The organism is Sporosarcina sp. OR05 (assembly GCF_041414805.1).
GTDB classification, from domain to species: Bacteria; Bacillota; Bacilli; order Bacillales_A; family Planococcaceae; genus Sporosarcina; species Sporosarcina saromensis.
The window spans coordinates 461,372-519,042 of sequence record NZ_JANKJL010000001.1; the positions used below are offsets into that span (position 1 = coordinate 461,372).

Sequence of the window (57,671 nt, forward strand, 5' to 3'; positions counted from 1 at the left end):
GCTGAATTCAAACAACAACTAGCGGATAACATGTCGATTCCACAGCCTGTACTTGATCATTTCAAGACGTACCCAATCGACAAAGTGCATCCTATGGCTGCGGTAAGAACAGCTGTATCTCTTCTTGGATTATACGATGAGAATGCAGAAGATATGTCTGACGAGGCGAACTACGAGAAGGCGATTATGCTCCAAGCGAAAATCGCAACAATTGTTACTGCTTTTTCACGTATCCGTAAGGGACAAGAACCTGTTGCACCTAAGAAGGATCTCGGTTACGCAGCAAACTTCTTATACATGTTGACAGGAGAACAGCCGCAAGAGATTGCAATTGAAGCATTCAATAAGGCACTCGTACTGCATGCGGATCATGAGTTAAATGCATCCACATTCACTGCACGTGTTTGTGTAGCTACTTTATCTGATATGTATTCAGGTGTTACCGCAGCGATCGGCGCTCTTAAAGGTCCACTTCATGGTGGAGCGAATGAGCAAGTGATGAAGATGTTAATGGAAATCGGTTCTGAAGACAAAGTTGAATCTTTCATCAGAGAAAAACTTGATAACAAAGAAAAAATTATGGGCTTCGGTCACCGCGTCTATCGTAAAGGTGATCCACGCGCGAAACATCTACGTGAAATGTCTAAAAAGCTAACAACTCTTCGCGGAGAAGAGAAATGGTACAACATGTCACAAAAGATTGAGTCAATTGTTACAGGTGAAAAGAATTTACCGCCAAATGTTGATTTCTATTCAGCTTCGGTTTATCATTCACTTGGTATCGATCATGACTTGTTCACGCCTATTTTTGCAGTTTCACGTTTCTCTGGATGGACGGCACACATTTTAGAGCAGTATTCGAACAACAGATTGATCCGTCCACGTGCAGAGTATATCGGTCCGGATATGCAAAAATATGTACCAATCAATGAGCGATAACAGTTGTTTAACTGAATAGACAAGCTTTTTGGGGCAGTATCCGGTATACTTGCCCTCTCATCATGAATTGGAGGAATTATCAATGGCGAAAATTACAGTAACTAACGGTGTTTTAAATGTTCCAGATGAAGCAACAATTCCATTCATTATCGGTGACGGTACTGGTCCTGATATTTGGCATGCAGCTTCCCGCGTAATTGAAGCGGCTGTAGAAAAAGCTTATGAGGGAAAAAAGAAAATTGAGTGGAAAGAAGTTCTTGCAGGTGAAAAGGCATTCAACGAAACAGGTGAATGGTTGCCACAAGAAACGCTTGATACAATCGAGGAATATTTGATTGCAATTAAAGGTCCTTTAACAACTCCAATCGGTGGAGGTTTCCGTTCATTGAACGTAGCACTTCGTCAAGAGTTGGATCTCTACACTTGCCTACGTCCGGTACGTTATTTTGAAGGTGTTCCTTCTCCAGTGAAACGTCCTGAAGATTGTGATATGGTTATTTTCCGTGAAAATACGGAAGATATTTATGCGGGTATTGAATACAAAGAAGGTTCAGAAGAAGTAAACAAGCTGATTTCATTCCTTCAAACAGAAATGGGTGTCAATAAAATCCGTTTCCCTGAAACTTCTGGTATTGGTATTAAACCAATTTCTAAAGAAGGAACAAAACGTCTTGTTCGTGGCGCATTGAACTATGCAATTAACGAAGGTCGTAAATCATTGACACTTGTTCACAAAGGGAACATTATGAAGTTCACTGAAGGAGCTTTCAAAAACTGGGGCTACGAAGTGGCTGAAGAAGAATTCGGTGACAAAGTATTCACTTGGAACCAATACGATAAAATCAAAGAAGCAGAAGGTACGGAAGCTGCAAACAAGGCACAAGCAGATGCTGAAGCGGCTGGTAAAATCATCGTAAAAGATTCAATCGCTGACATCTTCTTACAACAAATTCTTACACGTCCAAAAGAGTTTGATGTTGTTGCAACAATGAACTTGAATGGTGACTATATTTCTGACGCACTTGCTGCACAAGTTGGTGGAATCGGTATTGCTCCAGGAGCGAACATCAACTACGTAACAGGACATGCGATCTTTGAAGCAACTCACGGAACTGCACCTAAATATGCAGGTCTTGACAAAGTAAACCCTTCATCTGTATTGCTTTCTGGTGTTATGATGCTCGAGCATATGGGTTGGAACGAAGCGGCTAAAATGATCATGGCTTCCATCGAGAAAACAATTGCTTCTAAAGTAGTAACATATGACTTCGCGCGTCTAATGGACGGTGCGACTGAAGTGAAGACTTCTGAGTTTGCTGATGAATTGATCAAAAACTTATAATTCATGAATCCATCCTCCTTTATTGTCTTTGGACAATGAAGGGGGATTTTTCTATGCTTCATAGGACTTTCCAATGGGACGTTGCCTAAAGCCGTTAGGAGTTTACGGTTTTGTGGTAGACTATGGTAGAGGGCATACCCTTCGAATACTTGCAACAGAAAAAGGAGAGTTTTCTAATGACATTGAAACGGAAGAAAGTCTCAGTTATCGGTTCAGGTTTCACAGGTGCAACAACAGCATTTCTGCTTGCGCAAAAAGAATTATGCGATGTAGTACTTGTCGATATTCCACACATGGAAAATCCGACAAAAGGAAAAGCACTCGATATGCTCGAAGCAGGACCTGTACTAGGTTTTGATGCGCAAATTACTGGTACAGCATCATACGCTGATACAAAGGAATCCGATATTGTCATCATAACAGCCGGTATTGCACGAAAGCCAGGTATGAGCAGAGATGACCTCGTGCAAACAAATCAACAAATCATGAAAGATGTAACAACTGAAATTGTGAACTATTCTCCGAATGCAATCATACTTGTTTTGACAAATCCTGTAGATGCTATGACGTATACCGTCTTCCGTACATCAGGATTCCCTAAAGAACGGGTCATCGGGCAGTCAGGCGTTTTGGATACCGCTCGCTTCCGTACGTTTGTTGCACAGGAATTGAATGTGTCCGTGAAAGATGTCACCGGATTTGTACTCGGAGGACATGGGGATGATATGGTGCCACTCATCCGCTATTCAGCAGCAGGAGGGGTTCCCATCAAATCATTGTTAACGCCCGAACAAATAGAGGGAATTGTGGAACGGACTCGAAAAGGAGGAGCTGAAATTGTCAATCTCCTTGGCAATGGCTCTGCATATTACGCGCCAGCAGCATCACTTGTTGAAATGGCTGAAGCGATACTGAAAGACCAAAAACGAATTCTCCCGTCCATCGCCTATTTGGAAGGTGAATATGGAATGGAAGGTATTTATTTAGGGGTGCCAACGATTCTTGGAGCAAATGGGATTGAACAGATTATTGAGTTAGAACTGTCAGATGATGAAAACAAAGCCCTCTTGAAATCCGCATCTGCTGTCAAAGCGGTCATGGAAGTATTGGCATGATAGAAATAACTAATCCGAGTGGCATTGTGCAACTCGGATTTTTACAATTGTAAACACAATGTTAAATTTACTTAAATATGAACGAAACCTTGTATTTAGCACGGAAGAAGCTTGCTCTTTCTGATGAAATATTGATACAATTTTTATGACGGAATGATGAGGGGGAAAACAATGATACTGGGCAAGAAAAGACGTTTAGGTCGTAGTATTGATAAAATCGATACAGGGGAAAAGTTGAAATTGACAGAGAAGATAGAGGATAAAGATCTACTCGTTTATCTTGGGTTAACAAACGATGCGAATCCACTCTATATTCAGCATGATTATGCTTCTCAAACTGCGTATGAACGACCAATTGTGCCAACAATCATGTTAACCGGAATTATTACTGCTGCAATCTCCAAATACATGCCTGGTCCGGGGTCACATGTCACAGAACAACATTTGCAATTTCCAGAACACGTTTACCATTACGAAACAATCGATATTCAATTGGAAGTTAAGCAGGTTGATAAAGAAAATAACTACATTGTCATTCAAGTAGAAGCGACAAAAGAGGATGGATGTGTAGTCATAACTGGCTCGATGACCGTCATTCCACCTGTCATGAAGGACCACTTGACAACACAAGCAATGGAGAATTTTTAAGATTTGAATATGAGGTAAAACAATATAAAACGAATGTAGAGTAGACAGCTAAGGGGGATGAAGAACATCGTTAGCAAAATATTAATCGTCGATGACGAACAACCGATTCGCACATTGCTCGACTATAACTTAAAACAATCCAATTTTGAAACGGTAATGGCGGCCGATGGAGAAGAAGCTGTTCGTAAAGTGGAGACTGAAAAACCGGACTTAATACTCCTTGATTTGATGTTACCGAAAATGGATGGAATAGAAGTATGCAAAGTGTTGAGGCAAAGGAAAAGTAATATTCCAATTATCATGCTGACTGCAAAAGGCGAAGAGCCAGATAAAGTGCTTGGATTGGAAATCGGTGCGGACGATTATATGACAAAGCCCTTTAGTCCCCGTGAAGTGATTGCGCGTGTAAAAGCTGTATTGCGTAGAAGTGGGGATCGTTCTGACATCGAAACAGATGGTGATGAAATCCTGGCATCCGGTTCACTGACAGTACATCCTGAGCAGTACGAAGCTTATTTAGATGGGAAAGCATTAGAATTCACACCAAAAGAATTTGAGTTGCTGGTCTATTTCATTCAACATAAAAATCGTGTGTTAACGCGTGACCAATTGCTAAGTGCTGTGTGGAATTACGACTTTGCGGGAGACACAAGAATTGTTGATGTTCATGTGAGTCATTTGCGTGAAAAGATTGAGGAAAACACAAGAAAACCGTTATTCATAAAAACGGTAAGAGGCATCGGTTATAAATTTGAGGAGCAAAAGACGCAATGAGCAGCCTCCATTCACGACTATCAGTTGCATTTGCAGTGATGCTTTTTATTTTATTGGCTGGTCTAGGCATCGTCCTCGGCCAGTTTTTTCAACTGATTGACCATGAAATAACAAAAGAAATAGAGATTAAGTATTGGTACTTTCTATTGTTTTTTCTTTTGATTGCTTACTTGATTACGTTGTTTATTGGTATACGTGTCATTCGACAATATACTAAACCGATTGATCATGTAAAAAGGACAGCGCAACTCATTGCCAAAGGAGACTATTTGGCAAGAGCGCCGATCGATAAGAATGGTGGTCAAGACGAACTTGCACTCGCTGTGAATCAAATCGCAAGAAATTTACAAGAAACGTCCATTTTACGAGCGATGGAGAAAGAACGCTTAAAAACATTAGTTGAAAGCATGGGGAGCGGTCTGTTAATGTTCGGGCGAGAGGGCTCCGTCAATTTGCTAAACGGTGCCTTTGAAGAAACATTTGGTGTCACGCGTGAGCAACTGATTGGCAAAACGTATATGGAAATTGGTTTGCCAACAGATTTTGAGCGAATCATAGAAGATGTCTTTTTGACCGAACAAGTACAAGAGCGTCAAATCCGTCATCGCCAATCCTTTTTGAGTGTTTATGGTGCGCCTGTCATTGGCCGTCATGGGAACTGGCTGGGTATCATCGTCGTCTTACACGACATTACGGAAATCATCCGATTGGAGGAAATACGGAAAGATTTTGTGGCAAACGTTTCCCATGAATTAAGAACACCCATCACTTCCATAAAAGGTTTTATTGAAACGCTGTTGGATGGTGCGATGAAGGAACCGGTACTATTAAAGGACTTTTTGGAAATTATCCAGAAGGAAAGTGAACGCCTTCATGTGCTCGTAAATGATCTCCTCGAATTGTCAGGCATTGAGCGTGAAGGTTTCCAGTTGAACAAGCGACAAGTAAGTTTGCAGGAGATTGTAAAGGACGCTAAAAAAATCACATCGGGTTTGGCAGAGCGCAAAAACATGCGTATTATCGATGAGACAGCTGCAATTACAGTAATGGCAGATGCTGACCGATTAATTCAGGTGATGGTCAATTTGCTGACGAACGCCATTAATTATTCAAAAGAAGGTACAACGATTACAATTGCAGCTATAGAGAATGCGCATGAGGTAATTCTCTCTGTAACGGACGAAGGGATGGGTATTGAAGCTAAAGAGCTACCACGCCTTTTTGAAAGATTTTACCGCGTAGACCGTGCACGAAGCAGGGAGTCAGGTGGTACCGGGTTAGGTTTAGCTATTGTGAAACATTTGATCGAAGCGCATGGTGGGAAAGTTGCTGTAGAGAGTGAAATAGGGAAAGGCACAACATTTACAATTTATATACCTAAACGTACGAAAGAACTTTGAGTGTGTCATAATTTTAGAATATAAGGAAAAAAGACGAACGGTTTGTGCCGTTCGTCTTTTTGCCTATGTTTGTAAAGAGGAGACCTCGATCAATCTATTTCTACCCTGCAATACATCGAGCGTCTAAGATACAACAGTATTTGTCAAGGTAGTTGGTAGGGGTACAGAATATCTAGATAAAATTTTTATAAGTCGATTCTGAAACTTATTTGTGATAAATCCGTACATGTAGTAGATACATAGAAAAAGGGGGAACTTCAACAATGAGTACACGCCGTGCATCGATAGCAGCCGGACTGGTAATTGCGGGAGTCATACTACTCGTAGTTGCATTTACGACTTGGTACACAATTGATGAATCAGAACAGGCTGTTGTCATTACATTTGGAAAAGCCGATACTCCGGTCACTGAATCGGGTTTGCATTTTAAACTGCCTTGGCCGATTCAACAGATTGAAAAGTTATCGAAAGAGACGTATAGTCTGCAGTTTGGTTACAAGCAAGACGCTAGTGGAGAATTAGTGTCGTATGACAAGGAAACAAAAATGATTACAGGTGACGAATATATTGTCCTTGCAGATTTGATTGTGCAATGGAAAATTACGGATCCAGAAAAGTATTTGTTCAATGCGCAAGATCCACAGGAAATCTTGCATGATTCAACATCAGCATCTATTCGATCTATCATTGGCAGTTCAACAATCGATGCTTCTTTGACGGATGGAAAAGCCGAAATTGAAGCGAAAACGCGCGAACTATTAACTTCACTTGTAAATACGTATGACATTGGTATTTCTATACAAGGCGTTAAGTTGCAAGACGTAGAACTACCGAATGCAGAGGTGCGAGCTGCCTTTACAGCTGTTACAGATGCAAGAGAAACGAAAAACACTAAAATAAATGAAGCAAACAAGTACCGAAACCAACGGACAAGTGAAGCGGTTGGAGAAAGAGACGCTATTAAATCAAGGGCAATTGGACAGAAAACGGCACGTATTGAACAAGCACTGGGAGATGTAGCGTTATTTAACGATTTGCATGCCGAGTATAAGAAGAATACGGCAATCACACGTCAACGTTTAATCATTGAAACGCTCGAGCAAGTGTTACCTAAAGCGAAAATCTATATTATGAACGATGACGGAGAGACGTTGAAATATTTACCTTTACAACAAATGGAGAATCAGACTCCACCACCTGCTGAAACAAAAACAGAAGGGGGGAATAATTAATGACCAACGATAATAACCCATTCAAAAGCATAGAAGAGAAATTCATGGAAAAACAACGTGCAAAACAAAAAGGTACATCGGATCCAAATAAAGTCATTACACCAAAGCGTCCTGTAAATGTGAAGAAATATGTTAGAACCGCAGTTTTGTTAACAGTATTCTTTACCGTCGCGGTAATTCTGCTAGCAAATGTCTTTGTTGTAAAGGAAGATGAGTACAGAGTGATTAGCCAGTTTGGAGAAATTAAAAGGACAATTCAAGAACCTGGCCTAAATATGAAAGTACCTTTCATTCAAACAGTGACCGTGTTACCTAAAAATCAAATGACGTATAATGTTTCAGAAGCAGAAATCAATACAAGAGACAAAAAACGAATCATTATTGACAACTATGCAGTATGGAAAATTAATAATCCAAGAGAAATGATAACGAATGCTAGAAATATTATTAATGCTGAGTCAAGAATGGAGGAATTCATTTATTCGGTTATACGGAATGAGATGGGTCAGCTGGACTACGTGGATGTCATTAACGATGAAAACCCATCACGAGGAAGTTTGAATGATCGTGTGACTGAGCAAGTGAACACGTTTTTAAAAGAAGGGAACTTTGGTATTGAAGTAATAGATGTACGTATGAAGCGAATTGATTTGCCAGAGGAAAACGAACATTCGATCTACACCAGAATGATTTCTGAACGTGATTCAACTGCTCAAACATATTTGTCCCAAGGGGATGCAGAAAAGAAGAAGATTGAAGCGGAAACGGATCGTGAAGTTCAAGAGATGCTGGCGACAGCAAAGAAAGACGCAGCGATCATCCATGCTGAAGGAGAAGCAGAAGCAGCGAAAATTTATAATAATGCTTTCTCAAAAGACCCTGAGTTTTACAATCTTTATCGAACGTTGCAATCATACTCAAGAACGATTGGTGATGATACAATGATCATTATGCCTGCAGATTCACCATATGCAAAATTACTAACTGGATACTTAGAGTAATCAGTAGCGTCATTTTCAATTATTCTGCCCCTCGTGGTAAGATAAATGAAGATGACGTTTTTAATTAAGGAGTGAATCGGATTTGTCAAAAGAGAAAGTGGTCCTTTTAGATGGAAATAGTTTAGCGTATCGCGCATTTTTTGCATTGCCGCTTTTAACGAATGATAGTGGAATTCATACGAACGCCGTATATGGATTTACAATGATGCTACAAAACATTTTATCCGAGGAAAAGCCGACACATATACTTGTTGCGTGGGATGCGGGAAAAACAACATTTAGACATGCGACGTTCGGTGAATATAAAGGTGGTAGACAGAAGACGCCACCTGAGCTTTCGGAGCAATTCCCTTATTTACGAAAATTACTAGACGCTTATGAGATACCGCAATATGAACTTGACCAGTATGAAGCGGATGACATTATTGGAACGCTGAGTAAAGTAGGCGCAGAAAAAGGTGCTGAAGTCGTAATTATCTCGGGTGATAAGGATTTGACGCAACTTGCGAGTGATCGTACAACTGTATGTATTACACGTAAAGGCATAACGGATCTGGAAAAATATACACCTGCACATATTGAGGAGAAATATGGTTTGACACCTGAGCAAATCATCGATATGAAAGGACTCATGGGAGATGCGTCCGACAATATACCTGGTGTGCCAGGTGTCGGAGAGAAAACAGCCATAAAATTATTAAAACAGTTCGGGACTGTAGAGAGCGTTTATGAGTCACTGGATGCAGTCACCGGTAAAAAGTTAAAAGAAAATTTGACAGCGAATGAAGAGCAGGCAATTATGAGTAAAAAGCTCGCGACGATTGAAGTCCAAGCACCTATTACAATCTCAATAGATGATTTGTCATATAAAGGGCCACGAGATGAGAAGGTAAAAGCGATTTACGAAGAACTTAAATTTAAGACGCTTCTTGAAAAAATGGCACCACAGGCGGAAAGTGCTGAAATGCAAGAAGCGATTGAGGTTGCAATCATTTCGGATGGAAATGCAGTTGAATTATCCGACGAAATGGCTATTCACGTTGAAATGATGGACGAGAATTATTTGTCGACGGATGTGTTAGGTGTCAGTATGACGGATGGACAAACAATTTCTTACATCCCGATAGAAGTTCTGCAAGCATCTTCAAAGTTAACAGCGTGGTTTCAAGATGAGTCAAAGAAAAAGTATGCGACGGATACGAAAGCGACCTATGCATCTTTATTGCGTTATGGGATTGAAACGAACGGATTTGATTTTGATTTGCTTTTAGCGACGTATATCGCAAACCCTTCATCGTCTTATACGGATGTTGCATCCGTTGCGAAAGAATTTAACTACAGTGAAGTTGAAATGGATGAAACGATTTACGGAAAAGGCGCAAAGAGAGCAGTGCCTGATGATCGTGTTGTTGCGGATCATGCAGGTAGGAAGGTGAAGGCGGTTTGGCTGTTGAAACCGAGGTTGGAAGAAAAATTGCGCGACAATGAGCAATTTGATTTGTACCATGAACTTGAAATGCCATTGGCGAAAATACTTGGCAAGATGGAATCCACCGGGGTAAAGACTGATCTCAGTATTCTCCAACAAATAGGTGTTGAATTATCAACACGGTTGTCAGAGTTGGAGTCCATTATTTACGAAATGGCTGGACAACCATTCAACATTAATTCACCTAAACAGCTAGGTGAAATCCTTTTTGAAAAGATAGGTTTGACACCAATTAAAAAGACAAAGACTGGCTATTCGACAGCTGCAGATGTGTTAGAAAAGCTTGAAAGTGAACATGAAATTATCGGGTTCATCTTAACGTATAGACAACTCGGTAAATTGAATTCGACTTATATTGAAGGATTATCCAAAGAAATCCATGAAGATGGGAAAATTCATACGCGCTTCCAACAAGCGTTGACACAGACTGGTCGGTTAAGTTCAATCAATCCGAATTTGCAAAATATACCCGTTCGTTTAGAGGAAGGGCGAAAAATTAGAGCTGCTTTCGTGCCTTCTGAACCGGGATGGATGATGTTTGCTGCCGATTATTCTCAAATTGAACTGCGTGTACTCGCGCATATTTCAAAAGATGAGAAAATGATTTCCGCTTTCCGTGAAGGAGAAGATATCCATACAAAAACAGCAATGGATGTTTTCGGAGTGGATCAAGACGGTGTCTCTTCTGATATGCGACGGACTGCTAAAGCCGTAAACTTTGGTATTGTCTATGGGATTAGTGATTATGGCCTGTCACAAAGTTTGAACATTACGCGCAAAGAAGCTGGGAAATTCATCGACACGTATTTGAAGACTTTCCCTGGTGTCAAACAATATATGGATGACATCGTATCAGATGCAAAGTTGAAAGGGTATGTCGTAACGATGATGAATCGCAGAAGGTATTTGCCGGATATTACGAGCTCCAATTTTAATTTGCGTAGCTTCGCAGAACGGACAGCTATGAATACACCGATTCAAGGAACTGCTGCAGATATTATAAAAAAAGCGATGATTGACATGGATGCACGATTGGAAGCTGAGAAAATGGAAGCGCGCATGCTGCTCCAAGTGCATGATGAGTTGATTTTTGAGGCTCCTGAACACGAAATAGAGAAATTGAAAGAAATCGTACCTGAAGTAATGGAATCTGCACTGCAACTGGATGTACCGTTACTAGTGGAATCTGCATTCGGCTTGTCTTGGTACGATACGAAATGAGGAATTGCTATGCCAGAACTACCGGAAGTGGAAGGGGTCGTACGTGAATTGGCCCCCGCTTCTTCAGGTCGGACGATTGTTGAAGTGGAAGTTTCTTCAGTTATCAAACAATCAAAAGAGCTAGGAAAAGAAGCGATCGTAAAAGGAAAAACGTTAGACGACTTTATAACAGAATTACCAGCAATGACAATTAAGAATGTTACACGTCGAAGCAAATATATTTACTTTCATCTAGAGAAAGAAGGACAATCCCATTTACTCGTCAGTCACTTAGGGATGACCGGCGCTTGGTTCGTCGTGGATAGCCCAGATGAAGTGAAAGAGAAAAGGTTCCGAGACCATATACATGTCGTGATGAAAATGCAAGATGGCGGTTTCTTAATTTACTCGGATATTCGCAGATTTGGTGAATTGCGCTTATTAAATAAGGAAGATGACTATACGCCGTTATTGAAGATGGCTCCAGAGCCATTCGAACAGGCTGCCATCGAACACTTTATTGAAATGGCTAAATTGCCTAAGTATGCACGGAAACCGATCAAAGAAGTGATCATGGATGGACAAATCATATCAGGATGTGGAAACATCTACGCAACAGAAGCACTGTTTCGGATGAATATCCATCCTGCCAGAGCGGCTGAACGTATAAGTGAAGAAAGAAAGCGTGCATTGTTTCAGGAAATCGTAATGGTGCTACAAGAAAGTATTGATGCAGGTGGGAGTTCAATCTCTGATTATCGTAACATTAATGGTGAAGCAGGCACGATGCAGACACGTCTACAAATGTACGGAAAAAAACATTGTAAAACGTGTGGACGTGATACGAAGAGCATGAAGATTGCGGGAAGAACTTCTGTCTACTGCCCCAAATGCCAGAGATGAAGGAGGTAGGTGCATGATTATTGGATTGACTGGTAGTATTGCAACCGGGAAAAGTACAGTAGCAAATATGCTGAAGAACAAAGGCTATGCAATTGTCGATGCGGATGAGATTGCAAGGAAAGTTGTTGAGCCCGGAAGTCCGGTACTTTCCCAGATTGTAGATGTATTTGGTCAAGATCTATTAACGGAAGTCGGGACATTGAACAGGGAACGCCTAGGGCATCGAATATTCAATAATGAAGAAGAACGGCAGAGGTTGAATGCGATTATGCATCCCGCTGTACGGAAAGAGATGCTTCGTCAAAAAGATGAATGGTTGCACAAAGGTGCACAGACAGTCATTATGGATATCCCTCTCTTGTTTGAAAGTAAGTTGCAATCTTTCGTTGAAAAGATTATTGTCGTTTCGGTCACGCCTTCTATCCAGCGTGAGAGATTAATGGAACGTAACAACTTAACCGAAGAAGAGGCAGATGCCAGGATACGTTCCCAAATTCCGGTTATTGAAAAAGAAGACCTTGCTGATGCTGTAATTTCTAACGATGGCACGAGAGAAGAGACTGAGAGACAGTTGGAACACATATTGCAACAATGGGGTGCTCGAGCATGAAAGTATTCTCTGAAAAGTGGAACATTGTAATTTTGTTCACAAACTCTTTGTTCCTACATAAATTATGCTATACTAATTAACGGATAAACGATATAAAGTATAACATTATGCAGGAGGATTTATTTCATGACTACTTCTATAGCGATTAATGGGTTTGGGCGCATCGGACGCATGGTTTTCCGCCAAATTATTATGGAGGACGATGTGAAAGTAGTAGCAGTGAACGCATCGTATCCGGCTGAAACGTTAGCACATTTGATTAAGTATGACACAAATCATGGAGTGTTTGATGGTGAGGTCGTTGTAGAGGAAAATGCTCTTGTAGTAAATGGAAAGCGTGTAGAATTAATAGCTGAGCGTGATCCATTGAAATTACCATGGAAACAACTTGGTGTGGACATTGTAATAGAAGCGACAGGCGTATTCAATGCCCGTGAAAAAGCCGCTCTTCATCTTGAAGCGGGGGCACAAAAAGTGATTTTGACTGCACCTGGTAAAAACGAAGACGTAACGATTGTCTTAGGTGTAAACGATGAAAAATTAGACATTGAAAAGCATGATGTCATTTCAAATGCTAGCTGTACAACAAACTGTCTTGCTCCTGTTGCAAAAGTGTTGAACGATACTTTTGGAATTGAGAACGGCTTGATGACGACTGTTCATTCGTATACGAATGATCAAAAGAACTTGGATAATCCACATAAGGATCTTCGTCGTGCTCGTGCTTGTGCACAATCAATCATACCGACTTCGACTGGAGCGGCTAAGGCATTGTCACTTGTATTACCAGAGCTTGAAGGGAAAATTCATGGTATGGCTTTACGTGTACCAACGCCGAATGTCTCTCTCGTCGACCTCGTAGTGGATGTGAAAAAGGATGTTACAGTCGAAGAAGTAAATGAAGCATTTATCAAAGCTGCAAATGGTGCGTTGGCAGGCATTCTTCGTTTCACAACTGAGCCACTTGTTTCGATCGACTTTAATACAACGAAAGAATCTGCAACAATTGATGGTCTTTCGACAATTGTCATGGGTGATCGCAAAGTAAAAGTGCTTGCTTGGTACGATAACGAGTGGGGTTATTCTGCACGTGTTGTAGAATTGACGAAGAAAGTTGCAAATGCATTGAATAACAAATTGAAAGCGTAAGGTCAATAATTCATAGAGGTTGTCGCTTCGTTAAGAATGGGAATCAGGCGTTGAACAATGCCTGGTGGCTGTTCTTGACAGTAAGCAGACAACCTCTTTTTCGTCGTGATTCCCTAAATCTTTCTTACATCCTTTTCGATTTTTCCCTTGAACATCTGTTATAATCAAAGGACTATACGGAAATACGGAGGAAGCTAAAATGATATGTCCAGCTTGTCATTACAATGGCACCCGAGTCATCGATTCCAGACCAGCTGAAGAGAATCGATCTATTCGGCGACGAAGAGAATGTGAGAAATGCGCATTTCGTTTTACGACTTTTGAAAAGGTCGAAGAAATGCCGCTCATTGTCGTCAAAAAAGACGGTACACGGGAAGAATTCAGCAACGAGAAATTATTACGAGGATTGATAAGGGCTTGTGAAAAGAGACCGGTTGATCTGGAAGCTCTTAAAAACATTGTTTATCATATTGAAAAAGAGTTAAGAAGTTCAGGGACAGTGGAGATTCGCTCAGAAAACGTAGGGGAAATGGTGATGGAAAAATTGGCGGATGTCGATGAAGTTGCCTATGTCCGTTTTGCATCTGTCTATCGTCAATACAAAGACATTACGGTTTTCATTGAAGAACTCCAAAATTTACAAACGAAAAAAGAGAGAAATTAAGCTTTGAAGCCTGAAAGAGAGGAGCTCCGACAATATGCTATATCAAGAATTACAACCGATTGACACTTATAAAATCATGATGTCGCATCCATTTTCGGATTATGATCGACAACTCCTCACTTTGTTTTACCAACCACTTATCGGACCGCAATCGATGAGTCTGTTTTTGTCGTTATGGGCGGATGCAGAGCGGAATCTTGATAGTGAATACAATCACTACCACCTCATGAACTTACTGACTATGCCACTTGGTCAAGTTTTTGAAGCTAGAATCTCTCTTGAAGCGATTGGCCTATTGCGGACATTTTGTAAGGAAGAGAGTGAAGACCGCTCGTTCATCTATGAACTTTTGCCGCCGATGGATGCGAAATCTTTCTTTGAAGATCCCTTATTGTCCACATTTTTATTCAGTAAGATTGGTGAAAATGCGTACCGTGGATTAAAAGCCCGGTTTACCCTCTCTGATCAAAAAATGGATGGCTATAATGAAGTTTCCCGTACATTTCTCGACGTCTACAAGCCGATCCGTTCAAGTGGATCGGAAATTGAACAGGAACCAACGAAACTATCAGGGAAATCGGTGTCAGAAGGCTTGCCATTTGCCAACTTTGATTTTGATTTCCAACTTCTTCGGGCAGGGTTATCAGAACAAATGGTACCTCAATCTGCACTTGCTTCCGTCTCAAAAGAGTTTATTGGGAAACTGGCATTTCTTTATTCACTAACGCCAATGGATATGCAAAAAGTAATTATGATGGCGTTGGATGAAGATTTGAATCTACCAGAAGAACGCTTACGAAAAGCTGCTACAGATTTCTACAAGCTGAATATTTCTCGTAATGCCCCTAAACTTGAAAAAGTTTTTCATAAGGAAGCACCTCCTCTTAAAAAAGAACCTGTCACTCGTGAAGATGAACTTTTACAGTACATGGAAACGGTCTCGCCGCGAGAAATGTTAAGGGATTATACAGGGAAAGAACCACTTCCTGTCGATGTGCAGCTTGCTGAACGTTTAGTAACGGTACACGGTTTTACAGTTGGCGTTGTCAATGTCCTGTTACATTATGTCATTATCCGAAATGACGGGAAAATAACGAAAAACTATGCAGAACGGATTGCGTCTCACTGGGCTAATAAAAAAATTACAACTGCAAAGCAAGCAATGGACATGTCTAGAAAAGAGCACGACCAATATATGCAATGGCAAAAAGAAGGAAGTAATCAGACAAACTCTCGAAAACAAAGGCAAGGAAGAGAAGAGAAGCTGCCGGAGTGGTTCCGTAAAAACGATGAAACAGATGATCGTAAACAAGCTAACAAAAAGGATGTTGACCCATCCATGGATGAAAAACGTCGTCAACTAATCGCCAAGTTAGATGCGATGAGAACGGAGGGGAAATAATAGGTGGAGCGAATCGGAAGTACATTAAGAAGGGTTGTCAATCCGTCAGAGTTGGCGGCTAGATATGAAGCGGTGCGAAATGAAGTGATGGAATCTCCCGCTGTTCAACAGTTTATTGAAGAGCATGCGGCTTCCATTGACAAAGCAGTTGTTGAGAAGAGTTTAATGAAGTTATATGAGTTTGTGTCTGCTTCACATCAATGTGAAAAGTGTCCACATCTGGATGGGTGCATAAACGTAATGAAAGGCTTTGAACCAAAACTTGTTTTGTCGCAAGGGTTCATTGACATTGATTATGTTAAATGTCCGAATAAATTGGTTGACGATGAAAGACGAAACATTACGAATATGATTGATAGTATGCACATGCCAAAAGATGTGATGGAAGCGCGTCTTCACCATGTCAATTTAGAGCATGATGACAGTCGCATTATTGCAATTGAAGCAGCCGCACAATTTCTTAGTGAATACAGTGAGACAGGAAAACTGCCGGAGCGCGGATTCTACATTTACGGGCCATTTGGAACGGGCAAATCTTATATTCTTGGAGCACTTGCGAATGAACTTGCTAATCGTCGAGTGAGGACAGTCATTGTTTATATTCCCGAGTTTCTGCGGGAAATTAAACAATCGATTCAAGACCAAACGTTCAATGACAAGATTGACTTTGTGAAGAAAGCGGAAGTCCTTATGTTAGATGATTTTGGTGCTGAATCCATCTCTGCCTGGGCGCGAGATGAAGTGCTAGGTACGATTTTACAATACCGAATGGCAGAGAAATTGCCTACTTTCTTTACCTCGAACTATAATTTTAAAGAGTTGGAGCATCACTTAGCGTATACGCAACGAGGTGAAAAGGAAGAGGTTAAAGCAGCGAGAATTATGGAACGCATTAAAACGGTAAGTAAACCGATTGAATTGAAAGGTTCCAACCTTAGAAATCGGAATTGACATGAAGGACAAATCGTCACTTGCAATTTTCTGAGACATTCCTTATACTAATGAGTATTATATTCGAAATGTATTGAAGAGGACATGAATCGATAGCTCCACTTACAGAGAACAGGGTCTTTAGGCTGCAAGCCCTGTAGTTGCGAACATCGATTTACCACCTCCGAACAGCATCAGTGAACTTCTTTAGTAGCTGATGACGGCCCCGGCCCGTTAGCCGTTTCAGAGCTCCATGTCCGCGAGTACGTATCGAGGATGTAGAAGGAAGAAGGGTGGAACCGCGAGCAATAGCTTCGTCCCTTTATTGGGATGGGGCTTTTTTTGTTCAAAAAAATCGAGTGAGGAGTGTTTACAATGGCAGAACAGATTCAATTAAAATTTCCAGATGGTGCGATAAAGGAATTTCCCGCCGGCACAACAACAGAAGAGGTTGCTGGATCCATCAGCCCTGGTCTAAGAAAAAGTGCGTTGGCAGGTAAGGTTGGAGAGAAACTTGTGGATTTGAAAACACCGATCCATGAAGATGGTGACATTGCCATCATTACTCCCCAATCAGATGAGGCGCTTGAAATCTTACGCCACAGTACTGCGCATTTACTTGCACAAGCGGTAAAACGCAAGTTTCCAGATGCAAAATTAGGGATTGGACCAGTCATTGACAATGGCTTCTATTATGACATCGATTCACCTACACCGATTACAGCGGAAGATTTGCCTGAACTTGAGAAGGAAATGAAACGCATTATCGGTGAAAATTTACCGATTATCCGCCATGATGTTTCGCGTGATGAAGCAGAAAAACGTTTCAAAGAAATTGACGATCCTTATAAGATTGAATTGCTTGAAGCGATTCCAGCCGGCGAGCAAGTGTCCATTTACGAGCAAGGAGAATTTTTCGACCTTTGTCGCGGAGTACACGTTCCATCCACAGGCAAGCTGAAGGAATTCAAGCTGTTAAGTATTGCGGGTGCATACTGGCGAGGCGATTCCAAGAACAAGATGCTGCAACGTATTTATGGAACAGCATTCTTCAAAAAAGAAGATTTACAAGAACATTTACGCTTGTTGGAAGAGGCGAAGGAACGGGATCACCGTAAAATCGGAAAAGAGTTGAATTTATTTACAAACTCCCAAAAAGTCGGTCAAGGCCTTCCTTTATGGCTACCTAAAGGTGCAACAATCCGTCGAATCATTGAAAGATATATTGTCGATAAAGAAGTGAAGCTTGGTTACGATCACGTTTATACACCAGTGCTCGGAAGTAAAGCGTTGTACGAAACATCAGGTCACTGGGGGCATTACCAGGACGGCATGTTCCCGGTCATGAGTATGGACAATGAAGACCTAGTGCTCCGTCCGATGAACTGCCCACACCATATGATGATTTATAAAAATGGCATTCATTCTTATCGGAACTTGCCTGTCCGTATTGCAGAACTCGGCACAATGCATCGTTATGAAATGTCAGGCGCATTGTCAGGGTTACAACGTGTCCGTGGGATGACTTTAAATGATGCACACATCTTTGTTCGTCCGGATCAAATCAAAGACGAATTCCGTCGAGTTGTTCAATTAATTATTGATGTGTATAAAGATTTCAATATTGAAGATTACTCATTCCGTTTATCGTACCGTGATCCTGCAGATACTGAAAAATATTATGATGATGATCAAATGTGGGAACATGCACAGCGTCTATTGAAAGAAACAATGGATGAAATGGGCTTGGACTATGTAGAAGCAATTGGAGAAGCAGCATTCTATGGTCCTAAGCTGGACGTTCAAGTTAAAACAGCGATTGGCATGGAAGAAACACTTTCAACTGCACAGCTTGATTTCTTACAGCCGGAGCGCTTTGAATTGACATATATCGGGGAAGACGGAAAGCAACACCGTCCTGTTGTGATCCATCGTGGTGTCGTTTCAACAATGGAACGTTTTGTGGCTTTCTTAATCGAAGAGTACAAAGGCGCGTTCCCGACATGGCTAGCACCTGTCCAAGTCGAAGTGATTCCAGTTTCACCTGATGCACATTTTGAGTATGCCAATAAAGTGAAAGAACAGTTGGTTGCTGCAGGCTACCGCGTAGATCTCGATAGCCGTGATGAGAAAATTGGTTATAAGATTCGTGAAGCGCAAGTACAAAAAATTCCTTATATGCTAGTACTAGGCGATAAAGAAGTCGAGTCTGGAGAAGTGAATGTACGTAAATATGGTGAGCAAAAATCAGAAAGCATGCCGTTTGAGGACTTCCTGAATATGATTAAAGCGGATGTTTCACACGAAGAATAAATTCTTGAAGTGTTGAGCTGTTTATGTTTAGCCGGGTAATCGAGTTTACCTGGCTGAACTTTTTAACAGCATTGCGGCAAGTGAAAGTAGCCATTTAAATTTAATAGTTGACATTCCTTTTATTGAATGGTAGACTTATTAAGGTTAATGAATACAGTTTGTGGTATAAGAAGGAGCTGCCCGCTTCTCACCTGATCGACGCTTTACGTTGTTGACAGGTCAGCACATCAGTGAACGTGCCGTACACGTAGGTGTACGTACACATAAGCGGGTAGACAAATGTACTGTTTGTCTACCTTTTTTATTGTCCGGATTACGGGCACCAGTCCCTCGGAATTGCTACGTTCCTAAAGGAAATTGCATGATAGCTGTTTTTTTACGGGTTATTTAGCTTTTTTTCTGAACGTTCCGGTGCCCTGTGCTCTTCTTAATCGAATGGACTATGGGGCCCCTGCCGGAATGGTGGGCGGTATACCCAAACCGTGTATTCGCGAGACAACATTCGGAGGTGGATTACTATTAGCAAAGACATGTACGTAAACGAGGGCATCCGTGCCCGCGAGCTGCGCCTAATTGACCACAATGGCGACCAGCTTGGAATCAAATCACGCAATGAGGCACTTGATATTGCAGCCCGCGCGAATTTGGATCTTGTCCTTGTCGCTCCAACAGCAAAACCCCCTGTAGCCCGCGTTATGGACTACGGAAAATTCAAGTTCGAACAACAAAAGAAAGAACGCGAAGTGAGAAAGAACCAAAAAATCATTAACGTCAAAGAAGTGCGCTTAAGCCCAACAATTGACGAACATGATTTCCAAACAAAGCTTCGTAACGGTATCAAATTCTTGCAAGCAGGGGACAAAGTAAAAGCGTCTATCCGTTTCCGTGGTCGTGCAATTACGCACAAGGAAATTGGTCAACGTGTATTGGACCGCTTTGCAGAAGAATGCAAGGAATTCTCAACGGTTGAAGTGAAACCGAAAATGGAAGGCCGGAGCATGTTCCTAATACTTGCACCGACTGCCGAAAAAAAGTAACACGAACGATTTAGGAGGAACAGATCATGCCAAAAATGAAAACTCACCGCGGATCCGCAAAACGTTTCAAAAAAACAGCAACTGGTAAAGTGAAACGCGGCCGTGCTTACACAAGTCACCTTTTTGCTAACAAGTCTACGAAAGCTAAACGCCACTTGCGCAAAGCTTCACTTGTTTCTTCTGGCGACTACAAACGTATCCGTGAAATGATCACATACATGAAGTAAGACTTTCAAACCCGTTCATAAGGGAAGACATCGAGGTATGTCAAACGACGCCAGCCTAACTTCTCATTGAACAACTATTACAACATTCTTTAGGAATAGCAGGAGGTAATGAACTATGCCACGCGTAAAAGGTGGAACAGTGACGCGCAAGCGCCGTAATCGAGTATTGAAATTAGCCAAAGGTTACTTTGGTTCAAAACATAGACTTTACAAAGTAGCAAACCAACAGGTCATGAAATCATTCAACTATGCATACCGTGACCGCCGTCAAAAGAAACGTGATTTCCGTAAACTATGGATTACACGTATCAACGCAGCTGCACGCATGAACGGTCTTTCTTACAGCACACTTATGCACGGTTTAAAAGTTGCTGGTATCGAAGTAAACCGCAAAATGCTAGCTGACCTTGCAGTAACAGATGCACAAGCATTTGCACAACTTGCAGAAACAGCAAAAAAATCAGTCGCAAAATAATTGATTGACGATAAAAAAGCCCTTTAACCGATTTAATTGGTTGAAGGGCTTTTTGTATGTGTTTTTGAGGAGAGGGGAGTATTGTGATGCGAGGGAAGAGTGTTGTGATACGACGGGATTATGTTGCGATGCGAAGCGTTTACGTTGTGATACGCCACGAGTGTTGTGATGCGAGGGAAGAGTGTTGTGATACGGCGGGTTTATGTTGTGATGCGAAGGGTTTACGTTGTGATACGCCACGAGTATTGCGATGCGAGGGAAGAGTGTTGTGATACGCCGGGTTTACGTTGCGATGCGAAGCGTTTACGTTGTGATACGCCTCGAGTATTGTGATGCGAGGGAAGAGTGTTGTGATACGACGGGTTTATGTTGTGATGCGAAGGGTTTACGTTGTGATACGCCTCGAGTATTGCAATTGTCTACCGCCAATGCCGTCAAAACCATGCCAGGAACGACTGTAGTGGTTTTATACATATGAAAGCAATTCATTATCCTTCCAATTGCAACTCGCTACCGTGTAAAATAATAGGGGGAGTTGAATCATATGAATGAAATTTTCATTAGTTGGATACTGTTTGTATCAATATGGGCTTTTGCAGCGATGGGCTACGATAAAAGACAGGCAAAACGCAAAGCGAGACGGGTGCCGGAGAAGAATCTTTGGTTTCTTGCATTTGTGGGTGGTGCAATTGGCTCTTATGCAGGAATGTTGATCTTTAATCATAAAACACGGCGAACAACATTTAGGGTTGGCTTTCTACTATTAGCGGTTGTGTACATACTGCTCATCCTTTATTTACTGGGAATCGATATATTGAAAATTACTTCTAGATAAGAGAGTCGTATGGAATAAACATACCGCATGGAATTAAGTATCTTGTAACTTAATCGCATGCGGTATCTAGCATTATTCTTACTCGCTCGTTTTCTTCATCAACTGCTCAATTCGATTCTTCCAACTAACTTCAGCTTGAGGATAGTTCGATTGAATTTCCGAAGAGAGGAAATGAAAATCATCTTTCGTAAATCCTTGAAGTTTTGTTTCGTCCTTTACCCAAACGAAAATAGAGACTACTTCGAACGCGTTATCTGTCGTACCTAAATACTTCTCTCCTTCGAACAGCGCCCCTTTATACGTAATAAAGAAGTTTTTCCGTACATTTTTTACATCATCATAAAAGTAATACTGTTCTCGTTCATACGCATCATCCAATTTCCGCATAGGATCGATTACATAACGTATACCTCGATAAAATAAGTAGATGATGAAAGCGATAATGAAAATACGGATTACGAAGATCATACTTGCCATCCCCTTAAAGAAAAATAAATTTAGTCATCTACGTATACGGATGACAAACAGTTTGGTTTCAAGATATTCAAAAAAAAATCAATTATCTCTCCGAAATTACTTGCTGTCAAAATATTCTCTAATTAACAAAAAGAATTGCGGAAATAATAGGTGTTTATTACTATACTTTGCGCATTTTTAATTTATACATATAGTAGTTCTTATTATCTAATTTTAACCCTTTTTTTCGAAATAACAACTCGAACTTACATAAAAGTAAATAGTGTAAATGAATTAATGAAATAAAATAAGTTTATCAAGAAATAAAACGTTCGCTTTCATATACCTATGCGTTATAATTAACATAGCTAGTTTGGTTTCAAGATATTTTTATTTCGGAGGGATTGTTTAATGAATTTAACAACACTATTTGATATGCAGAAGGAATTGGATGCATATATACAAACGAATCAGGAAGTACGTCGAGATGTATTTCAAGAAAAAGGACTAGCGCTTATTATTGAACTTGCTGAATTAGCAAATGAAACTAGATGTTTTAAATTTTGGAGTACAAAAGGTCCTTCAGAAAAAGAAATCATACTGGAAGAGTATGTGGACTCCATACATTTTCTACTTTCACTAGGTATTGAAAAAAACTTGGATACGCTTGATTATTGGCCGGACGGTGAAGTTTCTGGAGACTTAACCTCAATATTTCTTCAAACAATTTCTGCCATTCAACAATTCATCTTACATAGCTCAATGGAACATTACATAAACGTATGGGTTCACTATGATGCGATTGCAAAAGCATTGGATTTTAGAACAAAAGATATTATACATGCATATATCCATAAAAATGAAGAAAATTATAAGCGACAACAAACCGGGTATTAATCCTTTATATAAAAATAATTAGGATTGACATATTGAACTAGGAAAAATATGATAGAGATAAGTATATTGGAGGGGGCATAACGGTGAACGATTGGAGTAAAGAAGACTTTGGGATAAGACTAAAGACCTTGAGAGAGCAGAGAGGCTTATCAATGATGGCTTTTGGCGCCGCGATAGGAACGTCAGCAAGTAGAATAAAAGATTGGGAAAAAGGTAAGAATGCCCCTTCGGCAGCATGGATTGCAAAAATTTCTGAGCGATTTAATGTATCCACGGATGAATTAATTTTAGGTGATCCAAAAACATCTCGAGCTTTTACACCGAGTGGTTCCTCAAATGTAGATATGTTGTATGAACGTTTACGCGAGAACTTAATCATCGGAAAAGAAAATGATGAGCAAGGCGAAAAAATCACAGACTTATATATTTCGATTGATGCTGAAAATAAAGAACGTTATCGAAGTGGTCGTGGACGAAGACTTGCTGAACGTGAGTTACTGTCCATCTTGACGGAGTTGCCGAAAAAAGATGTGTTGGAATTGCTTGAACTTGCGAAAGTGAAGAAACGCTGGTTATAAATGATACATTGCAGAGCCTTTTTACGAAATGTGATATATTGAAAATTGGCTTCTTATACAAATAGGAAAAGGCGCAAAGGATTAATCTTTGCGTTTTTTATTTGCAAAATTATCAATGTGAAAATATTCCGTATGTGTTGTATGATAGAAAGTGGAGAAGAATTAGTATAATTATTATTAACTGGGGGGCGCTTATGAAGGCAATTTTTCATGAAAAAGGAGAATTGAAAGTTGGTAGAGTGGAAGAGCCGAAAGCTAAAAAGTGCGAGGTTGTTGTCTCCATTCATGCTGCTGGATTAAACCGAAGGGATTTGATGATTCCTCGTCGCAGAGGTGATGCAGCGGAGCCGCTTGTACTAGGGTCCGACGGTGCTGGTGTCATCGAGTCGCTTGGTGAAGGGGTTATGGATTGGGCTGTTGGAGATGAAGTAATCATTAATCCCTCGTTACGGTGGTATGAGAATCACACATGTCCACCAGAAGAGTTTGAGATTTTAGGCATGCCGGATAACGGTACATTCGCTGAAAAGATTGTTATATCTGCTGAACAAATTGAAAGAAAACCTACTCATTTGTCGATGGAAGAAGCTGCTGTAGTCTCGTTATCAGCGTTAACGGGTTATCGAGCGTTATTCACTCAAGCTGACGTGAAAAAAGGCGACACGGTTTTTATACCAGGTGCGGGAAGTGGTGTGGCAACTTTCCTTATCCAGTTTGCTAAAGATGTCGGTGCACGTGTTATCGTAACTTCCCGTTCGGAAGAAAAGAGACAGAAAGCAATTGAACTTGGAGCTGATGTAGCCATTGACACTTCTAGCAACTGGGTTGAAGCATTAGCAAACGAAACGATCGATATTGTCATCGATAGTGTAGGGAAGGCAACTTTCAACCGGTCTTTGGAAGTGTTAAAACGTGGTGGACGAATCGTCGTATTTGGCGCAACAACAGAAGATCTTGTGGAATTGGATTTACGAAAGTTTTTCTACGGGCAATATCAGTTGTTCGGCTCAACAATGGGCAGTCGAGAAGAGCTACGAGCAATGCTTAAGCATATGGAGAAGTTTAAGACAAAACCGGTTATTGACCGTGTGTATAATTTAGATGATGGAATGGATGCGTTTCGAGCTTTAACGAATAGTGAACAGTTCGGAAAACTTGTACTTAAGATTAAGTAAAAAATGACGAGCACGAGGTACGTCTTTTAGGAGAAGGGTGGCGGCTAGATTGACAAAAGAAGCAAAACCATTAACAGACTTAGCAATCGCTAATGCAGCGGTGATGAAGCCAATTGGCGTTATTGCACAACAAGCGGGTATACCAGAGGAAGCAGTTGAGCCCTATGGCCGATACAAAGCTAAAATTGATGTAGCAAAATTACCGGTTGCTAAATCAAACGGTAAAGTTGTATTAGTGACTGCCACGAGTCCAACACCGGCAGGAGAAGGAAAATCCACCGTCACAGTTGGTTTGGCAGATGCATTAGCAAAATTAGGGAAGAAATCTATGATTGCTTTGCGTGAACCTTCTTTAGGACCTGTGATGGGAGTAAAAGGTGGAGCAGCAGGTGGTGGATATGCACAAGTGCTGCCGATGGAAGAGATTAATCTGCATTTTAATGGTGATATCCATGCAATTACGACAGCTAATAATGCGTTAAGTGCCATGATAGATAATCACTTACATCAAGGGAATGCGCTTCAAATTGACCCAAGACGGATTACATGGAAGCGTGTACTGGACATGAATGATCGGGCACTACGTCATGTGACGATTGGACTTGGCGGACCAGGTCAGGGAGTTCCAAGAGAAGATGGGTTTGACATCACGGTCGCTTCGGAAATTATGGCAGTTTTCTGTTTAGCAACAAGCTTGGATGATTTAAAAGAGCGTTTGTCCCAAATGGTCATCGGCTATACGTATGACAAAGAAGCGGTGACCGTAAGAGACCTAGGTGTCGAAGGTGCTTTAACGTTATTGTTAAAAGAAGCGTTTAAGCCTAATCTTGTGCAAACAATTGAAGGGACGCCAGCACTTATTCATGGAGGGCCTTTTGCCAATATTGCGCATGGTTGCAATTCATTAATGGCGACAAATACAGCTAGGCAACTTGCAGATATTGTTGTCACAGAAGCGGGTTTCGGATCTGATTTAGGTGCTGAGAAATTCATGGATATAAAAGCACGAAAAGGTGGTTTTTCACCGGATGCTGTTGTTATAGTTACGACAATACGCGCTTTAAAAATGCATGGTGGTGTGGCGAAAGCTGAGTTGAGAACTGAAAATGTTCAAGCGGTTGCGGCTGGCATCGTGAATCTTGAAAAGCATGTGGAAACGGTGCGGGCGTTCGGAGTTCAGCCCGTAATTGCATTGAATCAGTTTGTAGCAGACACAAAAGCGGAACTCGATTATGTGTTAACTTGGTGTGAGAAGAACAATGTAAGAGCTGCGTTAACAGATGTTTGGGGGAATGGTGGTGAAGGCGGTAGAGCATTAGCTGAACAAGTGCTTGAACTGCTGGACGAACCGAATCATTTTGCACCCCTTTATGATGTGGAACAATCCGTTATTGATAAAATCACAACAATCGTACAGACGGTCTATGGCGGAAATGGTATCGTGCTTACAGATAAAGCTAAAAAAGATCTGCTACAAATCGAGCAAAACGGATGGGACATTTTACCGATTTGCATGGCAAAAACACAATATTCATTCTCGGATGATCCGAAAAAACTAGGGAGACCAAAGGATTTTACGATTACAATCCGCGAAATTTTGCCGAAGCTTGGGGCTGGATTCCTCGTCTGTCTCACGGGCGACATTATGACAATGCCTGGTTTGCCTAAACAACCTGCAGCACTTCAAATGGATGTCGATGAAAAAGGCAATGCTGTCGGCTTAATGTAAAGGATTAGACGGTGAATAAAAGCAGAAATAAAAAATGCATGAGGGAATGAGCCTTCATGCATTTTTTTAGTTATGTTGAAATTATAACGCTTTATCGTCTACTTGGTTCAACCAATTTTCTATTGAACCAATAACCGATTCCACAGAACCATCTTCGAATGGCGATAGTAAATTTGCTTCTTTAACAAGTTCAGTAAAAGGCTTCGAGCCACCTAATTTACAAAGGTGTAAATAATCGTTCCAAGCCTCCTCACGATTTTCAAAAGATCGTTTCCAAAATTGGAACGCACAAATTTGAGCTAGCGTATAATCAATATAATAAAATGGAGATTGATAAATGTGAGATTGACGTTGCCAAATGCCTCCGGCTTCTAAGAAAGGAATGCCGTCATAATCCCTCATTGGCAAATAGGTTTTTTCGATTTTTCTCCAAGCTTCTTTTCGTTCTGCCGGTGACATTTCTGGATTTTCGTAAATAACGTGTTGGAATTCATCGACTGCAACACCGTATGGTAAAAATAGTAGGCCGCTGCTTAAATGTGCAAACTTGTACTTTTCCGTTTCTTCTTGAAAGAAAAGTTCCATCCAAGGCCATGTGAAAAATTCCATACTCATCGAATGGATTTCCGCACCTTCGTATGTTGGCCAAACGTATTCAGGGATGCCAATGTTCCTGCTGGAATACACTTGGAAAGCATGCCCGGCTTCATGTGTCAAAACGTCGATATCTCCGGAAGTACCATTAAAGTTGGAGAAGATGAAAGGAGAATCATAGTCGTCAATAAATGTGCAATAGCCACCTGATTCTTTTCCTTTTTTTGCAACAAGGTCAAGTAAATTCTTTTCAGTCATATAACGGAAAAATGTGTCCGTTTCAGGAGACAGTTCTGCATACATTTTCTTTCCATTCTCAATAATCCACTCGGGTGATCCTTTTGGCGTGGCATTCCCACTTAAGAAATTGAGCGTTTGATCGTAATACTTCATCGATTCGATTCCGATGCGTTCTGCTTGTCGTTTATAAAGCTTGTTTGCAATTGGAACGATGAAGTCACGGACTTGGTCACGGAAATTTTTCACCATTGCTGCGTCATAGCCAATTCGATTCATTCGGACATAACCTAATTCTACAAAATTGTTAAATCCTAATGTTGTCGCGATTTCATGCCTAACTTTCACGAGTTCATCGTATATTCTGTCGAACGAGTCACCATTTGCTTCGTAAAATGAAAATGACGCTTCCATTGCAGCTTTGCGAACGGATCTGTCCGTAGATTCTGCGTATGGACCTAGTTGGGCAAGTGTTAACGTTTTACCGTCAAATTCAATTTGTGCAGATGCGACAAGCTTTGAGTATTCGGATACGAGTTTATTTTCTTTTTGCAATAACGGTAAGATTTCTGGTGAAAATGATTTAATCGCATTATCTGCTAATGCGAACAGTTGTGGTCCCCATTTTTCTTCAAGTTGTTTGCGAAACGGTGTTGCAACAAGTTCTTTGTAAAAAGCCGTTCCGAGTTCTTGGAATTCAGGATCGATTTCATCAAAATATTCACGTTCCTGTTGATAAAACTCATCATTCGTGTCGATTGATGAACGGATAAGCATAATATTGGATTGTGTAGAGTAATTAGAGTTGATGCGATTAATGCTTTCAATAATTTCATTTTGAGATTCAAAAGAGGTTGCACCTTTAAATTGCTCGAGTAAATCAAGAAAGTGCTCCTTAATACGTGGCAAATCAGGTCTCTTATATTCATAGTCTTCGAATTTCAACATTCCCATTCCTCCATTTGTATACTGTGAATTGTATTCACTATCTTCATTGTTCATGAATTGTTGGGAAAATGCAAAAGAAATTTACTAGTAGGAGAAAGTATTTTTAAATTTGCAACTGGTTCGGAAAAGCAGGCTGCGATTTGGAAAAGGATGGAGGTGTTTTCGGAAGATTGCGCTGTTGGTGAGTAGTATGCGGCGATTTTCGGAAGTGTGCTTTGTTTACGAGAAATATGCTTGCGATTTTCGGAAGAATGCACTGTTCACGAAGAAATATGCTGCGATTAGGGAAGGATGCTGTAGCGATTGAATGACCGTTGCGATTTCTTCGATAAGCAGCTATGGCAAATAATGCTGAGAGGATACATTTTCCATTAAATATGTTTTGCGTTGTATGCTTCATGAATAGAATCGCATTGTATCGGTAAGAATCAAATCTTTGGAACAGAAATCGATTAGAAGTGGACAAATGTTGAACGCTTTAGCTAAAAGTGTTGTAAAATGAAAGAAAGTAACTACCGATAGGGTGATGATGATGGAAATTATGGAATATAGCATGATCGAAATGGTGGATCCGACTGGTATTTTATCTGGTCAGCGATATGAGTTTCGCATTTATGTGAAATTTGAAGAAGAGGATGAACTTTATACAGAGCAGGGGACTGGAGTCCGTGTACTTTATGTTGTAGATGAAGAAACCGAGAAGGTGGCATCTTATCATCTTTTTGATCGTGCGACGGATGAAGTGTTGGATTTTGAATTAGATGAAGAGGAACAACTGGCTATTGCTGAATTTTGCAAAGAGCATCTAGGCGACTGAACAGATGCTGTTTCTGTAGCAAAACTTAAAAAGGCGGCGCACCAATTTTGAGTGCGCTGCCTTTTTGCGTTGTTCATTACAAGGAAAACCTGTTGACTTCCTTTTGAAGATTTTCTGCTAACCGTGCCAACGATTGTGAACTCGAGGAAATCTCTTCGTTCACAGCAAGTTGTTCTTCAGTTGCAGCGCTCGTTTCCTGTGCTGTGAATGCAGTTGACTCTGCTAGTTTTCTTACTTGAACAGATGAATGTGAAATCGCTTCTGTCATTGAGCGGATTTGTTCAATAGCTTCCGCTACAGTGACAACATTGTCGTTAACGTCATTGATAGAGTGTTCAATTGTATTGAACGTTTCTTGGGATTGATGTGTAGCGTCTAGACCGTCCTTCACACTGTCTCTACCTGTATGGATAGCTGAAACTGCTTGACTCGTAGCCTGTTGGATGGAAGTAATCATCTGTCCAATTTCTGTTGCCGATGTTTTAGATTGTTCAGCTAAATGACGGACTTCCTCCGCGACTACTGCAAAGCCTTTTCCGTGTTCTCCAGCTCGTGCTGCTTCAATTGCTGCATTTAACGCTAACAGATTTGTTTGTTCGGATATAGCAGTAATGAGAGACGTGACTTTTTGAATTTCCGCAGATTGTTTTGCCATTGCTTGAATAATGGTTGCAGCTTCTTGAATAACGGAATCCGCCTCGTTCATTTGTCCAGATAGTCGTTTGACAGTCGATGAGCCATCTGTAACGTGGGAAATCACTGCACGCATTGCATCGAGCATTTGTGCATTGCTTGCAGCAATCATGTTGACGTCAGCTGTCAGTTTGGAAACGGATGTGACAGTATCACCTACTAATTCAGCTTGTTCTTCACTATTTTTCATATTTTTCTCTGAAGCTGTTGCAACGAGTTCGGATGATGCTAGACTCTCTTCAGAACTTGCAGAAAGCTGTTCAGCCTGTGCAGCTAATTGATGGGAAGAATGCCGGATTTGTTCCAATAAACCTTTCAGATCAGTTGCCATTTTATTGAACGCTGTAGCCATGACGCCAATTTCATCTTTATTTTGAATGTGTAATGATTCAATGGTCAGATCACCAGACGCAACGCGTTCAATAGCAGCCGTCATTTTTCTAACAGGATTGCCAATGCTCCGACTAATGAAGGTAGCGATAATGAGTGAAAGTATAATGGCAATACCAATGAATACAAACGTTATCATATGTACAGTCTTCGTTAAACTTGCCAATTCTTGTCTTGATTGTTGCATTGCTTGTTGTTGATGTTCTTTTAAAGCAGTTGCTCTCTCCATAATTTGTTCGTTCAATGTGTTTGCATCACGTAGTAATGTTCGATTTTGCGTCTCGGAAGCTCTCATTAAGCTATAACTGAGTTCATCTACAAGTTCCCCAAATTGTAATTGCAGTGTAGTAAGCTCTCCGACAAGTTCAGCGTCTGAGGAATTTCTAAACGACTCGTTTAGTTCAACCATTAACTTTTCTGCATGGGCAGTTGACTCATCTCTTTGGTCGACAAATTCTTTCGTTTTAAATAATACATAACTACTAATGGCGATATACCGTTCTTTTTGTGCACTAATCAATTCATCTGCAAGGTTCACTTTATGCGCACGATCTTCAATGAACAAATCGAACTCCTCGTTCATCTTATACGTTGCAAAAAACGAGGAACCCCCCATTATAAGCATGATGACAAGAAGAATTGAAAACCCCATCCAAATCTTTTTTGATACTGATAATTTCACACTACATTCCCCCTGAATTTCACTCTAGTAGTACAGTCCATATACCTATTATACTTGTTTGATAATATAATACTATATAAAAATTATAAAATTTAAGCGCTTTTAATTTTTGTGCGGAAAAGTACGTAGAATTCTTTAAAAAATTTCGCACTGATCCGTTCGTTTTTTGTGATTTTTATTGAAAAATAGTAGATAATGTGTAGAGTAGAAAGTAGGAAATACTGATGAGGGTGTTTTTTTATTCATCGAAAATTCTAAGAAAACTGGAGTGTTTATAGATGAACAATGAAATCGTCGACATTACAATTATCGGTGGGGGGCCAACAGGTTTGTTTGCTTCCTTTTATGCAGGAATGCGCGAGATGTCTGTCAAGATTATTGACAGCCTTCCACAACTAGGAGGTCAGTTAGTCGAGCTCTATCCTGACAAATATATTTACGATGTAGGTGGATTTCCTAAAATCCTTGCAAAAGACCTTGTAGCAAATCTTGTAACCCAAGCTCATTACGCAAAACCGGAAATCTTGCTTGGAGAGACTGCACTCTCTTACACAAAAGAAGATGATCACTTTGTGCTTACGACTGACAAAGGGACGCATTTGACACGTACAATCCTTTTGACAGCAGGAATTGGTGCTTTCCAACCACGTAAGATTGGTTTGACAGAGGAAACTGATTTTGAAGGAAAAACCTTGCATTATGGAATAAAAGATCTTTCACTCTTCAAAGATCAAGAAGTACTTGTTTGTGGTGGTGGAGATTCAGCAGTGGACTGGGCATTAATGCTCGAGGATATTGCTTCATCCGTTACACTTGTTCATAGAAGAGAACGCTTTACCGCTCATGAAACGAGTGTCAATCAATTGATGGCATCTAAAGTGAATGTGTTAACATCTCGTAATGTCAAGTCCATTATAGGTGAAGAAGGTACTGTGAAAGATGTGGTTGTTGTCCAAAAAGACGGTGCAGAAGAAACGTTGGCGATCGACCATGTAATCGTCAACTACGGTAATATCTCTTCACTCGGTGCGATTAAAGAATGGGGACTTGAAATGGATCGCAATTCCATTTTGGTCAACTCTCGCATGGAAACGAATATTGAAGGAATCTATGCAGCTGGTGACGTAACAAATTACGATGGAAAAGTGAAGCTTATTGCTGTCGGCCTTGGAGAAGCTCCAATTGCTGTCAACCATGCAAAAGCACATATTGATCCGAAAGCAAGGTTGCAACCTTTACACAGTACGAGTGTGTTTAATTAATTTTCAACAATAAAGTGACGAATTGTGCATCGAAAAACCGCGCGGAACCTAAGTGTTAAAACTTAGGATCTACGCGGTTTTTTATTGTTCGATGTTCAAAGGAAAAATGCAATAGCGAGTATGACCGCAATTGGACCGAATAAAATGAAATAGCCAATCGGATTGCCGAAATTAATGGTCCATCCTACTCCGAACCGTTTCTCAACGAATATGGAAGGATCGTTTTTGTTGACATAGAATACGCCAGCTTTCCAGTACCGGTCTTCATCTACATCCGTAATGCCTTGAGGGGTTTGTTCTTCTAAGTCAATTTTTTGGATACGTGCCCCACCTTGCCCTATCTTGTAGGCGTAAATAGCAGTTCCGACTAAACTGATAACAAGAAAACCTAATGGTGCGGTAATAAGTAGCAATGTACCGCCTATTTCTTCGTGAATAATTGTTAGTTGGAAAAAAGCAAGTAGTAAGGTTGTCAATAACGTTGTTAGAAATAGAAACCAACTTGTGTATTTCCTGAATGCTAGTTGTTGTATTTTTGATTTGTTTTTATTCGTAGCGTTCAGTTTAATGCCTGACTTCTTTGTAAAATAATTTATAGCACTCATCATGCCTTGCATCACAAGAAGAATGAGGAGAAGGGCAACTGCGGTAAAGGGATTCTTTTCACTGAATGCATCAGGTGCGCCAGTCGGACCCCAGTGTGTAGGGATCAAATGAGGCAAGTGCTCATAATTAATTGTTGTATAAATGATCAGTCCAATTGTAATCGTCATTGGAAGTGTAAAATAAATTGTCGGCAACATTTCGTCAGCGGAGCGGCTCGATAAATCTACAACGCGAATTTGTTTTAAAGTCGCTCCCCATTCATTGTCCTGTTTTCGTTTTGCTGTTTTACTATGAAAGACAACATATAGAATCATGCTTACCAAAAGGGTGATAAATTGTAGCGCCAAACCACTTCCGACAATTGTCGCTTCTGTAGAATCATTTAGACTTAGTACAATGAAAGTGATTGCACTTATAAATCCTGTAAGGAGTGTCCCGGTCATATAATATTTTTTGTACTGTGCCAATTTGCTATCTTCGGTATGTCCTTCTGGAATTGTAACGCCAAAGACAACGGTCCTTTTGACGAAATAAGGTGTACCTGCTTGCATGCCTGTCAAAAATAAAATGATAACTGTCATGATGATGACGGTCATTTCCTTAGCCCTCCTTATAATCTGACATAATTGTTAAAGCAATCGATAGTACTTCATCTTTGTTCATTCCGTAAACTGTTGATTCAGCAAGTACAGTTTTTAAAGCATGTGTTATTGTAGCGAGTTGTTCGTCAGTTGGTGTTGTTATCTCGCTTACCACTGCTCCCGATTTAGGAATGATTCGTATGATATTTTTTCGTTCCAGCTCGTGGTATGCTTTATTCACGGTATGCATATTGACACCGAGATCAGCGGCCAATGAACGAACGGAAGGTAACGTATCGTTAGGTTGGAGCTCTCCTTTGGCAATCAATTCAATGAGCTGATTGACCAATTGCGTATATATGGGGATTTCTGAAGACGGTTCAATTTCGATGAACATATTAACCCTCCAATCTGTTCTAATTGAATTATAACAGAAATGTACCTAGAATCAATGCTGTGAATAAACAAAAACCGCGTGACGCCATCTCTGAAAAATGATGGTGACGCGCGGTTTTAGTTTACCTTAGTCGGTTGTTTGATTTAATTCGGCAACTGTAACAAATTCAAATCCTTCTGTTTCCAAATACGAAAGAACAGCATCGAGCCCGTCTGCTGTGGCTTGGTGGATGTCGTGCATTAAAATGATACTGCCATCTTTGGTCTGTTCTTTTATGAGTTGGAGAAGTGTGTCAGGATTACGGTGTTTCCAATCTAATGAATCCACGTCCCACAAAACAACAGGGAGTTCAGTTTGAAAACGTACCATTTTGTTAACCGCTCCATAAGGTGGCCTGAAAGCTTCGGGTTTATGGCCAGATATTTTTTCAATCATCTCACTCGTAGATTCAATTTCTTTTTGAACTCGATCAGCTGAGAGTTTTGTAAGATCTGCATGGTTCCATGTATGGTTACCAATTTCGTGACCAGCTTCTATTACTTCATTTACAACATCAGGGTAATATTCGACGCGGCTTCCTAGCATGAAAAATGTTGCTCTTGCTTCATACTTTTTAAGTGTGTCAAGAATTTGCCGCGTTATTTTTGGGTCTGGTCCGTCGTCAAAAGTAAGAGCGACTAATTTTTTTGATGGTTCTACTTTATGTTCATTATCCGTGTGAGTTGTTGACTGGTCATGTGTAGAGTCATCATCCTCCTTAGTAGGTGTTTCTGTTGAAGGGTAGTCTTCATTCGGATCCGTTGGTTTTGCAGGTTGAAACACATCGATTAAAAAAGGCGCAACAATATCGATTGGAAGCGTAACGATTGGAGGGCCAACTGTTTGGTCTGCAATTGTCTGCTCGTCAAAATAGAACAGAAGCGATTCATCAGAAATCGCGTAGTTGCGATAGTTGTTCCAAAATGGTTGTGTATGCATTTCCATACTTTTTTCTTGTACATGACCTACTAACGATGGATCCTCGTGTATTGCTGCTCGCACGAATGAAGCAATCTTTTCGAGTTTAGTAGGGTCATTGTGCAACAGATCTTCTATTGAATAATGATTCCCGTTTTCTGGATTCAAGTGGAACGAGCGAATTTCCAATGTACCGGCTTCTACATCACTAAAGTTCGTATTTGTTACAAGGACAAAAGAATAGTTTCCGGAATGATGGGTAATTGTTTCAAAAGAGATGTTCAGTTCACCTGAAGTTTTAGTGTTCTTTTGCCTTTTTGATTTCAACTTTTGTATGTAATGGTTTTGTGCTTCAGTAATATATGTAAGTATTTGGTCGTTAAAGGAAGTGTAGTTTGTTTGTGGATATTGAATCGCAAATGGTGAATAGGGATCATTTGATGTTTTCGTAACAATTTTAACGCCTGGATAGCTCGACTCGATTTCTTCCATCTGTATTGGAGAGGTTGCGTTTGTAGAAGGACTTTCTTTTTTAGATAGAAGACCTTTCGTCGGAAAAACCAATAAAAAGGCGGAAATTGTCAAAAGAATGATTGCGACTGAAAAAATGATATCAATCCAAGTGGAACGGTATTTATGGTGCAGCTTTTTCATGTTGCTAAACTCCCTTATTTTGTATTCATTGGTTCTCGAGCTTTTGAAGCCCGTGTAAGGTGCATGTTGCTGTTTTTTGGTGCTTAGTCAAAAACTTGGAGAAGCGGATTAGTAGTCTTGTTAGCTGATTAATGACGCGAAAGCTTTGGAATATAAGCGTATCGTGTCAATAAAGTCTGTTTAATGACGCGAGCGTTCCGTTTTACAAGTGTATCGTGTCAATAAAGACCGTTTAATGACGCGAGCGTCCCGTTTTACAAGTCTATCGTGTCAATAAAGTCCGTTTAATGACGCGAGTGAACCGTTTTACAAGCTTATCGTGTCAATAAAGTCTGTTTAATGACGCGAGCGTCCCGTTTTACAAGTCTATCGCGTCAATAAAGTCCGTTTAATGACGCGAGCGACACGTTTTACAAGTCTATCGCGTCAATAAAGTCTGTTTAATGACGCGAGCGTCCCGTTTTACAAGTCTATCGCGTCAAAAAATCTGTTTAATGACGCGCATACCTCGTTTTACAAGTCTATCGTGTCAATAAAGTCTGTTTAATGACGCGAGCGTCCCGTTTTACAAGCATATCGTGTCAATAAAGTCCATTTAATGGCGCGAGCGTCCCGTTTTACAAGTGTATCGCGTCAATAAAGTCTGTTTAATGACGCGAGCGTTTCGTTTTACAAGTAAATCGTGTCAATAAAGTCCGTTTAATGACGCGAGCGAACCGTTTTACAAGCTTATCGTGTCAATAAGTCCGTTTAATGACGCGAGCGTCCCGTTTTACAAGTGTATCGTGTCAATAAAGTCCGTTTAAAGCCGCGAGCGCTCCACTTTACAAAGTCTTTCGTGCTATAAAAGTCCATTTGAATTCAAATCATCTCCTTTTTCCATCTTCGTGTCTTACTAACACGATTTATGTCGCGTCAACTAACAAAAATGCATATTGTCTTCTTAGTATGTTAGACGGATAGACTTCTGAAATAGTTTCTGTGAAAGTAAAAAAATGTCGAATGTTTACTAGTTGAAAGTATACAACAATACCTAGTAGTTTGAGTGCTGGAAATGTATGTGAAATGCACGCAGTGACACGCGCATTAATTGGATAAAAACAGTGCAATGGGGTTTTTCAAAAGGTGCATTTATGATATACTGTCAAATGCCCGCATCTTGCAAATTCGGGTGAGCTTTTATGTGTTTACAATCGAATATTGTTAAACCGATCAAGCTGTTATTTCTATTGCAAAGAAAACAAACAGAAGGTGGTCGAAGAAATGGAAAAAGGAGCATACCGGGTATTGTTGTACTATAAATACGTACACATTGAAGACCCAGAAACATTTGCTGCCGAACATTTGGCATTTTGTAAGGAACTTGGACTGAAAGGTCGTATTCTTGTAGGTACAGAAGGAATCAACGGAACTTGTTCAGGTACGATTGAGCAAACAGATGCCTACATGGAAAAAATGCATAGCGATGAGCGCTTTAAAGATCTTTGGTTTAAGATCGATGAAGCGGATGGACACGCATTTAAAAAAATGCATGTGCGTCATCGCGAGGAAATTGTTAACTTAAGTCTTGAAGAGGACATCAATCCATTGGAATTGACAGGAGAGTACTTAAAGCCTGAAGAATTCTTCAAGCAAATGCAAGATGAAAATACAGTTGTTTTTGACACAAGAAACGACTATGAATATGATCTAGGTCATTTCAGAGGAGCCATTCGTCCGGATATCGAAAACTTCCGTGATCTACCTGAATGGGTCCGTGAAAATAGAGAGCTGTTTGAAGGCAAAAAAGTCCTTGCGTATTGCACAGGCGGCATTCGATGTGAAAAATTCACTGGGTGGATGAAACGCGAAGGATTCGATAACGTTGCTCACCTTGAAGGTGGAATTGTCACATACGGAAAAGACCCTGTCGCAAAAGGACAATTATGGGACGGACAATGTTACGTATTTGACGAAAGAATTGCTGTTCCGATTAACCAAGTTGAACACGTAGTTGTCGGTCGTGACCATTTTGACGGAACGCCTTGCGAACGTTATGTGAATTGTGCAAACCCAGAATGTAACGATAAAATCTTATGCTCAGAAGAAAATGAGCATTTCTATATGCGAAGCTGTTCGGATGAATGCCGTACACATCCACGAAACCGTTATTTCACAGAACAAAACATGACGGTAGATGAATTTAATGAAAGACTCGCGGCGATTGAGGCAAAACGTAACGAAGTAGCTACTGCGAACTGAATAGATGAAAGACGTTAATGAAAAAGGCACATGGAACGAAGTTTGATTACTTTGTATCTATGTGTTTTTTTGTTATGTGTCACCGAGTAAGTAAGGGAAGTAAATCAATTGAATAGTTCTTTCGAATATGGAAATTGTATGTAATTTTCATTTTATAGTTCATTCGGATTGTAATGTGTAGAAATTGGAACTTAGCGAGTTGTATACCGTATAAACGGTAAAGTCAGAAAGGTGGTAGCGATTATGAAAAACTATTTATTAGTAGCTCTATTAATTGTTTGTACCTTCCTCGCAGGCTGTTCTAAAGGAAAAGAGAATGTGGACTCCGAGTTGCCAGTAGAACAGTCCCCTGAAAATGAAGTGAAACAAGATGAGGAAGAACAAAATAATCAAATGCAAGAGTCGTTAGATAAATCACTTCTCCAAAACATCTCTTCAGTAGAGAACGTTCAATCTGTAGAAGATTTAGCAGAATTGTCACCGGGCTCGTTGACAAGTGAGTTCACTGTGGAAGAAGAGACGTCAATGTGGGCAAAAACCGAAGTTCCTAGTGAGCTGCGTCCTGCGTTTTTATCTGAAATGAAAGAGGTTGTTAAGGACACAGAGGACCCTGCAATGATTGTAAAAGCTCTAAACTATTACCTTGGTGGTGCTCAATACAAAGAATTGGTGGACCCGCTTATAACCTATCACCCTTCATTTACTGAACCTTTGATGCCTGAACCTTATGAGATGAATGAAGAAGGCGAGCGAACGAAACACCCTGCAAAAGCGCTTATTCTCCTCGATGCCAGTTCCAGTATGTTGCTCTATGCGGATGGACGCTTGAAAATGGATACAGCGAAAAGTGCAGTAAAGAGCTTTGCGACGGCAATTGGACAAAAGAGTGAAGTATCCTTATATGCATATGGACATAAAGGGACGCAAAGTGCATCTGATAAAACACTTTCTTGTGGGACGATTGAAGAAGTGTATCCTTTAGGAGAATTCAAAGAAAAAGAATTTAATAGCGTATTGGATAATGTAAAGGCGAGCGGTTGGACGCCGTTAGCAGAAGCGATTAAACAGGCCGGTATCGATCACAAAGACACGACAGAAGACCTAACAGTGTACATTGTTAGTGATGGAGCAGAAACTTGTGGGGGAGATCCGATTGCAGAGGCGAAGGCATTTACACAAGGAAAGGCCGGTCGACATGTCAATGTAATTGGTTTTCAAGTCGATAAAGATGCAGAAAGTCAGTTGAAAGCAGTAGCAGAAGCTGGGAATGGAACGTACATGGCTGCAAATTCCCTTGAAGAAATGACAGCAGGTATTTCGAAAATTTGGTTACCATCTGATTTGGATCTTGTCGGTCTCGTCTATGCAAAGCCGATTGGTTGGCCAAAAACAACCGCTCTCACAACGGTGTCGGACTATTCTAATAAAGCGAAGAAGGCGATTAAAGTAGAAAACAATCGATTGATTGGGGCCGCAAAACTACTTAAAGATGAAGCGTTAGTAAGTGATAGCCAGGAAGAAGAATTTATCACTTTCATTAACGACCAAAAAGATGCTTACCAAAAACTAATTGACGATTTGGAAGTAGAGAAACGTAAGCTAGTTGAAGATGAAGTCGACAGGATTGTTAAAAAAATTGATGACTATCAAGCGAGAATGAAAGAATTGAAAAAACAAAATGCAAAGTAAGCTATTACGAAATTGGATAAAAATCAAAATTTACCATACTAAGTTACGCAGTTTGCCCACGTTTTGAAGAAGTCTATTCGAAAAAGCGGTTGATGAAAATATCTGGTGAAGTTGCAACTAAATTTTTATCTATAGCGCCGTATTCCTGATAAGCCATTGTAAGTTAACGATTATTTGCAATGGCTTATTTTTATGATTGCGTAGATGGTTTTGACTAATTAACGTAAGTAGATAACTAATTGCTTCACGCTGTGCGCATACCCTCCGTATGTCCTCTTTTGTTGCGTATTGTATAGAGAGTGGGAAGTAAGGTTGCTTCTCTCTTTCAACTACTGTGCAGGGAGGAGGAGTGGACATGTTATTTTTTGAAGATGAAATTAAGAAAGTGAGTAAAAAAGTCGGTCCTTCTGGATGGAGTACGATGAGATTGCAAGATCCTCGTATTAACGGTCAGTTAAGGAAGGATCAAATCGCAAGAGAAACTGAAGCAAAAAATGTAGCGATGCGACGAAGTCGTTTGTTAAACGGGTATGACTGGTAAAACATAAGGCTGCACTGACCGACTGTTTAAATAGTAAAGGGGCATTCGCTTAAGATGTAGCGAAATGTCCCTTTTCAGTTTGTGGCGAAGATCGTACATGGAATTTCACCTAATCAACTATTTTGAAAGTAACATTTCCTACGCCCATATCAATGGACAAGTCGATTGTATGCTTAGCGGTTCCGTATGCTTCGTTTACGTATACACCTTTCCCTTGTGGAATGAAATCATTCACGTTGAACCGACCGACCCCTTTTGAGACGACAAGTTTTATGCCTGTATCTTTCGGTAGATAAATCGTTGTGTCTCCAACACCCAATCGTAAGTCAACAGGAAAACTGTGATCCCAGTTTCCACTTAAGTCGATTGTCGATTCTCCAACCCCGCTATCGATTGCAAGACTGCTCAGTTGGATGCCTTTTAAGTCCAAATTTGCTGTAGAAACACCTAAGCTGACAGCTAATTTTACTGGAATCTCATTTGTGAGCTGCAGCGACCAATCGTTCTGGAACTTTTTATTGGAAAAACCAATATTCATTGAAGATTTTTGTTTTAGGTGTGCAGAACCGATTTTGTTTTTGTTTTTATACGTTAGCGATGGTTTCCACTTCTTATCGGTATAGTCGAAAGTCCCGTTTACCCAGTCTGAAGCGCCGCCGACCATTTTTAATGTACCGACGCCAAAGTGAATTGTCATATCCAATGATTTTGCATCGTCTCTTTGTATGATAGCTTCCTCGTTCACTGGAATGTTTAGCATTTTTTCGTATAAAAAAATACCGATGACGACTAAAAATCCCCCTATTAATCCAGCCCACAACACTTTTTTCATGCCCATTCTCCTTTGCTTTTCGGATGAACGCTAACCCTTTAACACTATCATAGCGTATAGAGGTGATATAGCCACTAGACGGACGTATGATTTGTTCTCGGTCGTAAGACGTAGTTGTCAGAAGAATGATACGTAAAGAGGGAAAACATTTACCGCTTCTTAACAACAGATAACGGTTCAAAGAAGATTTCATACGCTTTGTATTGAACCGAAACACCGAATCGAGCATGATAATGTTGAATGGATTCTAGTAAATAGTCTTCTGTTACTTCCAAATGACTACACACTTCTTCGATTGAAAGATAATTTAACTCATAGCAATCAATCAGTTTGTCGAGCGAGACAATTTTTTCGTACCCCCACCTTCTTGCAATCAGTTCAAGTTTCCAATTGGTGAGAGAAGATGCATCCGTAATGTCCCCATAAGTCGTTTCATAATGGCCAATCTCTTCCGCAAGAATACAATGTTTTTCATAGGATGAACGATGTTGGTCGATGAGAATCATATTATCCATATAAACTCCACCTAATCCTACCGGTAATGTTTTGACTTCTTTAATTGCTAAATGTGAATATTGGGCGAGAAGCAATTCATACATCATCGTACCGCCTCACTTTCGCTGCGATTTGAGAAATTGGATATACTTTTGAATCTCTTTCACTTCTTCTTCTGTAAGGTCTTCATCCATATGCATAGCTATAGTTTCAACTTTGTTAGTTTTCTCTTGTGTCAATCCAAGAATGCCATCAACAGAAACATTAAATGTTTCTGCAATTGCTTTCACCATACGGGTTTTTGGTTCAATAGATCCTGACTCCCATTTTGAGACCATCCCTTTCGTAATGGCAAGATGATGTTGACGATTGATACGTTCCGCAAATTCTTCTTGTGACAACTTATTTTCAAGACGGACTTTCTTAATTTCAGAACCTAAAGTTTCCATGCATTAACCTCCCTGATCTGTATGAATAAGTATACTGTATAGTTTCTTTTGTGACAACATTTTGTGTATTTGTTGTTGAAAGTGAAACCGAACATATGTTATCTTTATTTAAAAGTTTCATATGTGAAACTATGGTTTTCATTGTTTCAAATGTGACTCAATTGAGGAGGCGTGGACATGAGGGCAGAAGAAATGGAGCAATTAGTGAGAGATTATCACTGGATGGTAAATAGTGTGGCGGTGATTAGAGAGTCGATGGAACATGTCGGTGGATTGACTGCTAAGTATGGAAATGACGCAGCAATGCCGAAAAAAAGCGGTGTCCAAAATGATCCTGTTTTCAGAGAGGTGACAAGGAGGGAACGCAGAATGAATAAGATCATTGAATATGAGAAAAAAATAATGATTGTGCAACGAAGACTCACCGCGATAACGGATGATCGAGAGGCTGAAATCCTTCATTGGTTATTGGAGGGGAAAAGTTTGCGTTGGATTGGTCGGCATATGAAAATTTCTGATCGGCATATTGGAAGATTAAAAGATTTAATCATTAGAAAAATGTGTGATGAAGAATAGAGAAAGACATGTATCGAGTCAAATCGCGCCATCATCATGTTTTGATTAGAAATTGATGTCGCAAATGTCGCGTAGGTCGAATAAATGACTTGAACATATTGGGTGCGTTACACTATGTTTAAGCAAAAAAGAACATGTGTTCTATATAAGGAATGGTTCGAGATACTTTACGAATGATGTGATGAGAAGAATGTCTAGATCTTGAATTGTTCGGTGTACAAGCAACATGAATAGAGCGGTTGTCTGCGTTTTGGACATCGCTCTTTTTGAATTAAAAAATTTTATAGAAGGGACATTTGAAAATTCCATTCGGAAGTGATGAAGAGGTACAAGCATGAATGAAAATAAAGGAATACATTAAAAAGAAGAACGTGAAAAAAGGTGAGAGGAGCAAGAGAAAAGGATTGGATTTTATAGTGAAAAGAGTATGTGGTGAGGATGCACATGTCCAAAATTGGTGGCAATCAAGAAGGGAGAGAGAGAATGGATGCAAGAGAAGTCCTCGGTTACTTTTTGACACAAGGGCCATTTGCTGTACTGTTTGTTTGGTTATTCATGTACCAAGTAAAGAGCAGTGAAGCAAGGGAACAACGGTATCAGCAGTTATTGACGACGATGGCGGATAAATATGACGACATTATAAAAGAAATTCAAGAAGTGAAGGAGCGATTGCCGCCTAGGTAGATATCGCTCTTTTTATTATCCGAAAGGAGGTGATGCCTGAAGAATTAAGTACAGAAAGGAGGTGAAAAACTACTACTGAAAGAATACTTGATGTAAAGAAAGTCAAAACAAAAAACTAAAAAAACTAATAGGGAGGAAATGAAAATGGTTAAAATTTATATCGATCCGGGACACGGCGGAACGGATCCTGGAGCAATTGGGAATGGATTAAAGGAGAAAGATGTAACGCTTGCTATTGCGACGAGGGTTAGAAATATACTTGTCAACGAGTATTCTAATGCTACGGTGCGCATGAGTCGGACAGGGGATCAGACGGTAAGTCTATCCCAACGTACGAATGATGCAAATGCTTGGGGAGCAGCATTCTATTTGAGCATTCATATTAATGCGGGTGGAGGAAATGGGTACGAAGATTATATTCATAGTAACCTTTCCGATAGCTCAACGACAGCACAACTAAGAAATACAATTCATTCAGAAATCGTGAAATTGATTGATATGCCGAACCGTGGGAAAAAGAAAGCGGATTTCCATGTGCTACGAGAAACGCGTATGCATGCAATGCTAACGGAAAATGGATTTATTGACTATGCATCGAACGCTTCGTTAATGAAAACGTCTGCATGGTTGGATAAAGCTGCTAGAGGACATGTCAACGGATTAGAAAAAGCGCTTGGTTTACAAAAAACGAGTTCTCCACCACCTTCCGGATCCACTTTATACCGTGTCGTTGCCGGTTCATTCACATCACGAGCCAATGCAGATCATCGTGTAGCAGAATTACAAGCAAAAGGCTTTGATAGTTTCATTGACATTTATACGCAAGGGGGCGTCACTTACTATCGCGTTATTGCAGGTTCATTTGCGGATAAGTCAAATGCGGACAAGCAAGTAGCAGATTTGAAAGCTGCTGGATTTGACGCCTTCATCATTACTGTATCTTCATAATGATGATTTAGTTAGTATGTACGAAGGTTTTCTAAACGTAATGAGAGGTCGCATGAAAATGCGGCTTCTCGAATTTTTTTGAACCTATGATATTGTTACCATATTATTTTTTTCCATCTACAACTATCAATAGACTACATTTATCTTTAGAGAAAGGAAATCAACATACATAGGAGATTTCACGGTAACAGTCTATGAACCTAAATTGAAGAAAGGACGTCTTATAGTAAGAAGATGAAGTGTGTTTTCATTAATTGAAAAGTGATAATAGTGGAAGTGTACTTTATATGGCTTATGGTAATTGTGAAATGGTATACTACTATCATTGAATGATATTGGAGGAACAGATTTATGGAATGGAAAAATATTTATCGAGGGTTCTTAATGGGAATCAGCGACTTAATTCCAGGAGTGAGTGGCGGTACAATAGCATTCATCCTCGGTATATATGATCGATTACTTATTGCAATTAGCGGCTTTTTTAGTCGAGAGTGGAAAAAGCATATCGGTTTTCTACTTCCGCTTGGAATTGGAGTTGGGTTAACGTTAGTCCTTTTTAGCAAACTGATAAACTTCTTGTTGGAGAATTATGAACAACCGACACAATTTTTCTTTTTAGGACTGATTATTGGTGTGGTTCCATTTATCTCCAAACAAGCTGGTGTGAAAAAGAACTTTACAATTGGTCATTATGTGTTGTTAATCGTCGTGGGTGTAGCATTGGCTAGTACGGTATTCATTAAACCGGCTGATGCAGTAATTATTACATCCCTAACGATGCAAAATGCATTAGGTCTATTTTTTGCTGGATGGGCAGGTAGTATGGCGATGTTATTACCAGGTGTGAGTGGCTCATTCATCTTATTGTTGCTTGGTGTATATGCTACTGCCATTAATGCTCTCTCTACATTAAACCTTCCAATTATTGTAGTTATTGGAGCAGGGGTCATTGTCGGTTTTATTGCCAGCAGTAAAATTATCCATTACTTATTGAATACGTACACATATGCAATGTTTGCCATCATTATCGGTTTAATCTTAGGATCTGTATTCGTTATCTATCCAGGTATTCCTGATAGCGGTACACCATTTGTGATGAGTGTTGTTGCCCTGATTACAGGGTTAATAGTAGCAAATATGTTTAATGCAGCTGACCCGAGTGAAAAGTAAGCATTTATAAGTAGAACAAGCCCTCTTTGGTTTACTGTAACCGAAGAGGGCTTGTTGCATTTTTCAGCGATGTTTGGATGAACGACATTTATAAAAAAGCCATCACAATAATTATCCAGTAAATGTGCATGCTAACAATAACGACATAGATGATCAGTGCGAATAAAACGGTGTATTTTAAAATTGTTGATGTTTTTGCAAATTGAATTAACGTTAGAAGGATTGCCGGTAAAAGGATTTTCATTCCATAAAACAGTAGTATACTTTTGTCGTGCACAAAGCGCATAAGCGGGTTCAACTCTTCTATATGGCCTTGGCGTATCCCGATATCGGTAAAAACCGCATCGATGATACAAAGACAAGCAAGTAGAAAACTTGTATGTACAATTCTATTTTTAGAAGAATGAATCATATCGACAGTTTCCATTCAATTTCACTCCAGACATAGTAGGGCTTATGTCAAATAGGATATGGAGTTTATATGTGTTTTATTCAATTTAGATATGTAAGGTCACAAAAAAGCCAATGGTCCCAAGCAAGGAGACCATTGGCTTTCATATTTGTTTCGTTGTTTACTTCGCTGTTTCAAGAACGTCGCTCAATGGAATGGCGAGTGCGTTCGCTACACCTTCCCCATATGCAGGGTCTGCTTTGTAGCAGTGAAGGATATGTCTGTACTTAATTTCGTTTGGTGCATCTCCTAAATTACGAGCTGTATTACCGAACAAGACGGCTTGTTGCTCAGGTGACATCAGTCTAAATAGTTTTCCAGGTTGTGTGAAGTAATCATCATCATCTTCTCTAAAATCCCAATGTGCAGCATCACCGTAAACTTTTAAAGGTGGTTCTTTGAAATCAGGTTGGTGGTTCCACTGTCCGAAGCTGTTTGGTTCATAAGAAGTTCGGCTTCCGTGATTTCCATCTACGCGCATTGCGCCGTCACGATGGAAGCTGTGGAATGGGCATTTAGGAGCGTTAACAGGAATTTGGTGATGGTTCACGCCTAAGCGGTAGCGTTGTGCATCGCCATATGAAAATAATCGTGCTTGTAACATTTTGTCAGGTGAAAAACCGATACCTGGGACAATTGCTGCAGGTGTAAATGCAGCTTGTTCTACTTCTGCAAAATAATTGTCGGGATTTCGATTCAACTCGAATTCACCTACTTCAATGAGTGGGAATTCATCTTTGTACCATACTTTTGTCAAATCGAATGGGTTGTAAGGCATGTTTAGGGCTTGTTCTTCCGTCATCACTTGAATATACATTTTCCATTTCGGGAAGTTGCCATTATCGATGCTGTCCAATAAATCTCTTTGATGCGATTCTCGATCTGTACCAACTAATTCTGTCGCTTGTTCATCTGTCAAATTCTCAATGCCTTGCTCGGAACGGAAGTGGAATTTCACCCAAACGCGTTCATTATTTGCATTAATCATACTGTATGTGTGACTTCCGAAACCGTGCATATGTCGATATGTTTTTGGAATCCCGCGATCACTCATGACAATCGTAATTTGATGTAAGGCTTCAGGGAGGGAAGTCCAAAAATCCCAGTTGTTTGTTGCGCTTCTCATGTTTGTACGAGGATCACGTTTCACTGCGTGATTTAAATCAGGGAAGTGAAGCGGATCTCTAAAGAAGAAAACAGGTGTATTATTTCCAACAAGGTCCCAGTTTCCTTCTTCCGTATAAAATTTTAGTGCGAAACCACGAATATCACGTTCAGCATCGGCAGCCCCTCGTTCACCAGCTACAGTCGAAAACCGAGCAAACATCGGAGTCTGTTTCCCTACTTCAGAAAATAGTTTAGCCCTCGTGTACTGTGTAATATCATTCGTCACAGTAAAAGTCCCATAAGCTGCTGAACCTTTTGCATGCATTCGTCTTTCAGGAATAACTTCGCGATCGAAATGAGCGAGTTTTTCAATTAGCCAAACGTCTTGTAAAAGAATCGGTCCTCTTGGTCCAGCCGTCATGGAGTTATGGTTATCACCAACAGGTGCACCCGCAGCAGTTGTTAATTTTGTTTGAGAATGATTATCATTGATAGTCATTGATAATTCCTCCTTGGAATAGTAGTGTGCTAACTTCAATTATCAATATACCATAGGCGTTCATGTAAAACCAGTGTTATTTATAATAATTATTGTTAAGAAATTAGTATCGATTAATAGCGATTATTAAAGAATCTTGTTGTGACCAAATGCAGGAACAATTATAGTGAACTCAAAGAGTTGATGATGAAAGAGGCTGCTGATCTTAGTATTAGTTAGCGTATAATTTTTTTCTAAGCAGTTGGAAGGACGGATAAAGTCCTTCCAACTGCTTTTTTTTATCGTATTTAAACAATACAAATCAGTGATCCCAATTAACTATGTATCTTGATGGAGTTGCTCGTAACAACGATTGTTATGACAGTATTCAACCGAGTGATTTCCGAAGATCGACAGACTGCAACTTTTCAGATTTGGAGAGACAACAACGTACTAGAATGGAAAGTGTACGAAGTATCCAATTGTTAAAAAAGTGATAGAGGATATAAAAGTTCCGATACTAGCGAAAACAAGGTATCTTCGAATGTCTACACCTGAACTTCCTGACATGTAACAAATAATATGTCGCATACCTGGCACAAAATAGCCGATTGTAATTGCCCATGAACCATACTTATTAAACCAACTGTCCACTTTTTGTATCCGTTTCGGTGAAAGGCTGATCCATTTTCCATATTTCATGAGTAACGGTTTTCCGACTTTGCGACCAATTGTGTAAGTGAATAGGGTTCCTGTCAACACACCAAGAATTGTAATGACGAACGCGCTGAAATAATTCAGCGTACCGACTGCTGATAAATGTCCGATGAAAGCAACGACCAATTCATCGGGTAACGGTAGCCCAAAAATTCCGAGCGCAAAAAATAGATATACGGCAAAATAACCGTAATGCATGACAAAGTCTTCAAACTGTAACATTCCTTATCCCTCATTTAGTTAAATTTCGTAGTTCTGTGATGTTTGAGGTTCTTTCCATTCGCCAATAGGCTGCCCTACTTTTACTTCAGTCCCTGATGAAAGTAATGACTTAAAGTGCGCATCGTGTTCAATGAAGAGAATGACTGTGGAACCGAAAGAAAAGTAGCCGAAATCATCGCCTTTTGTACAGTTTTTTGACGTGCTTGTCAGGTGGATGCTGTTGACATTCAGTGCACCAACTTTGATAATTGCAAGTTTGCTATGGGAAGTTTCCATTTCGGAAATCAACCGATAGTTCGTTGCAAAAGGTTGATTGCCAAGTCGTAATCCTAAATCGTTGACAGGAAAAGATGTTGTTCCTAATGCATATCGATTAACCAATTGTCCATTAAATGGGTAGTGAAAATGATGATAATGACTGGGTGATAAGTAAAAAATATAGAAAAAACCATCTTTGTACGTATTTGCGCTCTTTTCATCTCCCAAAATTTGTTTTATACTATATAGATGATCTTTAATGTAAAAAGACTGTTGTTCATTGATTTTGCCGGATGCTGTCAAATAGCCATCTACCGGTGAAGTCATCACATTTGCTCTTTGATCGATCGGGCGTACGCCGTGCTTTAAATTTCTCGTGAAAAAATCTTGAAGACTTTTATAATGCTCTAGCGGATATTCCGCTTCCTCTTCATTGATACGGTATGCGGAAGCAAAAGGCTTTAGTAGTCTCTTACTCATTGAAGAGCGGGTAAATGTTTTTAAAATCGATGAGGACACTGGGTGTCCTGTCAATTCGACGAATTGTTTAAAGAGTGTTTTTTTCATTACGGTAGTCTCCCATGCAAATAGTATGTAGTAGAAAAAATAGACGGAGGAATTCTCATGTTTTTATCCAGATACTTTGATTATACTAAAATAAAAGGGCAGTTGGCGAATGTAATTACATTGACGAACCTTAGCTTCGGAATCATCGCCATCCTCTTAATCTCACGCGACCTTAGCCATATGAGTCTTGTATTCATCTTTTTAGCAGCCCTATTTGACCGTTTTGACGGTATGGTTGCAAGACATTTCCAATCAGAATCGTTGTTTGGTAAGGAATTGGACTCGTTAAGTGATTTAATATCTTTCGGTGTCGCACCTGCTTTATTAATTTACACGACAAATTTGTCTAATATGTTATGGGTTGGGATTGTTGCTACAATCTTTTACATTCTTGCGGGGGCAGTTCGCCTTGCTCGGTATAACGTAAGAGAATTTGATGGAACATTTTACGGTGTGCCCATTACTGCAGCTGGCGTTCTGTTAACATTATCTTACTTCTTAAGCCATTATGTCGGTCCTGCCTTTTTTGTAATCGTTATGATCATACTCGGAATTCTAATGGTAAGCAATATTAGGATTGCAAAAGTATAATAATATGTTGTTTTACTTTCTTTTGCGCTCAACGATCATCAGATTCGTTGAACGCATTTTTTCTATTTTCTTGGAGACGCTATCAAATGTCTGCTATTCTAGAAGAAGCGACTTATTTAGAATGGAGTAATGTGCATGATGAAGAATTTGGAGGTGACATCAATCGAACAATTACAATCCGTGCTCTCCACTTACTTTGGATATTCATCGTTTCGAGCAGGACAAGAACAGGCGATCCAAAATGTCTTGCATGGACGAGATACGTTATGTGTGATGCCAACAGGTGGCGGAAAATCAATCTGTTACCAAGTACCAGCTATGGTCATGGAAGGTACGGTTCTAGTTGTGTCACCATTGATTTCTCTGATGAAGGACCAAGTGGATGCACTTCTACAGATAGGTGTACAAGCCGCGTACATAAACAGTTCATTAACGAGTGAAGAATATTTTGGCATTATGGAAAACGCCTTAGCTGGCGCATATAAACTATTATACGTTGCTCCAGAACGGTTCGAGTCCCAATCGTTTATTCAACAAATCAACAAGATGGATATTCCGATGATTGCCATTGATGAAGCGCACTGTATTTCACAATGGGGGCATGATTTCAGACCGAGCTACCGAATGATGCATACGGTCATCAATTCGTTTGTGAAGAAACCAGTAGTCCTCGCTTTGACTGCAACTGCAACACCTGCAGTGCGGGATGATATCTGTCACCAATTGAACATTGATCCCGAATTTACTGTGATGACAGGTTTTGAAAGAAGTAATTTGACGTTTTCCGTCGTGAAGGGACAAGACCGGGACAAGTTTGTGAAGGCGTATGTGAAGAAAAATGAAGGCGAAGCAGGCATTATTTATGCGGCTACGCGCAAAGCGGTTGACCAAGTATATACGATGCTCGAGCGGACCGGCATTGCAGTTGCTAGGTATCATGCTGGTTTATCGGATACTGTTCGTCAATCTGAACAAGATCGTTTTCTTATGGATGAAGCGACTGTCATGGTAGCGACAAATGCATTTGGCATGGGCATCGATAAAAGTAATATACGTTATGTAATTCATTACCAGATGCCGAAAAATATGGAGAGCTATTATCAAGAAGCGGGTCGTGCGGGAAGAGATGGACTTGATAGTCACTGTACCTTATTATTCTCGTCGCAAGATGTCATTACGCAACGGTTCCTTATTGATCAATCACAAGATGTCAATCGGATACCTGGTGAGTTGGAAAAATTACAATCGATGATCGACTATTGTCATACCGAATCTTGTCTACAAAAATTCATCATCTCCTATTTTGGTGAAAGTGACCTACAAGATTGCCACCGTTGTGCAAATTGCACGGATACGCGGGAACGGGCTGATGTAACTGTTGACGTTCAAAAAGTGTTATCTTGCGTTATTCGGATGGGGCAACGTTTTGGAAAGACGATGATCGCCCAAGTGTTGACTGGTTCAAGAAATAAGAAAGTTGTCGAATTCGGATTTGATAAACTGACGACATATGGCATTATGAAAGGCCGCAACGCGAAGGAAGTGTCCGATTTTATTGAGTTTATTATCTCGGAAAATTATTTAGGTGTTGAAAATGGTCAATTCCCGATTATTTATGTGACGGAATTAGGCAAAGATGTGCTGACTGGGAAAACTAAAGTCTATCGGAAAGCGACAGTCGAAACAAAACAGATTACGCAAGACGACCCGTTATTTGACCAATTACGCGCACTTCGATTGAAAATTGCACAAGAAGCAAGTGTTCCGCCTTTCGTCGTCTTCTCTGATAAATCATTACGGGATATGGCTGCTAAAATGCCAATGACCGACGAAGCGTTTTTGGAAGTCAATGGTGTAGGTGATGCGAAGCTTGAGCGGTATGGAGAAGCGTTTATGGAAGAAATCAAAGCTTTTTCAAAGCAGATGGTGTAAGAATTTTAGACAAAAGGAAAACCGCGTGCGCGTCTCAAATGAGTCGCCGGTACGCGGTTTTTTACGTTCGAATTATTGTTGAGGTGAAACAATTGGTTGGACGTTTCGCTCTTTCTTTCTGCAGAGTGCAACCAATACATACACAATGGGTGTGTCGATAATTGCGATTGAAAACTTAAAGATATATTGGCTCGCAATCATGCCAAGTAATATAGAGGTAGGCATTGTTCCTGCAAATGCGATTGTAATGAATAACGTCGTATCGACGAATTGACTCACCATCGTAGAGGCATTGTTACGTACCCATAATTGTTTAGAGCCGTGTTTTTGTTTCAGCTTATCAAAGATTGTTACATCTAAGTTTTGGCTCACGAGATAGGCAACTAAACTGGCAATTGTCACACGGAAACCTGCGTTAAAGATCGTTTCAAAAGCAGCTTGGTTTTCATAAAAAGGAGCAGCAGGCAAGTGGATGGCAATCCAAATGAATCCTATTGCCAAAAGTTGTGCAATAAACCCGGTTTGAACAGTTTTTCGGGCAGCCTCTTTCCCATAAGCTTCAGTTAGTACATCCAAAATCGGATACGTACAGACATAAATGACGGCTGCTGCAGGAATAACAATCCAACTGCCAACGCTGATCAATTTCACTGCTACAATGTTCGATAAAATTAATAAACCTACAAATATTCCACTTAAATAATAGCGCATCTTTCATTACTCCTCATCGATTATCGATTTTCTCTGGGTACAGATCATGGTTCATCAAACGATGCTCCGCCATCTGTTCGTATTTCGTTCCCGGTTTACCATAATTGCAGTAAGGGTCGATTGAAAGACCACCCCGAGGCGTAAATTTCCCCCAAACTTCAATATAGCGAGGCGCCAATAAATGAATTAAATCATTCATGATGATGTTGACACAGTCTTCATGGAAATCCCCGTGATTCCGGAAACTGAACAAATACAGTTTCAAAGCTTTACTTTCGACCAATTTCTCATCTGGTATGTAACTGATGTACATCGTTGCAAAGTCGGGCTGTCCCGTCATCGGACAAAGGGAAGTGAATTCAGGGCAATTGAATTTCACGAAGTAATCACGCGTTGTATGCATGTTGTCAACGGCTTCTAAAATGGATGGATTGTATTCATAAGCATAGGTCGTTCGTTGGTTACCTAATAGTGTTAAGTCTTGTAGTGTGTTTTCATCTCTTCCAGTCAATACAAAAACCTCCCTGAAGTTATGTTGTCAGGGAGGGGCCATAGAAATGGAAAAATAAAAGCCATGTCAAATGGACATGGCGTAGTTTCCGGCATCCATAGTTTTTTATAGAGGGTCGCTATGAACCTCTCCCGAACAGGGTTATTCTTTTCGTCTATGACTTTAACTGGTTTTACCTATTCTGTCAATAGCAAACTTCGTTTCAAACCTAAAATTGTATAAAGTGCAATGAACAAAAGGATGATTCCTGTCACCATGAATCCACCAGTGAACGATAAATCCAAATAGCCAATCAAGCTCGATCCCGCTACGACACCGATGGAAAAAAAGGCATAAAAATAGCCGTATGCTTTTCCGCGGTATTCCGGAGCTGATGAGTCAATTAGCAATGAATTGATAGACGGGAATAGAAAAGCGAAGCCGATGCCATATAACCCCATCGCTAAAAACAGGTGAGTGAGCGCTGATACTTGGCTTAACAAAATCATGCAAATGCCCATTAGTGAAATCCCGAAAGCTAACGTAATCATAGGACGTACCCGATCAAATACACGATTAATCGGTAGAAGGAAAATTAGTATTGCGACAACCCCGAATGTACTGAGTAGCATTCCGGTTGTTTTTGTATCAAAGCCAAGCGCTTCCACTTTTAAAGGGAGGATGAATGCCAGCACACCTTGTGAAAACATGAGAAAAAATGCACCTGAAAATGCACGGACCATGCCGGGGTGTTTAAATAAGTATTTGACCCGAAATTGTGATGACATTTTTAAGCGATTTTTTCTGACATACGTATAGGAACGCAACAGAAAGAAGGCTGCGAATGCTAAAATAAACATGATGAGGCCATTCATTCCCATTATAAAAGGGGTACTTGTTTTGGAAGCGACAATCCCACTATAGGCAGGACCGATGATCGCCGCCATTCCAACGAACGCTCCGGAAATTGCGACACTACGGCCACGTTTTGATTCTTCTGTACGATTTGCAAGAAATGTGAAAGCGGCTGGAACAATAAGCCCTTCCATAAATCCGTGGATGAATCGGATACCAAGCAAAGAATACGGTCCCTCAACGACTGTATACAATAAAAGCGACGCTCCTGAGGCGAATAAGCCAATGAGTAAAATCATAAAAGGGCCACGGCGATCTGTCATGAAACCAGAAATGATATTTCCAATTGTATTTGAAAAAGAATACATACCGACAGCTAAACCGGTCAAAAAAGAAGAAGCGCCTAACGATAGAGCGAACGGACTCATAATAGGCAACTGTGAAAATAAATCAAAGAAAGAAAAAAAGACGATTACATAGACAAATGCGCGCATTTTAAATCCTCATTTCAAATAAAGTCCATCATAGTCTACTGTACCATTGATCGTTCAATAGACCAAAGGACAGATTGTGAACAAAAATAATCATAGCATTCTGAACAAGGTAACGATAAAATAATACAATACTTTACGAGAGAGGGATGATGGAAATGAGTTCAAAAATCAACATCGGTATTGTCGGTTATGGAAATTTAGGGAAAGGTGTAGAATCAGCAATCGCTCAAAATGAAGATTTAACACTTCATGCTGTTTTTACAAGAAGGGATCCCTCTACACTAAAGGTGAATAGCGGTGTACCTGTCTATGCATTAGGCGATGTCGAAAAGTTCGTAAATGAGATCGACGTCATGATTTTATGTGGTGGGTCTAAAGATGATCTTCCGGAACAAGGTCCTGCACTTGCTAAACATTTTAATACGGTTGACAGCTTTGACACGCATGCAAAAATTCCGGACTACTTCGAAACAGTAGACGCTACGGCAAAACCGAATGGAAAAACTGCAATCATTTCTGTCGGATGGGATCCTGGCCTATTCTCCATTAACCGGCTTTATGGGGAAGCAATCCTTCCTGAAGGAGCGACGTATACATTCTGGGGCAAAGGGTTAAGCCAAGGTCACTCTGATGCAATCCGTAGAATCGCTGGTGTCAAAGGTGCAGTCCAATATACGATACCGGTTGAAGAGGCTGTTGATAAAGTGAGAAGTGGAAGCCAACCGACACTGACGACAAGGGAAAAGCATACACGTGAGTGCTATGTCGTATTGGAAGAAGGTGCAGATGCATCTGTTGTTGAACAAACAATTGTCTCTATGCCTGACTACTTCTCAGATTATGACACAACGGTCCATTTCATTAATGAACAGCAGTTGGCGGAAGAACATAGCACAATGCCGCATGGTGGATTTGTCATTAGAAGTGGCAAAACAGGAACTTCCAGTAATCAAGTAATGGAATTCTCTTTGACGCTTGATAGCAATCCGGAATTCACATCGAGCGTCCTCGTCGCCTATGCACGCGCTGCTTTTCGTATGAATCAAAAAGGAGAAACAGGCGCGAAAACCGTTTTTGATGTTGCGCCAGGTCTACTTTCATCTAAAAGTGCACATGATTTACGCAAGGAGTTATTATAACAATGAAAGCACTTTCAATGTAGCTAACATTCCATTATACTGAATAAGTAGTTTTTATTTGGGAGGTCGAAATAATTGGCGAAATTAGATGACACATTGCAAATGCTGAAAGAATTGACGGACGCGAAAGGAATTCCAGGGAACGAACGGGAACCTCGTGAAGTCATGAAGAAATACATCGAGCCGTTCGCAGATGAAATCGACTATGATGGCCTTGGTTCATTGATTGCCAAAAAATCTGGTCAAGCAGATGGCCCGAAGATCATGGTAGCAGGTCACTTGGATGAAGTCGGCTTCATGGTAACGAAAATTGACGACAAAGGATTCATTTCCTTCCAACCGGTCGGTGGCTGGTGGAACCAAGTGATGCTTGCGCAACGCGTCGACATTGTTACACGCAAAGGGGATATCGTGACAGGCGTTATCGGTTCCAAGCCTCCACACATCTTGTCCCCGGAAGCACGGAAAAAGCCGGTAGACATCAAAGATATGTTCATCGATATCGGTGCAACCTCCAAAGAGGAAGCGATGCAATGGGGCGTTTTGCCAGGTGATATGATTGTCCCGCACTTTGAGTTTACTGTGATGAACAACGATAAATATTTGCTAGCGAAAGCTTGGGATAATCGTATCGGATGCGCGATTGCAATCGATGTCATGAAAGCGTTGAAAGATGAAAACCACCCGAATATTGTTTTCGGTGTAGGGGCGGTCCAAGAAGAAGTCGGTTTACGTGGAGCCAAAACAGCTGCTGCGAAAGTGCAACCGGATATTGGCTTTGCTGTTGATGTAGGAATTGCTGGCGATACGCCGGGTGTAACGTCCAAAGAAGCTGCAAGCAAAATGGGGGATGGCCCTCAAATCCTTCTCTATGACGCATCAATGGTTTCTCATAAAGGATTGCGCGATCTTGTCGTCGATACAGCGGAAGCGCACAACATTCCATACCAATTCGAAGCGATTCCTGGCGGCGGAACGGACGCGGGATCTATTCATGTAAGTGGAAATGGTGTACCATCCATCGCAATTTGTATCGCCACTCGCTATATTCACTCGCATGCAGCAATGTTGCATAGAGATGACTATGAAAATGCCGTGAAATTGATTGTGGAAGTTATTAAAAAGCTTGACCGTGAAACGGTGAATAATATTATCTTTAACTGAACGCCATTTTTGAAATGAATGAAATCCGCATGGTGACAACTGTCAAAGTTGTTGCTATGCGGTTTTCTTGTTGTTTGATTTCAATTGAAAGTGTAGCGATCGAATGGTTTTAGCTATCTTGAATGAGAAACGCCGTATTGGGTTAGAAGGAATTATTTTTAATAAAAATACATTTGACTTTATATTTATGCAATTGTATACTGATTTAAACAAACATAACCGTGGATGGAGATGATCAGTTTGGTTCAAATGCATAGCGCAATCACAACGATTGGTAAGACCATAGAAGATCAATTAAAAGGTAGAGATTTATTGACGCTGTTAGACTATACAAGCGAAGAGATTGACTATTTATTACAAAAAGCACTTATCATGAAACAAGAGATGGTGGCGGGGAAAATGCCTGCCGTATTACAAGGGAAGACGCTCGGTATGATTTTTGAAAAACATTCTACGCGAACTCGGATTTCATTTGAAGTAGGTATGAATCATCTAGGGGGGCATGCAATGTTCATGCATGCAAAAGATTTGCAAATCGGACGAGGTGAGCCGATTTCTGATACCGGAAAAGTCTTATCTGAATACGTTGATGGGGTTATGATTCGTGCAAACTCACATGAAATGGTGAAAGAGTTAGCAAAGCATGCGACAATTCCCATCATTAATGGCTTAACCGACATTTTTCATCCGTGCCAAGCACTTGCGGATTTGCTCACGATGATCGAAGTGAAAGGGACGATCCGTGGTAAGAAACTCGCTTATGTGGGAGATGGGAACAATGTAGCCCATTCACTCATCATTGGAGCGGCCAATATGGGGATGCATGTCGCTTTTGCTTCTCCAGAAGGCTATGCGTGTAATCAAAACCTATTCATGAAGGCACAAAAAATTGCCAATGCAAATGGCGGTTCACTCATTCAAACGAACAACGCGATCGAAGCTGTCGAAAATGCAGACGTTGTCTATACAGATGTCTGGACGAGTATGGGCCAGGAAGAAGAAACAGCTACTCGATTACAAGTGTTTAATGATTTTCAAGTGAATGATGAACTCGTCGCTCATGCAAAAAAAGACTATATGTTTTTGCACTGTCTGCCTGCGCATCGTGAAGAAGAAGTTGCTACGTCCGTGATCGATGGGACCAATTCCTATGTATTCCAACAAGCGGGTAATCGTCTACACGCTCAAAAAGCCGTACTCGCAACGTTGTTATAAAGTGCTAGTTTCGAATGAATGAGTAGCGGCAGTCGTGGAAACATGTGGAAAACAATCTAAATTTCCTGTAGTATATGAATAGAATTTACTCATATCGTGGGGGTACAGAATGTTTGAATACTTTTTAGTGTTTTTAGGAGCTGCCATACCTTGGTTCGAAATTGCACTCGTCATCCCATTAGGCATCATAAGGGGATTATCGCCAGTTTGGGTGATGATTCTCGCGTTTATCGGGAATATGCTTACTGTATTGTTGTTAATTATTGCCTTTCAGCGCGTCAAAGAGTGGATGGAGAAACGACGTGAAAAAACTGGCA

The 57,671-nt window shown here is 40.4% G+C and carries 55 protein-coding genes, 1 riboswitch and 1 other annotated feature (2 of these 57 running past the window's edge); of the genes, 39 read left to right on the forward strand and 16 right to left on the reverse strand.

Annotated elements, in window-relative coordinates; all coding sequences use genetic code 11:
• From citZ to NRI27_RS02200, 20 genes are all read left to right on the forward strand, one after another.
• Positions 1 to 939 carry the 3' portion of a citrate synthase gene (gene citZ, locus NRI27_RS02105; RefSeq protein WP_371389354.1) on the forward strand. It extends 177 nt beyond the left edge of the window, so 939 of the gene's 1,116 nt are visible here — the last part of the coding sequence; its start codon lies off the left edge, out of view; its stop codon occupies positions 937 to 939.
• A gap of 82 nt (positions 940 to 1,021) precedes the next feature.
• A complete protein-coding gene (gene icd / locus NRI27_RS02110; protein WP_371389355.1) occupies positions 1,022 to 2,281 on the forward strand; it encodes an NADP-dependent isocitrate dehydrogenase in 1,260 nt (419 codons plus the stop codon).
• Between the two features lie 176 nt (positions 2,282 to 2,457).
• Positions 2,458 to 3,396: a malate dehydrogenase gene (mdh, locus tag NRI27_RS02115; RefSeq protein ID WP_371389356.1), complete on the forward strand. Its 939-nt coding sequence runs from the start codon at positions 2,458 to 2,460 to the stop codon at positions 3,394 to 3,396.
• Between the two features lie 171 nt (positions 3,397 to 3,567).
• Positions 3,568 to 4,044 carry a MaoC/PaaZ C-terminal domain-containing protein gene (locus tag NRI27_RS02120; protein WP_371389357.1) on the forward strand — a complete coding sequence of 159 codons (477 nt, stop codon included), beginning with the start codon at positions 3,568 to 3,570 and terminating at the stop codon, positions 4,042 to 4,044.
• A gap of 66 nt (positions 4,045 to 4,110) precedes the next feature.
• Positions 4,111 to 4,818, forward strand: coding sequence for a response regulator transcription factor (locus NRI27_RS02125; protein ID WP_317943019.1), 708 nt, complete (start codon positions 4,111 to 4,113; stop codon positions 4,816 to 4,818).
• The gene (gene pnpS, locus NRI27_RS02130) at positions 4,815 to 6,218 is read left to right on the forward strand and encodes a two-component system histidine kinase PnpS (RefSeq protein ID WP_371389358.1); all 1,404 of its coding nucleotides are present in this window, start codon (positions 4,815 to 4,817) and stop codon (positions 6,216 to 6,218) included. The genes NRI27_RS02125 and pnpS overlap by 4 nt, the downstream gene beginning before the upstream one ends.
• A 263-nt stretch (positions 6,219 to 6,481) precedes the next feature.
• Entirely contained in the window at positions 6,482 to 7,450 is a 969-nt protein-coding gene (gene hflK / locus NRI27_RS02135; RefSeq protein ID WP_371389359.1) for an FtsH protease activity modulator HflK, read from the forward strand.
• On the forward strand, positions 7,450 to 8,451 hold the full coding sequence (gene hflC, locus NRI27_RS02140) for a protease modulator HflC (protein ID WP_317942857.1): 1,002 nt from the start codon (positions 7,450 to 7,452) through the stop codon (positions 8,449 to 8,451). The genes hflK and hflC overlap by 1 nt, the downstream gene beginning before the upstream one ends.
• A gap of 82 nt (positions 8,452 to 8,533) precedes the next feature.
• Positions 8,534 to 11,161 carry a DNA polymerase I gene (gene polA / locus NRI27_RS02145; protein WP_371389360.1) on the forward strand — a complete coding sequence of 876 codons (2,628 nt, stop codon included), beginning with the start codon at positions 8,534 to 8,536 and terminating at the stop codon, positions 11,159 to 11,161.
• A gap of 9 nt (positions 11,162 to 11,170) precedes the next feature.
• Positions 11,171 to 12,043, forward strand: coding sequence for a bifunctional DNA-formamidopyrimidine glycosylase/DNA-(apurinic or apyrimidinic site) lyase (gene mutM, locus NRI27_RS02150; protein ID WP_371389361.1), 873 nt, complete (start codon positions 11,171 to 11,173; stop codon positions 12,041 to 12,043).
• A 13-nt stretch (positions 12,044 to 12,056) separates the two neighbouring features.
• On the forward strand, positions 12,057 to 12,653 hold the full coding sequence (gene coaE, locus NRI27_RS02155) for a dephospho-CoA kinase (protein WP_371389362.1): 597 nt from the start codon (positions 12,057 to 12,059) through the stop codon (positions 12,651 to 12,653).
• 126 nt (positions 12,654 to 12,779) lie between these two features.
• Entirely contained in the window at positions 12,780 to 13,802 is a 1,023-nt protein-coding gene (locus NRI27_RS02160; RefSeq protein WP_371389363.1) for a glyceraldehyde-3-phosphate dehydrogenase, read from the forward strand.
• A gap of 199 nt (positions 13,803 to 14,001) precedes the next feature.
• Complete coding sequence (nrdR, locus tag NRI27_RS02165; protein WP_317942865.1) at positions 14,002 to 14,466, forward strand: transcriptional regulator NrdR; 465 nt, start codon at positions 14,002 to 14,004, stop codon at positions 14,464 to 14,466.
• A gap of 34 nt (positions 14,467 to 14,500) precedes the next feature.
• Positions 14,501 to 15,868, forward strand: coding sequence for a replication initiation and membrane attachment family protein (locus NRI27_RS02170; protein WP_371389364.1), 1,368 nt, complete (start codon positions 14,501 to 14,503; stop codon positions 15,866 to 15,868).
• Between the two features lie 3 nt (positions 15,869 to 15,871).
• Entirely contained in the window at positions 15,872 to 16,819 is a 948-nt protein-coding gene (gene dnaI, locus NRI27_RS02175) for a primosomal protein DnaI (RefSeq protein WP_371389365.1), read from the forward strand.
• 64 nt (positions 16,820 to 16,883) lie between these two features.
• Positions 16,884 to 17,123, forward strand: a binding site (T-box leader).
• A gap of 50 nt (positions 17,124 to 17,173) precedes the next feature.
• Positions 17,174 to 19,111, forward strand: coding sequence for a threonine--tRNA ligase (thrS, locus tag NRI27_RS02180; protein ID WP_371389366.1), 1,938 nt, complete (start codon positions 17,174 to 17,176; stop codon positions 19,109 to 19,111).
• 530 nt (positions 19,112 to 19,641) lie between these two features.
• Positions 19,642 to 20,148, forward strand: a complete 507-nt coding sequence (infC, locus tag NRI27_RS02185) for a translation initiation factor IF-3 (protein WP_317942871.1) — start codon at positions 19,642 to 19,644, stop codon at positions 20,146 to 20,148.
• A 26-nt stretch (positions 20,149 to 20,174) separates the two neighbouring features.
• Positions 20,175 to 20,375, forward strand: a complete 201-nt coding sequence (gene rpmI / locus NRI27_RS02190) for a 50S ribosomal protein L35 (protein ID WP_041075504.1) — start codon at positions 20,175 to 20,177, stop codon at positions 20,373 to 20,375.
• Positions 20,376 to 20,490: 115 nt separating this feature from the next.
• Complete coding sequence (gene rplT, locus NRI27_RS02195) at positions 20,491 to 20,850, forward strand: 50S ribosomal protein L20 (protein WP_060209871.1); 360 nt, start codon at positions 20,491 to 20,493, stop codon at positions 20,848 to 20,850.
• Between the two features lie 544 nt (positions 20,851 to 21,394).
• A complete protein-coding gene (locus NRI27_RS02200) occupies positions 21,395 to 21,685 on the forward strand; it encodes a DUF1294 domain-containing protein (protein WP_371389367.1) in 291 nt (96 codons plus the stop codon).
• 78 nt (positions 21,686 to 21,763) lie between these two features.
• On the opposite strand, the gene NRI27_RS02205 is transcribed toward NRI27_RS02200, so the two are convergent.
• Complete coding sequence (locus NRI27_RS02205; RefSeq protein WP_371389368.1) at positions 21,764 to 22,153, reverse strand: sigma-w pathway protein ysdB; 390 nt, start codon at positions 22,151 to 22,153, stop codon at positions 21,764 to 21,766.
• 399 nt (positions 22,154 to 22,552) lie between these two features.
• On the opposite strand from NRI27_RS02205, the gene NRI27_RS02210 reads away from it, so the two are divergent.
• The 4 genes from NRI27_RS02210 to NRI27_RS02225 all read left to right on the forward strand — a co-directional run bounded on the left by NRI27_RS02210 (position 22,553) and on the right by NRI27_RS02225 (position 26,520).
• Positions 22,553 to 23,038 (forward strand): dUTP diphosphatase, encoded by a 486-nt coding sequence (locus NRI27_RS02210; protein ID WP_371389369.1) that lies wholly within the window; start codon positions 22,553 to 22,555, stop codon positions 23,036 to 23,038.
• An 83-nt stretch (positions 23,039 to 23,121) separates the two neighbouring features.
• Positions 23,122 to 23,616: a helix-turn-helix domain-containing protein gene (locus NRI27_RS02215; protein WP_317942882.1), complete on the forward strand. Its 495-nt coding sequence runs from the start codon at positions 23,122 to 23,124 to the stop codon at positions 23,614 to 23,616.
• A 194-nt stretch (positions 23,617 to 23,810) separates the two neighbouring features.
• Entirely contained in the window at positions 23,811 to 24,791 is a 981-nt protein-coding gene (locus tag NRI27_RS02220) for a zinc-binding dehydrogenase (RefSeq protein ID WP_371389370.1), read from the forward strand.
• A gap of 49 nt (positions 24,792 to 24,840) precedes the next feature.
• Positions 24,841 to 26,520, forward strand: coding sequence for a formate--tetrahydrofolate ligase (locus NRI27_RS02225; protein ID WP_371389371.1), 1,680 nt, complete (start codon positions 24,841 to 24,843; stop codon positions 26,518 to 26,520).
• 81 nt (positions 26,521 to 26,601) lie between these two features.
• Here the strand turns inward: NRI27_RS02225 and NRI27_RS02230 are convergent, their stop codons facing one another.
• On the reverse strand, positions 26,602 to 28,299 hold the full coding sequence (locus NRI27_RS02230; RefSeq protein ID WP_371389372.1) for a M3 family oligoendopeptidase: 1,698 nt from the start codon (positions 28,297 to 28,299) through the stop codon (positions 26,602 to 26,604).
• 532 nt (positions 28,300 to 28,831) lie between these two features.
• Here NRI27_RS02230 and NRI27_RS02235 point away from each other — a divergent pair.
• Positions 28,832 to 29,116, forward strand: a complete 285-nt coding sequence (locus NRI27_RS02235; protein WP_317942890.1) for a DUF6509 family protein — start codon at positions 28,832 to 28,834, stop codon at positions 29,114 to 29,116.
• Between the two features lie 76 nt (positions 29,117 to 29,192).
• Here the strand turns inward: NRI27_RS02235 and NRI27_RS02240 are convergent, their stop codons facing one another.
• The gene (locus NRI27_RS02240) at positions 29,193 to 30,881 is read right to left on the reverse strand and encodes a methyl-accepting chemotaxis protein (protein WP_371389373.1); all 1,689 of its coding nucleotides are present in this window, start codon (positions 30,879 to 30,881) and stop codon (positions 29,193 to 29,195) included.
• Between the two features lie 278 nt (positions 30,882 to 31,159).
• On the opposite strand from NRI27_RS02240, the gene NRI27_RS02245 reads away from it, so the two are divergent.
• Entirely contained in the window at positions 31,160 to 32,143 is a 984-nt protein-coding gene (locus NRI27_RS02245) for an NAD(P)/FAD-dependent oxidoreductase (protein ID WP_371389374.1), read from the forward strand.
• Positions 32,144 to 32,238: 95 nt separating this feature from the next.
• On the opposite strand, the gene NRI27_RS02250 is transcribed toward NRI27_RS02245, so the two are convergent.
• From NRI27_RS02250 to NRI27_RS02260, 3 genes are all read right to left on the reverse strand, one after another.
• Positions 32,239 to 33,345, reverse strand: coding sequence for a DUF1648 domain-containing protein (locus NRI27_RS02250; RefSeq protein ID WP_371389375.1), 1,107 nt, complete (start codon positions 33,343 to 33,345; stop codon positions 32,239 to 32,241).
• Positions 33,346 to 33,349: 4 nt separating this feature from the next.
• On the reverse strand, positions 33,350 to 33,727 hold the full coding sequence (locus NRI27_RS02255) for a GntR family transcriptional regulator (protein WP_371389376.1): 378 nt from the start codon (positions 33,725 to 33,727) through the stop codon (positions 33,350 to 33,352).
• Between the two features lie 126 nt (positions 33,728 to 33,853).
• Positions 33,854 to 35,338, reverse strand: a complete 1,485-nt coding sequence (locus NRI27_RS02260; protein ID WP_371389377.1) for a polysaccharide deacetylase family protein — start codon at positions 35,336 to 35,338, stop codon at positions 33,854 to 33,856.
• A 1,263-nt stretch (positions 35,339 to 36,601) separates the two neighbouring features.
• Between NRI27_RS02260 and trhO the strand changes: the two genes are divergently transcribed.
• The 3 genes from trhO to NRI27_RS02275 all read left to right on the forward strand — a co-directional run bounded on the left by trhO (position 36,602) and on the right by NRI27_RS02275 (position 39,809).
• Positions 36,602 to 37,579, forward strand: coding sequence for an oxygen-dependent tRNA uridine(34) hydroxylase TrhO (trhO, locus tag NRI27_RS02265; RefSeq protein WP_317942902.1), 978 nt, complete (start codon positions 36,602 to 36,604; stop codon positions 37,577 to 37,579).
• A gap of 243 nt (positions 37,580 to 37,822) precedes the next feature.
• Positions 37,823 to 39,268 carry a vWA domain-containing protein gene (locus NRI27_RS02270; protein WP_371389378.1) on the forward strand — a complete coding sequence of 482 codons (1,446 nt, stop codon included), beginning with the start codon at positions 37,823 to 37,825 and terminating at the stop codon, positions 39,266 to 39,268.
• A gap of 355 nt (positions 39,269 to 39,623) precedes the next feature.
• Positions 39,624 to 39,809 carry a hypothetical protein gene (locus NRI27_RS02275; RefSeq protein ID WP_317942906.1) on the forward strand — a complete coding sequence of 62 codons (186 nt, stop codon included), beginning with the start codon at positions 39,624 to 39,626 and terminating at the stop codon, positions 39,807 to 39,809.
• 109 nt (positions 39,810 to 39,918) lie between these two features.
• Here the strand turns inward: NRI27_RS02275 and NRI27_RS02280 are convergent, their stop codons facing one another.
• The 3 genes from NRI27_RS02280 to NRI27_RS02290 form a co-directional block, all read right to left on the reverse strand.
• Entirely contained in the window at positions 39,919 to 40,641 is a 723-nt protein-coding gene (locus tag NRI27_RS02280; protein ID WP_371389379.1) for a toast rack family protein, read from the reverse strand.
• Between the two features lie 149 nt (positions 40,642 to 40,790).
• Positions 40,791 to 41,240, reverse strand: coding sequence for an ImmA/IrrE family metallo-endopeptidase (locus NRI27_RS02285; RefSeq protein ID WP_317942910.1), 450 nt, complete (start codon positions 41,238 to 41,240; stop codon positions 40,791 to 40,793).
• 12 nt (positions 41,241 to 41,252) lie between these two features.
• Positions 41,253 to 41,585, reverse strand: coding sequence for a helix-turn-helix domain-containing protein (locus tag NRI27_RS02290; RefSeq protein ID WP_371389380.1), 333 nt, complete (start codon positions 41,583 to 41,585; stop codon positions 41,253 to 41,255).
• A gap of 177 nt (positions 41,586 to 41,762) precedes the next feature.
• Here NRI27_RS02290 and NRI27_RS02295 point away from each other — a divergent pair, with 177 nt between their 5' ends.
• From NRI27_RS02295 to NRI27_RS02310, 4 genes are all read left to right on the forward strand, one after another.
• Positions 41,763 to 42,161 carry a DNA-binding response regulator gene (locus NRI27_RS02295; RefSeq protein ID WP_371389381.1) on the forward strand — a complete coding sequence of 133 codons (399 nt, stop codon included), beginning with the start codon at positions 41,763 to 41,765 and terminating at the stop codon, positions 42,159 to 42,161.
• A gap of 444 nt (positions 42,162 to 42,605) precedes the next feature.
• Positions 42,606 to 42,845: a BhlA/UviB family holin-like peptide gene (locus NRI27_RS02300; protein WP_371389382.1), complete on the forward strand. Its 240-nt coding sequence runs from the start codon at positions 42,606 to 42,608 to the stop codon at positions 42,843 to 42,845.
• A gap of 144 nt (positions 42,846 to 42,989) precedes the next feature.
• Positions 42,990 to 43,793: an N-acetylmuramoyl-L-alanine amidase gene (locus NRI27_RS02305; RefSeq protein ID WP_371389383.1), complete on the forward strand. Its 804-nt coding sequence runs from the start codon at positions 42,990 to 42,992 to the stop codon at positions 43,791 to 43,793.
• 351 nt (positions 43,794 to 44,144) lie between these two features.
• Positions 44,145 to 44,963, forward strand: coding sequence for a DUF368 domain-containing protein (locus NRI27_RS02310; protein WP_371389384.1), 819 nt, complete (start codon positions 44,145 to 44,147; stop codon positions 44,961 to 44,963).
• Positions 44,964 to 45,051: 88 nt separating this feature from the next.
• Here NRI27_RS02310 and NRI27_RS02315 read toward each other — a convergent pair whose 3' ends face one another.
• From NRI27_RS02315 to NRI27_RS02330, 4 genes are all read right to left on the reverse strand, one after another.
• The gene (locus NRI27_RS02315; RefSeq protein ID WP_371389385.1) at positions 45,052 to 45,390 is read right to left on the reverse strand and encodes a DUF5658 family protein; all 339 of its coding nucleotides are present in this window, start codon (positions 45,388 to 45,390) and stop codon (positions 45,052 to 45,054) included.
• Between the two features lie 145 nt (positions 45,391 to 45,535).
• Positions 45,536 to 47,020 carry a catalase gene (locus NRI27_RS02320; RefSeq protein WP_371389386.1) on the reverse strand — a complete coding sequence of 495 codons (1,485 nt, stop codon included), beginning with the start codon at positions 47,018 to 47,020 and terminating at the stop codon, positions 45,536 to 45,538.
• Positions 47,021 to 47,452: 432 nt separating this feature from the next.
• Positions 47,453 to 47,938: a DedA family protein gene (locus NRI27_RS02325; protein ID WP_371389387.1), complete on the reverse strand. Its 486-nt coding sequence runs from the start codon at positions 47,936 to 47,938 to the stop codon at positions 47,453 to 47,455.
• Between the two features lie 18 nt (positions 47,939 to 47,956).
• Positions 47,957 to 48,763 carry a phosphatidylserine decarboxylase gene (locus NRI27_RS02330; RefSeq protein ID WP_371389388.1) on the reverse strand — a complete coding sequence of 269 codons (807 nt, stop codon included), beginning with the start codon at positions 48,761 to 48,763 and terminating at the stop codon, positions 47,957 to 47,959.
• Positions 48,764 to 48,820: 57 nt separating this feature from the next.
• Here NRI27_RS02330 and pssA point away from each other — a divergent pair, with 57 nt between their 5' ends.
• Both pssA and recQ read left to right on the forward strand, forming a co-directional pair.
• Complete coding sequence (gene pssA / locus NRI27_RS02335; RefSeq protein ID WP_371389389.1) at positions 48,821 to 49,354, forward strand: CDP-diacylglycerol--serine O-phosphatidyltransferase; 534 nt, start codon at positions 48,821 to 48,823, stop codon at positions 49,352 to 49,354.
• Positions 49,355 to 49,489: 135 nt separating this feature from the next.
• On the forward strand, positions 49,490 to 51,286 hold the full coding sequence (recQ, locus tag NRI27_RS02340; protein WP_371389390.1) for a DNA helicase RecQ: 1,797 nt from the start codon (positions 49,490 to 49,492) through the stop codon (positions 51,284 to 51,286).
• 72 nt (positions 51,287 to 51,358) lie between these two features.
• On the opposite strand, the gene NRI27_RS02345 is transcribed toward recQ, so the two are convergent.
• The 3 genes from NRI27_RS02345 to NRI27_RS02355 form a co-directional block, all read right to left on the reverse strand.
• Positions 51,359 to 51,997 carry a queuosine precursor transporter gene (locus tag NRI27_RS02345; protein WP_317942930.1) on the reverse strand — a complete coding sequence of 213 codons (639 nt, stop codon included), beginning with the start codon at positions 51,995 to 51,997 and terminating at the stop codon, positions 51,359 to 51,361.
• 13 nt (positions 51,998 to 52,010) lie between these two features.
• The gene (queF, locus tag NRI27_RS02350; protein WP_317942932.1) at positions 52,011 to 52,508 is read right to left on the reverse strand and encodes a preQ(1) synthase; all 498 of its coding nucleotides are present in this window, start codon (positions 52,506 to 52,508) and stop codon (positions 52,011 to 52,013) included.
• Positions 52,509 to 52,599: 91 nt separating this feature from the next.
• A riboswitch (PreQ1 riboswitch) is annotated at positions 52,600 to 52,643 on the reverse strand.
• Between the two features lie 41 nt (positions 52,644 to 52,684).
• Complete coding sequence (locus NRI27_RS02355; protein ID WP_317942934.1) at positions 52,685 to 53,836, reverse strand: MFS transporter; 1,152 nt, start codon at positions 53,834 to 53,836, stop codon at positions 52,685 to 52,687.
• Positions 53,837 to 53,991: 155 nt separating this feature from the next.
• Here NRI27_RS02355 and NRI27_RS02360 point away from each other — a divergent pair, with 155 nt between their 5' ends.
• From NRI27_RS02360 to NRI27_RS02375, 4 genes are all read left to right on the forward strand, one after another.
• Positions 53,992 to 54,975, forward strand: coding sequence for a diaminopimelate dehydrogenase (locus tag NRI27_RS02360; protein ID WP_371389391.1), 984 nt, complete (start codon positions 53,992 to 53,994; stop codon positions 54,973 to 54,975).
• A gap of 75 nt (positions 54,976 to 55,050) precedes the next feature.
• Positions 55,051 to 56,139: a M42 family metallopeptidase gene (locus NRI27_RS02365; protein ID WP_371389392.1), complete on the forward strand. Its 1,089-nt coding sequence runs from the start codon at positions 55,051 to 55,053 to the stop codon at positions 56,137 to 56,139.
• 249 nt (positions 56,140 to 56,388) lie between these two features.
• On the forward strand, positions 56,389 to 57,354 hold the full coding sequence (gene argF, locus NRI27_RS02370) for an ornithine carbamoyltransferase (RefSeq protein ID WP_371389667.1): 966 nt from the start codon (positions 56,389 to 56,391) through the stop codon (positions 57,352 to 57,354).
• Positions 57,355 to 57,463: 109 nt separating this feature from the next.
• Positions 57,464 to 57,671, forward strand: partial view of a small multi-drug export protein gene (locus tag NRI27_RS02375; RefSeq protein WP_371389393.1) — the 5' portion only. The gene runs 242 nt beyond the window's last position; only the first 208 of its 450 coding nucleotides appear in the window; its start codon is at positions 57,464 to 57,466; its stop codon lies off the right edge, out of view.

Coding starts and splice junctions, on each gene's coding strand:
- pnpS (WP_371389358.1), top strand. CDS start 4,815: ATGAGCAGCCTCCATTCACGACTATCAGTTGCATTTGCAGTGATGCTT.
- NRI27_RS02305 (WP_371389383.1), top strand. CDS start 42,990: ATGGTTAAAATTTATATCGATCCGGGACACGGCGGAACGGATCCTGGA.
- hflK (WP_371389359.1), top strand. CDS start 6,482: ATGAGTACACGCCGTGCATCGATAGCAGCCGGACTGGTAATTGCGGGA.
- NRI27_RS02355 (WP_317942934.1), bottom strand. CDS start 53,836: ATGCGCGCATTTGTCTATGTAATCGTCTTTTTTTCTTTCTTTGATTTA.
- pssA (WP_371389389.1), top strand. CDS start 48,821: ATGTTTTTATCCAGATACTTTGATTATACTAAAATAAAAGGGCAGTTG.
- NRI27_RS02315 (WP_371389385.1), bottom strand. CDS start 45,390: ATGGAAACTGTCGATATGATTCATTCTTCTAAAAATAGAATTGTACAT.
- NRI27_RS02320 (WP_371389386.1), bottom strand. CDS start 47,020: ATGACTATCAATGATAATCATTCTCAAACAAAATTAACAACTGCTGCG.
- NRI27_RS02210 (WP_371389369.1), top strand. CDS start 22,553: ATGAATTTAACAACACTATTTGATATGCAGAAGGAATTGGATGCATAT.
- mdh (WP_371389356.1), top strand. CDS start 2,458: ATGACATTGAAACGGAAGAAAGTCTCAGTTATCGGTTCAGGTTTCACA.
- NRI27_RS02160 (WP_371389363.1), top strand. CDS start 12,780: ATGACTACTTCTATAGCGATTAATGGGTTTGGGCGCATCGGACGCATG.
- NRI27_RS02310 (WP_371389384.1), top strand. CDS start 44,145: ATGGAATGGAAAAATATTTATCGAGGGTTCTTAATGGGAATCAGCGAC.
- NRI27_RS02245 (WP_371389374.1), top strand. CDS start 31,160: ATGAACAATGAAATCGTCGACATTACAATTATCGGTGGGGGGCCAACA.
- hflC (WP_317942857.1), top strand. CDS start 7,450: ATGACCAACGATAATAACCCATTCAAAAGCATAGAAGAGAAATTCATG.
- NRI27_RS02280 (WP_371389379.1), bottom strand. CDS start 40,641: ATGAAAAAAGTGTTGTGGGCTGGATTAATAGGGGGATTTTTAGTCGTC.
- icd (WP_371389355.1), top strand. CDS start 1,022: ATGGCGAAAATTACAGTAACTAACGGTGTTTTAAATGTTCCAGATGAA.
- NRI27_RS02295 (WP_371389381.1), top strand. CDS start 41,763: ATGAGGGCAGAAGAAATGGAGCAATTAGTGAGAGATTATCACTGGATG.
- NRI27_RS02325 (WP_371389387.1), bottom strand. CDS start 47,938: ATGTTACAGTTTGAAGACTTTGTCATGCATTACGGTTATTTTGCCGTA.
- NRI27_RS02205 (WP_371389368.1), bottom strand. CDS start 22,153: ATGATCTTCGTAATCCGTATTTTCATTATCGCTTTCATCATCTACTTA.
- NRI27_RS02270 (WP_371389378.1), top strand. CDS start 37,823: ATGAAAAACTATTTATTAGTAGCTCTATTAATTGTTTGTACCTTCCTC.
- NRI27_RS02330 (WP_371389388.1), bottom strand. CDS start 48,763: ATGAAAAAAACACTCTTTAAACAATTCGTCGAATTGACAGGACACCCA.
- NRI27_RS02285 (WP_317942910.1), bottom strand. CDS start 41,240: ATGTATGAATTGCTTCTCGCCCAATATTCACATTTAGCAATTAAAGAA.
- NRI27_RS02250 (WP_371389375.1), bottom strand. CDS start 33,345: ATGACCGTCATCATCATGACAGTTATCATTTTATTTTTGACAGGCATG.
- NRI27_RS02220 (WP_371389370.1), top strand. CDS start 23,811: ATGAAGGCAATTTTTCATGAAAAAGGAGAATTGAAAGTTGGTAGAGTG.
- NRI27_RS02200 (WP_371389367.1), top strand. CDS start 21,395: ATGAATGAAATTTTCATTAGTTGGATACTGTTTGTATCAATATGGGCT.
- argF (WP_371389667.1), top strand. CDS start 56,389: ATGCATAGCGCAATCACAACGATTGGTAAGACCATAGAAGATCAATTA.
- nrdR (WP_317942865.1), top strand. CDS start 14,002: ATGATATGTCCAGCTTGTCATTACAATGGCACCCGAGTCATCGATTCC.
- NRI27_RS02230 (WP_371389372.1), bottom strand. CDS start 28,299: ATGTTGAAATTCGAAGACTATGAATATAAGAGACCTGATTTGCCACGT.
- coaE (WP_371389362.1), top strand. CDS start 12,057: ATGATTATTGGATTGACTGGTAGTATTGCAACCGGGAAAAGTACAGTA.
- trhO (WP_317942902.1), top strand. CDS start 36,602: ATGGAAAAAGGAGCATACCGGGTATTGTTGTACTATAAATACGTACAC.
- NRI27_RS02290 (WP_371389380.1), bottom strand. CDS start 41,585: ATGGAAACTTTAGGTTCTGAAATTAAGAAAGTCCGTCTTGAAAATAAG.
- mutM (WP_371389361.1), top strand. CDS start 11,171: ATGCCAGAACTACCGGAAGTGGAAGGGGTCGTACGTGAATTGGCCCCC.
- NRI27_RS02360 (WP_371389391.1), top strand. CDS start 53,992: ATGAGTTCAAAAATCAACATCGGTATTGTCGGTTATGGAAATTTAGGG.
- NRI27_RS02275 (WP_317942906.1), top strand. CDS start 39,624: ATGTTATTTTTTGAAGATGAAATTAAGAAAGTGAGTAAAAAAGTCGGT.
- NRI27_RS02170 (WP_371389364.1), top strand. CDS start 14,501: ATGCTATATCAAGAATTACAACCGATTGACACTTATAAAATCATGATG.
- rpmI (WP_041075504.1), top strand. CDS start 20,175: ATGCCAAAAATGAAAACTCACCGCGGATCCGCAAAACGTTTCAAAAAA.
- recQ (WP_371389390.1), top strand. CDS start 49,490: ATGATGAAGAATTTGGAGGTGACATCAATCGAACAATTACAATCCGTG.
- NRI27_RS02235 (WP_317942890.1), top strand. CDS start 28,832: ATGGAAATTATGGAATATAGCATGATCGAAATGGTGGATCCGACTGGT.
- NRI27_RS02120 (WP_371389357.1), top strand. CDS start 3,568: ATGATACTGGGCAAGAAAAGACGTTTAGGTCGTAGTATTGATAAAATC.
- NRI27_RS02260 (WP_371389377.1), bottom strand. CDS start 35,338: ATGAAAAAGCTGCACCATAAATACCGTTCCACTTGGATTGATATCATT.
- rplT (WP_060209871.1), top strand. CDS start 20,491: ATGCCACGCGTAAAAGGTGGAACAGTGACGCGCAAGCGCCGTAATCGA.
- NRI27_RS02255 (WP_371389376.1), bottom strand. CDS start 33,727: ATGTTCATCGAAATTGAACCGTCTTCAGAAATCCCCATATATACGCAA.
- infC (WP_317942871.1), top strand. CDS start 19,642: ATGTACGTAAACGAGGGCATCCGTGCCCGCGAGCTGCGCCTAATTGAC.
- NRI27_RS02345 (WP_317942930.1), bottom strand. CDS start 51,997: ATGCGCTATTATTTAAGTGGAATATTTGTAGGTTTATTAATTTTATCG.
- thrS (WP_371389366.1), top strand. CDS start 17,174: ATGGCAGAACAGATTCAATTAAAATTTCCAGATGGTGCGATAAAGGAA.
- NRI27_RS02300 (WP_371389382.1), top strand. CDS start 42,606: ATGTCCAAAATTGGTGGCAATCAAGAAGGGAGAGAGAGAATGGATGCA.